Source organism: Chryseobacterium sp. 2987 (assembly GCF_031456375.1).
Classification (GTDB): domain Bacteria; phylum Bacteroidota; class Bacteroidia; order Flavobacteriales; family Weeksellaceae; genus Chryseobacterium; species Chryseobacterium vaccae.
Genome location: NZ_JAVDUN010000011.1, coordinates 57,672 through 112,778 on the forward strand (window position 1 = coordinate 57,672; position 55,107 = coordinate 112,778).

Sequence of the window (55,107 nt, forward strand, 5' to 3'; positions counted from 1 at the left end):
AAGCTGAATCTTCAACAGAATCAGTTTACCGAACTTCCAAAAGCAATCTCCGGACTGGAAAATCTTGAGGATCTTAATCTTAATTTTTGTCTGATTAAAAAAATTCCTTTTGCAACAGGAAATCTAAAGTCTCTGAAGGCATTAGGTCTGGCGGGAAATAAGATATCCTCCGACTTTAAAAAACTGTATTTAATTCCCAATCTCGAAGAACTGAATGTATACGAATGTGGAGTCAGTAAAATTCCTTCCGGAGCAGTAAATATGAAGCAGTTGAAGTCTCTGAATATTGGAGCCAACCCGCTTTCTTCCGAATCCGTTAAAGAATTGTACGCCCTCTCTGGTCTGGAAATATTGGAAATGGGTGGCATTCAGCTTGAAGGTCTTCCTTCTGGGATTCAGCAGCTTAAAAACCTGAAAAAATTAGGTCTGGATAAAAATAAAATATCTCAGGATAATCTGAAAGAGATCTATGAATTGGAGAATCTTGAATCACTGAACCTTTCGGAATGTCAGATTGATAGAATTCCAAAAGGCATTGAAAAACTCAGAAATCTGAAGAGTCTTTATCTGTGGGGAAATAAAATTCCCAAAACAGATATTGAAGCATTGAGAAAAGCGTTACCAGATACCGATATCCGCATTTAGATAAAATTGTTGATTGGTGTAAAATTTAGAATATCAGAACCAATATATCAACCCGGAATTATTATCCCGGGCAGAATAGGAAATTGATGAGCTTCCTGATCTTCTGATGGAAGATGAAGAGATCGGTCATATTGTTGACGGACTACGAAGGAACAGCCGTTCATCTGTTTTTGAACTTCTGGAAAAACTTGGAAAATTAAGAGAGAATGGAATTCTTACTGAAGAAGATTTCCATCTCAAAAGAAAAAGCTTCTTGAAAAATTGCAAACATTCAAAAGTTTATTTCTTAATGCCTTAAAAGAGGCTGCGTACTGCATCGGAAGGATCCTCCAAAACTTCTGCTGATTGAGAAATCAATATATTCTACCCTGATATTTTCCTGCTCAATCTGATTCCCAATATGTTTGAAGGAAGGGTCTGTAATATAAACTTTCGGAGATACAGAAAGTCCGTTGGTGGCCAGATTCATGGCTTCATCTAAAGTTACATGTATTTTTTTCCACTCTTTCAGAGCAGCTGGAATTCCATCTAAAAATGCATCTTCACATATAATCATCAATTCTTCTCTTACAAGGCCAAGGGCACAATCTAGATGCAGAATATCAGGATGAAGTTTTACCTGTTCAACAGTATATCCCTGTGGTTTTAAAAGTTTTCTTAACCATTGAACTCCAAGCTCATTTGAAGCAAGCCCTGAATTTCCTACAAAGACCTGTTTGCCTAAGACAAGAACATCTCCTCCTTCCAGAAACGGACCTTTCCCCAATGTAGAATCTTCCGCATCAGCAATTTCAGGCTGAGGTACTGCCACATAAATGCATTCCTCAGGGTATATTTCCTGAAGAAAAAGATCCCGTACCGGAAAAATTTCACTTCTTCGATGTAAAAAGCGAAGCGATGATTCAATGATAAAATTCCCCACTGTAAAAAAGGGATCTCTCACAAAAAAGTTAGAATATCCGGCAGTTCCCACAGCTTCTTTTTCTACAGAAGACAATTTACGGGGACGGAGAACTTCGACACCATACTCTTCCAGTGTTTTTTTCAGATTTTCCCTTTCGCCTTCCCATTGTTTCTGAAGTTCAGGAAAAACCTCAGAATAATCCTTTCCTTTATTTTCAAAGTTTTCTTTTACCGCTTCTTTACTCAGAAAACGCAGGTCTTCTGGTCTGGGCTCTTTTGGGAAACCAAATTCAGATTGGGCAAGAACTACTTTCTTTAAAGGCGAAAATTCATTTTCAACAAAGATCATAACAGGAAGTTTTGGGGGAGTATGATAACAAAAGTATTTAAAATTTAATGAATGTCAATGTCTGAAGTAATAACGGTCTGGAAAATTATAAAAATTACTTATTTTTAGACGAAATTTGATGATCTATCTGATTGGAAAATGGTAATTTATTTTAAAACTCAATTGAAGAATGTAAAATAAATATTCTATTTTTTACAGATGATACTATAAATATAAAAAAACAAAATGAATACTGAATGCGCTTTATGTGGAACTCTTCTTACCTCTATGGATACGCTTTTAGGTGAAAATAAACTTTCAGACGGAGGTATTCTCTGCAATAAATGCCTGAATAAAGTGACCAATATCAATAAAGATCTGGTATATGACCTCATCAATTATAATGTAATACAAATAAAAGAGATATTTCAGAATAGCAATATTGAAGAGGAAAAATATAATGAACTGAAAACGACTGAATTGAAAAAGGAAATTCCCCTTGTAGCACCCATATCACAGTCTGTGCAGTTTGATTTTAGCCCGGAAGAGCCTACAAGGCTTGATGATATCAAAGACGAGATTGCTGCATTGAACCCAGTGCTCACAGCCCTTACTGATAGTGAAGTGAATGAACTAGCTAATATTCTTGATGAAGATGAAAAAGTGGTTGCTATTGTTGAAGGTACTTATGAATATAATAACCTTAAAGGAATTTTGCTGGCAACCCAGAAAAAAATTATGTTTATAGATAAGAGTATTTTTGGAGAGATATTTAAAAATAAATTTCCGTTTACAAAAATTACCTTCATGCAGCATGATACCAATCTGATGTCTTCCGGTTTAAAAGTTTTTACTTCTGGATTTATCGCGGAATTCACACTATACAGTAGAAGTGCTGCAAAGAAATTTTATGAAAGTGTAGAACCTTATCTTATACGTCCCGGAAGTCATTCTGAAAAAATTGTGGAAAAACCACAGCCTCAACAGGAACCTGTTAAAAAAGAGGCTCCTGAAATTATCTTTGACCAGCTGGAAAAACTGGGAAAGCTCAGAGAAACTGGGATATTAACTGAACAAGAATTTGCAGAGCAGAAGAAAAAGCTGCTTGCCAAACTGTAAAAACAAGAAAAAATGAGTAGTAACTGTGCACTATGCAACGTTGAACTGACTTCTATGGACACTCTTCTGGGAGAAAATAAACTCTCGGACGGGAGCGTTCTCTGCAACGCATGCTTAGAAAAAGTAAGCAGTATTAACCAGGAACTGTTGGACGATCTTAAAAAATTCAGCATTGAAGATGTAAAAGGTCTTGCTGAAAATAGAAAAGAAGAATCAGACCAAGCCATTGAAGAAAATACAGACTTTCCTGTATCTGCGGTACGGGATCCACAGAGTTTTATTTCCAATGATGTTTATAAAAGAAGGCTTAAAGAGATTAAATACCAGCTCGATAAAGTAGGAGCCAATCTTTCGATGTTTACCAGGGGGGAAATTAAAGCTCTACCCCGGATTCTTGCTGAAGACGAATTGATCCTTGCGGCCACGGATGCCCAGTTCATCAATACGGTAGATGCCGGAATTCTGCTCGTGACCCCAACAAGGATGCTGTCTGTATCAAAATCAATGTTTGATGCTGTAAAAGTAGCTGGATATCCTAATGAAACCATCAGAGAAATAAGCTTTGTGCCGAATCGTGTTACTCCGTTTATAACCCTGCACACAGAAGACGGGGAAATCCGGTTTGAATGTTTCCTCGACAGGGAAGATGCCGAACGGTTTTATAATTTCGTTAAAAAGATCTATAACCAACCGAAGCAGCTGGAACAACCGGAGCAGCCAAAGATAGAAGAAAAAGTGACTCCTTCTGAAACCCTGTATGACCAGCTTGAAAAACTAGGGAAATTGAGGGAAAGCGGCATTCTAACCGAAGAAGAATTTGCAGAGCAGAAGAAAAAGCTTCTTGGCTAAACAGCAACAATAAAACAATGGACGGAACAGTATCCCGGGGGATCATAGAAAAATGGCTGAAAGCATGGTCGCTATCCAGAAAATTACCGCTTCCGGAAAAATATAAATCCGGTTTTAAAATAGAAGTGGGTGAGGAAAAGCAGAAAGCAAGATATGTTTTTCCGGAAATTACAGAAGACTTTATTCAGCTTTCAAAAGAAATAAATGACTCTTGGGTGTATCTTAAAGTAGCAGCTTCTGCCGATGAGGTGAAAGAAAGTATATCTCGAAAATGGCAAATACAGCCACCCGGTTATATGATGTACTGCACAGGAGAAATGATATCCAACGAAAAAAAAATACCTGAAGAATACAACATGACGCTGGAGAAGTATAATGCCAGCAGTACACTGAAGATTTTCGCTGAAAACGGAACCCTGGCCTGCTCCGGCCATCTTGTACTGGTGGATGATCTGGCAATTTATGACAGAATTGCAACAGAAGAAGAACATCGCAGAAAAGGGCTTGCCTCCTTCCTGATGCATGAGCTTGAGAAAATAGTTTTGTTGAATGGGATTTCAAACAGCTTTTTAGTTGCAACAGCTCAGGGAAAAACTTTGTATGAATCATTAGGATGGAAACTATACAGTCCGTATACGTCTGTTGTTATTCCCGGAACCTGATGATTCTTGAATAATTTTATAGATTTAAAACAATGAACAGAAAAATAATATCCACAATTTTTATCTGTGCTGGTTTAATGTGCAGGGCTCAATATTCAGAAACTTACAGCTTTAAGCCGCAGGATCTCACAAAAGAAAGTGAAGTGGTATCGTTAGATGAGTTAAAAGAGTTTCCCAAACATATTCTTGACTGGAAGAAGATGAGGGTTCTGAGTATTATCAGCGAAAGAGAATTTACGGAAATTCCAAAAGACATAGACCGTCTGGAAAACCTTGAGGTATTCAGTATGAGCGGAAGCACAGGAGTTACCAGGTTTCCGAATTCCTTTTCCAGGCTGAATAAGCTGCGTGAAATTACCATTCATTCCATATTTATCAAAGAATTTCCACAGCAGATCATCAAGGTTAAGAATCTGGAAAGCCTTGGCTTTTTCTGTCCTTTTCTGGAAGAATATCCTTCTAATCTGGGAGATATGAAGAATCTGAAAACGCTAAACCTGGCCTGCAGAACAAAAGATAAAGTGATTGTAGATGGGAAAAATTTTATTTTCAAGCCTTTGGTGATTCCCAAAAGCATCAGGAATTTAAAAAAGCTGGAAACCCTTTCAGTAAGCCAGAGCCTTCTTCAGATTCTGCCGGATGAAATAGGAGATTTACAGAGTCTGAAAAGACTGGATGTATCCAAAAATCAGCTGAAAACCCTTCCTGAGAGCCTGTCTAAACTTAAAAATCTTGTAGAAATAACCTTAGATCACAACAGCTTTAAGGAATTTCCTTCTGCATTGTATGGTATTGAGAGTCTGGTGAAAATAAACTACAATAATAATACGATTCAGAATATTCCTGGCGGTATGGAAAAGATGAAAAATCTGAAATATTTCTTTGCTTCAAAATCTAAGATTGCGCCATCAGCACTTGTAGGCCTCTATAATGCTTCAAACCTTGAAGTGATAGACCTTTCGGACTGCCAGATCGAAAGTCTTCCACCGGGAATTGAGAAACTTTCTCATCTGAAAGCATTGTTTTTTTGGGGAAACAAAATTTCTTCTACGGAAGCTGAAAATTTAAGAAAAAAGCTGCCCAACACTAAAATACATCTGAATAGTCCCGCTAAAAGAGGATTCTAAATAAGTATGTAAAAGAAAGATAGCTTTCGTTGCAATTTTTTATAACAACAAATCATTTCTTGCAGAGAAATAGTATTTTAGCTGTAAAATAAAACCATGGATAACAAATCAAGATTAGACGAAATAAAAGACGAGCTGGAAAAGCTGGATATCAATCCTACCTTTTTTGCCAGAAAAGAGATCCGTGCGCTTCCAAGCATTCTTTCAGCAGATGAAAAAATTGTTTACCTTGTTGAAGGACGGAATAAAATAACAAACCATCATATCATCTTAACGGCAACGGACCGGAGGCTGATTTTCGTAGATAAAGAATTTATGTACGGGTTAAAAGTGCAGGATTTTTCCTACGATAAAATAAGTTCCATACAATATGAAACCTCATTGATGCTAGCTTCAATAGATATTCATGTTGCTGATGACATCGTTGAAATTGATGGCGTAGGAAAATACGAAGCAGAATTATTCTGTGAAAAAGTAAGAGACTTCATGGCCAGACCGAAGGTTCCTGCATATGAACCTATGCTTCTTGAATTGCTGGAACAACTGGAAAGATTAAAGGAAAGCGGTATGATAACTGAGGAAGGGTTTATGGAACAGAAGAAAATGCTTCTTAACCAGATATGAAGCCATTGCATTTACTTTTAATGCTATGCTTTATTGTTTCCTGTACAAGTCAGAAGAATAGGGAAGCTTATATAAAAGAAATCGATTATCAATCCCAGCTACTTGATACCGGTGCCGGATTAAAAAAAGATACTATTGTTTCCGGAATCAGCAGCGGGGGAGTTGATAGAATAATTTCAACTGTAAGTGTGGCCTTTGATCCTGAACATCCGGAATATATAAAGATAGTGAAGAAAACAGGAATTGATTATACGTATAATAATCAGTTCTATTATAAAAACCAAAAGCTTATTAAAGCGAAAATAAATATTAAAAATAATACAGATTCCGGGAGTCCGAATGCAGACTATAGTGCTGTTTACTATTTACATCGTAACAGGTGTATTAAAAAAGTGAATGAAGATCCTGAAAAATCAGACTGCCATAAAGTAAAATACGATTCGGATATGGCTCTTTTAGATGGACTTCCGTTAATTCCAAGGAGTCTGTAATGAACAACAAACTATCATGGAAAATTATTTAGAAATTAACAAAGAATCATGGAATGCCAAAGTAGAACCGCATCTGAAATCGGATTTTTACTTTGTAGATGAGTTCTTAGAAGGAAGAACTTCATTAAACTCCATAGAACTGGATCTTCTTGGAGATGTGGAAGGCAAAACAATCCTGCATTTGCAGTGCCATTTTGGACAGGATTCCATTTCGCTTTCCAGAATGGGAGCAAAAGTTACGGGAATTGACCTTTCGGATAAAGCCATTGAAACAGCAAAAGATCTGGCGCAGAAATGCAATACTGATACAGCATTTATCTGCTCCGATGTTTATGACCTTCCCAATGTCCTTGATCAGGAATTTGATATTGTTTATACCAGCTACGGAACAATAGGCTGGCTTCCGGACCTGGATAAATGGGCAGGAGTAATCAATCATTTCCTGAAGCCGGGCGGCAAATTCATCATGGCAGAATTTCATCCGGTAGTGTGGATGTTTGATGATGATTTTACCAAAGTAACTTATAACTATTTTAATGAAAAGCCTATCGTAGAAACCTATGAAGGAACTTATGCAGACCAGTCTGCGGATATTGTGCAGGAATATGTGATGTGGAATCATTCACTGGCAGAAGTTCTGCAGAGTTTACTTCAAAGCGGTATTGAACTGAAAACCTTCCGGGAATTCGATTGGTCTCCGTATCCAAGCTTCAGACACGTAGATGAGTTTGAAAAAGGAAAGTGGAGAATTCCCCAGTTCGGAAACAAAATCCCGATCGTGTATGCATTAGCAGCCGAGAAAAAATAATAGCTGTTGAAATATTAATTTCCGGAGCAATACCTTTCTTAAATACCACTCAAACCTTATAGGTTTTTAAAGCATACGTATTATTAAACCTATAAGGTTTCTCCAAATAGTTCGAAAATGTCACGAGCAAAAAAAGTCACCGTAAAATATTACAGTGACTTTTTCTATATATGAATGTTAAAAAAACTAATTTGCTTTTAGCTTAAAGAATCTTCGGCCTTTGTTTTAGCTTCATCTACTTTGCTCTGAACTTGTGAGGCTACATCATTTGCTTTATTCTTAAGATCATTTCCCCATTTGTTAAGATTGTCTTTAGCATTATTAATTTTGTCCTTTACAGCCTGTTGTTCTTCAGGAGTAGAGTTCTTGTATTTCCAATATGCTAAAGCACCAATTCCTAGTAAAGCCAATAAGCCTTTTGTTTTATTTCCCATGATTTCTATTTTTTTAAGGTTGTTAAACTATTAAAATTTGTTATTAGTAATCATGTAAAATACGTGCCAAAAAATTAAATGAAATTATAAAATAATGTTAAAATTATTGAAAGACTTCAAATTTTTCTCCATCAAAACTGGCGAAAACCATGGTAGGGTAAGAATCCTGATGATATAAATTTCCATCCTTGTCAATGCCGATAGCGCCTGCAAATCCGTCAATAGTTTTCAGCTCTTCAAAAGTCTTGTGAAAGGCATTTTCAAGGCTCATCCCGTCAGTAACTCTTGTGACGATTTTAGCAGCAGTGGCATTACTGACAATATCTTCTCCAACCCCTGTGCAGCTTACGGCACAGAAGGTGTTGGCATAATTTCCTGCCACAGTGGCAGAATCAGAAATTCTTCCCGGAATTTCAAAACCTTTTCCTCCTGTGGAAGTCGCTACTGCAAGTTTTCCCTCTTTATCAAGCACAACGCAGCCAACAGTTCCTTTTCCTGCTGATCCTAACTTTGCTTCATATTCTTTTCTGCGCTGAGGGATTTCCGTTGAAAAATTCTCAAAACCATGTTCTGAAGCATAAATTTTAGCTCCGTTTCCACCTAAAACCCTGTCGTCTTCTCTTATCAGTTCCTTTGCAACAAATATAGGATTCTTTACATCCTGAATATTGATGACGCCGCTTAATTTCTGGGTTTCACCATTCATGATAGCCGCACTCATACGGATGACGCCATCACTCTGGATTTGGGAACCAATACCTGCGTTATATAACGGATCATCTTCCAGTAGAGAAACCGCGTAGGCCGCTGTGTCAAAAGCAGAATGATCCTGAAGATATTCAAAAGCTTTTTGAGCAATAGATTGTAAAGAATTCTGCTTTGCTGTTTTTACTTCGTGGCTCTGATCGCTTTCAGAGAAAAAACCGCCGTGAATAATAAGCTTCATACTAAAGTTTAGTTTTATTTTTTTTTAATTCTGACATTGTCTGGGATAAGTAATGCTATACAGTTCTTTTAAAATGAACCATTAATTCCTGGCAAAGCCTTGATATGTTTTCTACATTATGCTTTTCGACAATTATGAGCTGTAATTCATCAGAATAGCTGTCTCCAAGCTCAATAATTTCCAACGGAGGATCTTCCTGGGAAAGTTGGGGACCCAGCCATTTAAAATAATCATCAGCATACTTTATTTCTGACGGAAAATCTCCTATTATATTATTGAGGCTTTCATCAATCAGTTCGTGTACCTCATCTATTTTATCCCCGCGAAGCAGAAAACTAAAAAGCTCATTGGTAACCGAAAATTCAAACGCATGGCCCTCATTGCTTTCAATTACCCATTCAGCCTCATTATCTTTTATATATTGAGCCGGATTTATATAACAAGAAGAACAATTTGAAATAATTTCTTCTTTATTCTCCACGTTATAGCCTTCCAGAAGAAGGTTTATAAGCTGTTCAATTTTTTCTTCTTTCATTTAGCCTTATTTTTAGCTAAAATAAGAATTAGTTTAATTAAGTTTTATAATTATTTGTCCTGCGGAATCGGGTTGAATTGTGAATTCTCGATTGTAAGTGTTTTGGTTGTCAGATCATAATGGTCATTCATAGACATCACGTGAACAGTCAGATTATCGATGGAAATAGGTTCTCCAAGATTGATATTGGTAAGATTGGTATCTTTAATAAATCTTCCGTCCACTAAGATTACAAGACCGGAACCAACGGCAGTCATCACATCATTATGGATGAAAAGCCCGGTATCTTCTCCCAGTCCGATTCCCAATGTTCTCGGATTGTTGACTACAGCCTGGAATAGACGTCCGATTCTGCCCCGCTGTACAAAGTGGGTATCAATGATTACATTATCAATCAGACCTAATCCTTGTGTCGTTTTAATTTCACCTTTCAGAAGGGCTTCAGAACTGCTTCCCTGATAAATCATATTTTCAGAAGCAGCTGCGGCTCCGGCAGAAGTTCCGGAATAGATAAAGTCCTGTTCCTGATATTTCAGCAGAATAGTATCATGAAATCTTGTTCCTCCAAGAATAGAGGTCAGTCTCAGCTGATCCCCGCCTGTAAACATCATTACATCGGCTGCATTAGCTCTTGCCACCATCGCATCAGAGTTGGCTTCTTCACGGTTGTGAATATCAAGAACGTTCACATTTTTGGCACCGAGAAATTCAAATGCCTTTTTATACTCTACTCCTACAATTTGCGGGATTTGAGAGGCTGTTGTAACAATCTCAATGACAGAATCTTCCTTGTGTTTTGATTCGTTTATAATTTTTCTTAAAATTCCTCTTTCAAAGAAATTAAGATTTTTTTCGATATTTTGATCGTAATCAGTTTCTGAAAAACTTCCTTTGTTTACAGCACCTCCGATCACTATTAATTTTCCAACGGGTTTCATCATAGAGTACAAATTTAAAAAATAATTCACATTTGGCGAAATTCATACCATATTTAAATTGATTTTTAAGGTTTTAGGATTGTTAATAATTTTTAAATATTTTTTGAGAAATCTTTAAATGGGCTATAGTTTCATTTAGGGTTTTACATTATCTTTGATTTTTGAAGGAGTTATTGTTAACGTTAAAAAATACAAATAGACTATGAAAATTGAGAAGATACAGGCACTGCGGGGCCCGAATATCTGGAGTATCAGAAGAAAGAAGCTGATACAGATGAGATTGGATCTGGAAGAAATGGAAAATTATCCTACCAACAAGATCGATGGATTTAGGGAAAGAATTGAAAAACTCATTCCATCACTGATTACCCACAGGTGTTCAGAAGGAGTGGAAGGAGGCTTTTTCCACAGGGTAGAAACAGGAACCTGGATGGGACATGTTATCGAACATATCGCTTTAGAGATTCAGACTCTGGCAGGGATGGATGTAGGTTTCGGAAGAACCAGAGAAACCAAAACTCCGGGGGTATACAATGTCGTTTTTAATTATATAGAAGAAAATGCAGGAATCTATGCGGCTGAAGAAGCAGTAAAGATAGCACAGATCCTGATTGATGGCGGTGAATATGACATGAATGCCTGTATTCATAGGCTTAAAGAGATCAGGGAACGTGTACGTTTAGGCCCTTCAACGGGAAGTATTGTGGAGGAAGCCGTGTCCAGAAGGATTCCATGGATCAGGTTAGGAACCAATTCTTTAGTACAGCTGGGGTATGGAGTCAACCAACAACGTTTTCAGGCCACTATTACCGGAAAAACCAGTTCTATTGCAGTAGATATTGCCTGTAATAAAGAATTGACGAAAAAAATGCTTCATGATGCTGCCATTCCTGTACCTATAGGAGATCTGATAGTGGATGAAGACGGACTGAATACTGTTATTAGGAAAATAGGATATCCGATTGTTTTAAAACCATTAGACGGAAACCATGGAAAAGGATCTTCTATCAATGTTAATGATTGGGAAGCTGCAAAAACAGGATTGGAACACGCTCAGAAATATTCCAGAAAAGTAATTGTAGAAAAGTATATTACAGGATATGATTTCAGAGTTCTGGTGATTAATAATAAAATGGTGGCTGCAGCGAGGAGGGTTCCTGCTCATGTAGTAGGAGACGGAGAACTTAATCTTCAGCACCTGATCGATAAAGAAAATAAAGATCCGAGAAGAGGGTACGGACATGAAAATGTTCTGACCGAAATAGAAGTAGATAAGGATACACTTGAACTTCTTGAAAAACTTCAGTATACCCTTGAAACAGTCCCTCAGAAAGGAGAGGTGGTGTATCTGAAATCTACTGCCAATCTTTCTACAGGAGGAACTTCTATTGATGTTACCGATATGGTACATCCGGAAAATATTACCATGGCAGAAAGGATCTCAAAAATCATAGGTCTGGATGTCTGCGGAATTGATATTATGGCAGAAAACTTAACTCAGCCGTTAAAAGAAAGTGGTGGGGCAATTATAGAAGTGAATGCCGCTCCGGGATTCAGAATGCACTTGGCACCAAGTGAAGGACTGCCAAGAAACGTTGCTGCTCCGGTGGTGGATATGCTTTATCCTCCGGGAAAACCGTTTACCATTCCGATCATCGCAGTAACCGGTACCAACGGAAAGACCACAACAACAAGATTGATCTCCCATATTGTAAAAAGCAACGGATACAGAGTAGGATTTACTACTTCAGATGGTATTTATATCCAGAATACGATGCTTTCAAAAGGGGATACTACAGGACCTCTTTCCGCTGAATTCGTACTTAAAGATCCAACCGTAGAGTTTGCCGTGCTGGAAACAGCAAGAGGTGGAATTTTACGTTCAGGTTTAGGATATTCCCAGTGTGATATCGGAGTTTTGACCAATATTGAGGAAGACCATCTGGGAATGAATGATATTCACAACCTAAAGGATCTTACCAAAGTAAAAAGGGTTGTTCTGGACAGTGTAAAGAAAACCGGATGGAGTGTATTGAATGCAGATAATGCCTATTCCATGAAGATTGTGAATGATCTGGACAGCAATGTCGCTATTTTCAGTATGGATGAAAACAATCCTCATATTGTAAAGTTTGCGAAAGAAGGAAAGATCACCTGTATTTATGAAGAAGGTTTTGTAACGATCAAAAAAGGAGACTGGAAGATCAGAATAGGAAAAGCCAAAGATTTCCCGATTACAATGGAAGGGAAGGCCAGATTCATGATTGAAAATGTTCTGGCAGCCAGTCTGGCGAGTTATCTGTACGGTTTCGGAATTGAAGATATTTCCAACTCTTTAAGAACTTTTATTCCAAGTGCACAGCTTACACCGGGAAGACTGAATATCTTTAAGTTCAAAAGCTTTAAAGTGCTGATTGACTTTGCTCATAATCCATCAGGTTACGAAGCTATTGAAGATTATCTTAAAAATGTGGAAGCTACGAAGAAAATAGGTATCATTTCCGGAGTAGGAGACCGAAGAGATAGTGATATTAAAGAATGTGGAAAGATTGCCGGAAGAATGTTTGACTACATTATTATCCGAAATGAAAAGCATTTGAGAGGAAGAACCGAAGATGAAATCAACGGTCTGATCATAGACGGAATCAACGAAGCCGGAAGAAATGTAAGCTATGAGATCATTCCTAAAGAAATTGAAGCTTTAAAACATGCAATGGGAATGGCTGAAGAAGGAACCTTCATCACAGCCCTGAGTGATGTAATCTCCAATGCCATTGATCTTGTTCAGGAATATCAGGCAAGGGAATTGCTGGAAGACGATAAAAATATGTAAAACAAAAAATCGCCCGAAATTTCTCGGGCGATTTTTATTTGTTGGAAGCTGGAAGAGGGAAGTTGGACGTTCATTTTAGACTATGATTTTGAAGCAGCCAGCATGAGTATAATTGTATTTATAAAAAGATCTGCTCTATCTGCGAGCTAAAAAACCTCTCACAGCTCTTCAGAAACAGTATCTATATAATTTAAATTTCCCGTAGATTTCTCAGACTACACAAATATTTAGGTATATTTTTCTAAGGCTCGCTGATCTAGCTGATTTTTTGTTGGCTTAACGCGATGGCGAAAGGGTTTTAAATATGCTGTTGTTTTTAAGACGCAAGAAAATCTAGGATTTTCAGCTATTTTTTCAATGGTTATCAATTACTTTATGATTTAAAAACAGCCGAAGGCTAATCCATCGCTTCATCGAATCAACGGAGTTGATTATATTCTTTGCTCCCTTGAAATATCATGCAAAATTCAATTTTGCGTTTAAAAAAAATAAGAAAAACAAATACTGGAAACATCATTTCAAACCAAACAGCAATTTTGCTTTCTGAAGCCAGGATTCTTCGTTTTCAGAAAGCTCAAGAAAATATTCTGTCTGCCACTTTTGAGTAGCTGAGGCCTGCTTGTTCTCTGTTTTATCCCAAGCCGGATATACTCTGAAGCCTCTCTTACCTTCCTTTTCCTCGTGAGTTAATATTCCTTTTTTCGCAAGAATTTCCTTTGAAAAAATGAAAATTCCAGCATGGCTTTCCTTAGAAGTGGAAATCAGATAGAAATCAAAACTGTCACAGGATTCAAATGGAATGGTTTCTCTCTTTTGGTTTCTTTTCCATAGCGTTACAAATTGTCCGGTTTTAGTTGGTGTAATTTTAGCAGTCCGGAATTTTATCTTCAGCTGAGCTAAAGTAAAATTCATTCCGGAATATTCTTTACATTCAGCATCTTCTTCAGCATTTGAAATTTTCAGTCCGAGCGGATGAAAAATCATTTCATCAACATTTTTAAGCTTCATTTATCTTTTGTTAAAGTTTTATAGTTGTTTTTTTAGTTATTCTTCTCCAAAAAAAGCATTGGAACTTCCAATCCAGATTGCATCTTTTTTATTAAAATCTACATTAACCATAGCGGCTTTGGTCATTCTTCCCAGATTTTCCAGCAGAACAGGACGTTCATCATTTTCGTGCCATACGTAAAGAAGTCTGATTTCTGCTTTTGAAAAATCTCCGTTAATATCTTCAAATACAGGTTCATAACTTACTTTTCTCTGAAGAATATAGTTTTCTTTGTCCTCAATAGCATCGGTGATTTCTTTGGTCGGGTTTAAATTGACACCGCTTCCGGCAAAAGAAAATAGTGGCTTCAATACAAAATGTTCAAGATTTTCATGCGCCGGGAATTCGTGCAGGAAGTAGCTTTTCGGAACAAACTGATGATTAAGCAGGGGAAGAAGGAACTTAGAGATCTTAAAGAACCAGTTAGGATGAGTAATCCATTTTACATCAACCTCTTCACGGAAATCAAATTCAGTCACCAGATCCGGAATCCTGTCCAGTTCATCAAAAATAACACGGTTATAAATCCTTTTAATTTCTATTTTTTGGCCGTCTTTCTCATAAAACAGTTTTTTGTCTTCCTTTTTAACTTTAGTCAGGCAGACTGTTTTTATACCTAATAACTTTTCTGTGAGAGCAAAATCAATGGCTGTTTTCTGTTTTTCAGGAAATATTTCCAAAAGAATAACATTTTCCGGATTTTCATCGCCCACAATAATTTCTTTCAGATGATTTCTGAATTCATGATCGGGCATTTTGTTTTTAATTTCGTTAAGAAAAGGATAGACCTCACAGAAAGTCTCTTCAAAAACTTTCTGAAAAGCATATAATGACGGGAAGGCCTGTAGTTCGATCAGCTGGGGTTCTATTTCTCCGTTCTCATTTCTGCATATTCCAAAATCAATCGTAAAAAAATGAGGTTTATCCGTGTCATTCGGAACATAACAGTTTTCAGGGACAGCTTTTTGAAGCAGGTCAGAAGGAAGTGCTTTAATCTGATCAATGATACTTTCTGTGGCATCTATAAGCTTGTTCTCAAATTCCTTAGTAAGGAAGATCGGACTTTCTGAAACTCTGAATGTTGGTGTTATTCCGCCTTTTTGTGCCAGAGATTCTTTAAGCTGACTATATTTTTCCTGCGAAAATTCCTGATTGAACTGTTTTCTGTATTTTGGGATCATATTTTTTCTTTGTGATTTTGATTTAAAAAATCGAGCAGTTTTTGCCCGATTTGGTTATTTGATTAACTATTTAATATAATTTTAAAATTCAAGGCCATTGAATAAATTTTAACCACAAATCGAAGATTCGGCGAAGTCAAAAGGCACAAAAGTTTTTTACACTTAAGTTATTTTGAAGATTAAATATTTTGAGTATAGAAATTCACTTAAGTTTTTGAAAATCTATGATTTTGATTATTCATCCAATAAAAAAATCTGCGAGAGAAATATATCTGCATGCATTTATCATCTTATATATGAACGATCATTCTCAACTAACTTAAGTGTTCTAAAGTGTTTTAAAAAAACTTTTGTGGTTTATCTTTTAAGCCAAAACTTCACAGCCTGTCAGAATGTTTTTTTTTGCAAACTGCAGGAATCTCGGAAGAATCTGGCTTCTGGTCATAACAATTTTATCTTCATCATCTATTCTGTCCATGGTTTCAAGATATTTTTCCATTCCGAAGTTTTCAATCATGGCTGTTTTGTTCTTTTCATCTTTCAGATTTTCTACCATTCCCTGAGGATCAGCTTCGGGATGAAACTGTGTTCCGAATATTTCATCAGAAAAACGAACAGCCATTACGGCTCTTTCCAGATTAATATGAGGTCTGAATTTTTCAATCGCTGTAATCTTCATTCCAAGCTCTTCAAAACGATCCAGATCAGGTTCAATAAACTGATATGCTCTTGAATCCACAGCATAGAACGGATCCTGAAGATTTTTAAATAAAAATTCCTCTTTTCCTTCTTCTGTTTTATGAACCGGCATTACTCCGAAAGAATAGGATTTTCTTTTACAGATGTTCCCTAATTTCCAATGAATACTTGCCAATTGGAATGAATGGCAGATCAGGAAAACGTATTTTTTATCTTCGTTATATTGGTTGTGCTCAAAAACGGAATCCAGAAAGCCGGCAAATTTATCTTCCCACTCTAATCCTTCACGGTGTGGGTTTCCGGGTCCTCCTGATGAAATATAGATGTCAAAATCATTAATATCAGGCATTTCATTTTTAAACCTTACATCAAAGGTTTGAATCACTACATTTTCATCAGAATTCTGCTGAAAAGCTTCAGAAATCTCTTTAATATTCCTGAACCCCTGATTCGCATGATTGTTGTTCATGTCCAGCAGAGCAATTCGAATATCTTTCATACTACTTCATATTTTTTGCAAAGTTACCAAAAATATTATGAAGCTGTTTCACCATGTGTTATGCCATACTCAGTTTCAGAGATCATGTAATCAACTACTTTGGTAAGATCTCCGGTCTCTTTATAGATCTGAAGCTGGCGGTCTGCACCGGTACCGTTTTCAATAATCTTCCAGGCATATTGTACTTCTTCTCTGCATCCAAGATCATCCACTACATCATCAATGAATTCAAGAAGTTCTTTCAACAGGTGAGGATATGGAACAGATTCTTCTTTTCCGAAATCAATAAGGTGTGCTTCTATACCACTTTTGGAGGCCCGCCACTTATTTTCATTTAATAATAACCTGCGGTAACTTCTGAAGCTTAAATTCTGTTGGTGAAGTTTATAGATCTTAGCTACCAGGCACTGCATAATGGCAGCCAGGCACACCGTCTCATCAATTCTTAAAGGCATATCGCAGATCCTGAACTCAATGGTAGGGTAGAACGGATGTACCCTAAGGTCCCACCATATCTTTTTAGCATTATCAATAGTTCCGGTTTTTACAAGCAAATCAACATAACTGTCAAATTCAGCCAGAGAATTGAAATAACTTGGAATACCGGTCCTCGGGAATTTAACGAAAATTTCCTGTCTGTAAGATTTGAATCCTGTATATCTACCGATCCAGAACGGTGAATTGGTAGAAAGTGCATAGACATGGGGCAAAAAGTAGCGCATGACATTCTGGATTCTTACTCCTTCTTCACGGTTCGGAATTCCAATGTGCACGTGAAGCCCGAAAATAAGATTCTCACGGGCAACGTCTCCCATGTCGTCTACAATTTTTATATACCTTTCACCTTGCGTGATATTATTGGCAGACCAGTGAGAGAAAGGATGGGTTCCTCCACCTGAAACTCTAAGTCCCTGTTCATGGGCTGTATTGATGAGATGTCTTCTTAAGTTGGTGAGCTCTGCTCTGGCCTCCTGAATATTCTGGCAGATGCCGGTTTCCATTTCAATCATGGACTCGTGCATTTCATGCTTTAAATTCTCGCTTAAAACGGCCTTTCCGCCTTCAATGATTTTGGAAACATGAGATATTAAGTCTCTGCTTTCAACATCAATGATCTGATATTCTTCTTCGATTCCTATGGTAAATTGATGCATTTTTTTCCGTGTTTTTTTTGTTCTTTCAGTTTTTTATTGTACAGAGTCTTTTACAAAAGTTCCCCAGGAAATATTAGGTTTTCCGGGAACATACTCTTTCGCTTTTTCTATAGCCAGTTTGGCGGCATGTTCTACGATCCATGCAAAATTGTCTTCACCTACTGAATTCCTGTCGGCATCCGGAGCAGGATTGCAGAAGTCAATAGCATAAGGAATTCCGTCTCTCACGGCAAACTCTACAGTATTGAAATCATAGCCAAGGGCTTCATTCATTGTAATGGTGTAATCATGGATTGTTTTTAATAGCTTTTCAAGTTCTTCACCCTGTGTCTGATGAGTGGTTGCATACCTTAAATGATGTGGATTACGAGGTTCGTAAGGCATGATATGAACATATTTTTTGCCAAGGCAGTAGACTCTGTAATAGTCATCAAATATAATCTCCTCCTGTACCATCATCACCAGCTGTTCTGTTTCGCTTAGCTTGTTCCAAAGGTCATCAGGGTTTTCCACTCGGTAAACATTTTTCCATCCGCCGCCATCGTGAGGTTTCATATAAGCCGGAAATCCTACATAATTGAAAATATATTCCCAGTCGTGAGGAAATTTCAGATTTCTGAATGAGGTTTCAGAAGTGTCTGTAGGTCTTTCATGCGAAGGAAGGAGTACCGTCTTAGGAAGCGGAATGCCTAATTTGGACATCAGCGCATTATTGAAAAACTTTTCATCAGCGCTCCACCAAAATGGATTATTGATGACGTAAGTTCCGTTAAGGGCCGCATTTTTCAGATAAGCTCTGTAAAAGGGAACATTTTGCGAAATTCTGTCGATGATTACTGCATATCCATAATCAGCACCCTGTTCCAGCTTGTCGATATTTACAGGCTCGGCAATGATTTCTCCGCCTCCCAATTCATTTACCTTGTCGATGAACGCCCAAGGAAATGTATCTTCCATACCGAATAGAATTCCCACTTTTTTTGCCATAATTTTTGTTTTTAATTGATGTGTATTGAATAAATTATCTTTCTCACTAATGTACGTTTTTTTAAGAAAAATAGGCTCCTATAAATGTTGGAAAAACCATTCTCCATAACGGCCAGTCATGATTGATCCATTTTCTCTCGTCATACCAGAAATCAATTCCTTTTGCGCGTAAGATTTCAGCCATTTCTATATTCTTATCTCTGCATATATCCTGATCGGAAGTACTGAGTACAATGTGCATATGTTTGTATTTCCAAGCTTCATCATTTCGTACAAATTCTCTCGGACAGTTAAAATAAACAAGATCGTCCGAATATCCATCCATGAAATTTCTTATGCTGAACGCTCCTGAAAGACAGAACAGATGAGACACCACATCAGGAAATCTGAAGGCAAAATTAGCAGCATGATAGCCTCCGAAACTAGCTCCGGCAATAGCTACACGATGTACTTTGTGGAGTTTCTGGATGTACGGAATAAACTCTTTAATCAAAAATTGCACATATAATTCATAATTTTTGATCCTTTTCTGTGGCGAAATCTTTTCGTCATAAAAACTCCAGCTGTCTATCGTCTGGATGTTATAAAGCTTTACTTTTCCCTGTTCTATAAACCAGTTGATGCTGCTATTAAGGTGAAAATCATGGTTTTGGGTATACAATCCTTGAGAAGTCGGGAACATAATGATGGGATATCCGTGATGTCCGGTGACTTCTACTTTAAGGCTTGTTCCTAATATGTTTGAATAGTAGTCTGTATGTTCTATATGAGGCATTTTTTATTTGATTTTTAGTATTTCAGTCCTATGAATTTGATCTGTTCAGCTTTTCTCAGTAGTATTGAGTGAATTTTTTCAATATTATGAGGTCAGTTTGCTTTTGGGAGGAAGGATATTCAGCATTTCTGCCTGTATTTTTTCCGCAGCATCATCCAGTCTTTCCTGTATAATGTCCGGATCGGTAGACTTGTAAACAATTCCTGCGTGATAGTCTATCGGAAGGAATTTTACCGCTTCTTCACATTCAAAAGCTTGATAATCCGGATGTTTGTCTTTGATTAATGCAACGATCAGTCCTGAATAATATCCCGTGGGTTTAGGAGCTTCATATTTTTTTCCGCGCAGTAAGACGTCTTCAATTTTAGCCCATTCGCGCCAGATATTAATGTTGCTTGAAGCTTCCACGAGATCGGGAATGTGTGCTCCGCCAACTCTGGATGATGTTTCCAGAAAATACCATTTACCATCTTCTTTTCCCCGTATAAATTCCGTGTGGGTGGCCCCGTTAAGCAGTCCAAAACTCGAGAGTACTCTAGCATTAACTTCTTCAAGGGCTTTAAATTCTTCAGAATATCTTCCTAAGGTCTTCGATCTGAATACCCCTCCTTCATGAGATACCTGCATAGGTGGAGCGAGATATTTGGATGCTGATGTAAACATAATCTCTTTGTTGAAAGTAAGGCTGTCAACATGATAAACATCTCCCGGTTTAAAGCTTTCCAGTAAGAACATGTGTCGCTCTTCTCCAAGAGTTTCCAGGGCATCCCAAAGCTGGTCTTTAGACGTAATTTTTTTTATCCCTGAAGCCGAAGCCTCTGACCTAGGTTTTAATACCCAGGGAGCAGGAACTCTTTCTATAAAGTTGCGAACCTCATCATTATTAAAAATCGCTGTAAATTCCGGAACATTGATCCCTGAATCTTTGGCTTTCTGGCGCATGGCCAGTTTATCTCTGAAATAACGGTGCGTGGTCTGTCCCATTCCGGGAATGCGAAATGTTTCCCTGATGAGAGCTGCTTTCTCTACATCGTAATCATCCAATGCAACAACGGCATCAATTTTTCTGGTTTTCATCAGATGAGAAAATCCCTGAACAAGATGTTCCATATTCCAGACAGAAGGCCTTTCTTCAGACATATAAAATACCTCATCAATGGCATGCCATGGCCAGTTTTTTTCTTTGAGATTCTCCGATGTTACCAGGATGATTTTATTACCGAGCTTCTTCATTTCGTCCATGAAATCATAGCCCTTGTAATAGCACGAAATACATACTATAAATTTCTCCTCCATACAATATTTTTTAATATTTAGTGAATATTCAAAAATAAAAGCAATTTTTTATTGATTAATTAATGTTAAAAATCAAAATAAACTGCGGTTTTGAGAATCACTAATCAATTATACAGAGAAATTTTGTAATAAACTAATTTTTAGTGATAATTTTCAATTAAATCAGCTAATAATTGCACTCCAAACCCGGTTGCTGCCTTTTCCTTTGCATATCCTGTACTTCCGAAAGCTACGCCTGCAATATCAAGATGGGCCCATTTAGGGTGGTTTTCAATAAACTGTTCCAGAAATTTAGCTGCTACGATACAGTCTCCAATCGGCTTCATTGAAATGTTTTTCAGGTCGGCAACATCAGACTGAATATCATCTTTCCAGATATCCCATAACGGAAGATTCCACAGTCTTTGGTTGGTTTTGTCTCCGGTTCTGATCAATAGATTTTTAAGCTCTTCATTATTAGAGAACAGGGCACCGCAGGTATCTCCGAACATTCTTACGGAGCTTCCGGTTAGGGTAGCAAGGTCAATCAGGAGTTCTGTCTTATAATTTTTGGCGAGGTAAGAAAGGGAGTCTGCCAGAATCATTCTGCCTTCTGCATCTGTATTTAGGACCTCAATGGTTTTCCCGTTGTAGGCCGTAATAACATCGCTGGGAAGAAATGCCTTCTCAGAAATAGCATTATCTGTGATCGGAAGAATGGCAACGATGTTGAGAGGAAGCTTCATTTCTGCTGCATAAATCAAGGCTCCGATCACAGCTGTTGCTCCGCCCATATCAGACTTCATATAATGCATATTGTCAGGATTCTTTAAAGAAACTCCACCCGTATCAAATACAACACATTTTCCAACCAGGCCGATTGTTTTAGCGTTTTTTACAGTGGTTTTGTATTCCAGAATAGTGAAGGCTGCATCGTAAGCACTTCCCTGGTTTACTGAAAGGTAAGCGTTTAATCCTAATTCCTCACATTTTTTCCTGTTGAACGCCGTATATTTTAATTCATATTTTTTTGCCAGATTTTTAAGATATGTGCTTAAAATAACCGGGGTTTTAAGATTGGCTGGCTTGTTAAGCCATTCCTGACAGGCCGTCTGTCCTGCAGTTAAAGCTTCTGCTCTTGTGCTTATGGTATCCAGTTTTTTCTGGCTCAGGTTTTCAAAATGAATTTCGAATTTTGTATTCCAGAAAGGATGGTTTTTGTCAAAAGGATAGCTGTATGTTCCGATAAGAAATCCTGTAATGAATTCTTCAAACTGTTTTTCATTCAGAAAGTCAGCAAGAATCAGAGTGGGTACAGCCTGGAGCTTTTCTTTCTGGGTTTGGGAAAACTTAACGGCAGTTTGCTGGATCTCAAAATCATGTATACCGGATTTGCCTAATCCGATGAAATAGATGATACTTTCTTCGTTAGCATGAACGAAAAATTCATTTTTTTTTCCGGAAAAAAGGGAAGCAATGTTTTTATTGTAATTTTTATTTGATTTTGTCCATTCTTCTTCGGTAAATAATTGGAAGATCTGGGAATAGCTTTTATTTTTTTTATTAATCAGTTTCATAAGTTTAATTTTTAATGCTTTGCTGTTGTGGTTTTACCTCAGCAGGATTTTCTTTGTTATCGTAAAACAGCCATTCAATGGCTCTTGGGAATTCCTGGGACCAGTAAAATTCACTGTGGGTGCCTTCCGGATTCACACTGGTTCTGAATTCAAAATCGAACAGATTATTCTTTACCCATTTTTTCAGGGATTCTTCAAAAATATGGATTCTCTTGACCATTTTTGAGCCTTCCTGTCCACCTCCATACAGGTAAATCTTTGTTCTGAAAGGAACCCTGAAGTGCATCATCGGAAAATTATTGTTGGGCTCAACCCACAGAGAAGGAGAGAAGATCAGCAGCTTAGAATAGACTTCAGGATACAGGAATCCGCTGTAGATACTAATCAGGGCACCCAGAGAGCTGCCGCCTATTCCGGTATTCTCACGGTCTTTCTTCGTTCGATAGTTTTCGTCTATAAAAGGCTTTAAGGTATCAGTAATAAAACGGATGTATTTTTTACCTTCCGATCCGTTGGCTATATTGTCGTTATCAAAAATGTATTCTTTAATGCGGTCTTCACTTCCGTGTTCAATAGCAATAATGATGACATCGCCCCGGCCGTATTCTGCAAGGATAGATAGCTTTTTGTCAATTTCCCAGTTTCCGTACCCGCTTCCTTCATTAAATAGGTTTTGGGCGTCCTGGAGATAAAGAACAGGATAACTTTTGCCGGAAACGTAGTAATCATAGGGCAGAAGAGCCCATACTTTACGGTATCGGTCAAGCTGCGGAATATAAAACTCTTCGGAGATCACTTCAGCAATCGGAAAAAATTCTTTTTTGAAAGGGCCCCAGTTGAGTCTCCATTTTTCAATAGTATCGGAAACTTCTCCCACCGATTTTTCAATTTTCCGGTTGGGGGTAATATTTCCGTATTGATCAAGCTCTACATTTTCCCAGCCTCCTTTCGTGAATTTATATTCTATAGTATCCGGGAGAACCTGGCTGTCGATCTCTATGCTGTACGTATTCGGATCAAGCTGTTTGAGTTGATAGTTTGGGTCTCTGGGGTTCCAGTTGTTGAAATTTCCTGTAATGTATACCGTTCTGTCGTCGGTCTCGTCAGTATAAAGTTCAAACTTCATCATGCGTGTTTAATAAAATTGGCAGCTAAATTTATAAAAAAGATTGTTTTAAAACCTTAAAAAAAATAATAGAAAATTTGATATATTTGATAGAAGTGCTGAAGAAGGGAATTAACATAATAATTATTTGATTAATAATTAACGGTTGTTGATAGGAATTTTTGTAGTTTCAAAGAAAAATTAAATACAGTCCGGTCTTGATGAACTCTGTTAAAACATATACGCTTTTTACCGATCATGATGTCTATCTTTTCAAAGAAGGAAGACATTATAAGCTGTATGATAAATTCGGGGCGCATTCGGTGGAAAAAGACGGAATAAAAGGAGTTTATTTTTCAGTCTGGGCTCCCAATGCCAAAAAAGTTTCCGTGATCGGGAATTTCAACAACTGGAATCATAAAGATCATATTTTATTCCCGCGCTGGGATGGTTCAGGGATCTGGGAAGGATTTATTACCGGACTTAGCTGGGGGACGTTATATAAATATGCTGTTGAAACGGCAAGAGGTGAAATCCTGGAAAAAAGTGATCCTTATGCATTAAGCTGGGAGCAGAATATTCAGGCAGCATCATTGGTTTCAACGACCTGGTATGAGTGGGATGATGAACAGTGGATGGAAAACCGCCAGAAAAAAAATAATTTAGAGGCTCCATTATCGGTTTATGAAATTCATCTCGGCTCATGGGTCAGAGAAGGGAATGATCCTAAACGGTTTTTAAATTACCGCGATATTGCTAAAAAACTGGTTCCGTATGTAAAGGAAATGGGCTTTACCCATGTAGAATTCATGCCTGTTATGGAATACCCGTATGATCCAAGCTGGGGATATCAGATTACAGGATTTTATGCGGCTACATCACGTTTCGGCTCTCCACAGGATCTGATGTTTCTGATTGATGAGCTTCACAAGAATGATATCGGGGTTATCCTGGATTGGGTTCCTTCTCATTTTCCCGGAGATGCCAATGGTCTTTACCGCTTTGACGGTTCCTGTCTCTATGAGCATGAAGATCCCCGAAAAGGCTTTCATCCCGACTGGAAATCTTATATCTTTAATTACGGCAGAAATGAAGTGAAATCTTTTCTGATTTCCAATGCGATGTTCTGGCTGGACCGCTATCATGCTGACGGGCTCAGGGTAGATGCCGTAACCTCTATGCTTCATCTGGATTATTCAAGAAATGAAGGGGAGTGGGAACCTAATATATACGGCGGAAATGTAAACCTTGAAGCCAAAGCTTTCTTACAGGAATTTAATATCGCAGTTTATAAAGAATTCGGAGATGATATTATCACGATTGCTGAAGAAAGCTCAGATTTCCCTATGTTGACAAAACCCGTTCATGAAGGAGGTGTAGGATTCGGAATGAAATGGATGATGGGCTGGATGCATGATACTCTGGATTATTTCAAAGAAGATCCGGCCAACCGGAAATACCACCACCATAAGCTGACATTTGCCTCCATGTATATGTATAATGAAAATTATATGATGCCTTTGTCCCATGATGAAGTGGTACATGGAAAAGCAAGCCTGATCTATAAAATGCCGGGCGATGAATGGCAGAAATTTGCCAACCTTCGTGCCCTTTATGTATATATGTACACCCATCCGGGGGCCAAACTGCTCTTTATGGGAGATGAATTCGGACAAACGGGGGAATGGAACTTCACACGGAGCCTGGATTGGCATCTGTTGGAATATCCCGTTCATAAGGGACTTCAGGCGCTGGTAAAAGATCTCAATCATTTATATCAAAAGGAGTCATCATTGTACGAAAACCAGTTTAATAAGAACGGTTTTGAATGGGTAGAAGCAGATGACCTCGAAAATTCGGTGTACGTTTATCTCAGAAAAGGAAAAAAGAGAGATGATATTCTGATGATTATCCTCAATCTTACCCCACATAGTATAGAATACAGGATTGGTGTGAATGCAGGGACCCATTGGGAAGCTGTTCTTAATTCGGATGATGAAAAGTATGGCGGAAGCGGTACAGAAGCAGAAATTCTAAGTGAGAAATATGAAGAATGGATGAGATTCCCGAAATCAATAACAGTGAAGCTGCCTCCTTTAGCAGGAATTGTTTTAAGGCAGCATAAAGATAAAAAATACAAGCTGCACAGAATTAAGTATAAAAAAGATTAATCTTATCCTGAGTATAAAGAAAGGAATACAATGACATTAAAACTATGGTAATATATCATTTAAGTACAGAATGCTATCCGGTAGCCAAAGTTGGTGGTCTGGCTGATGTTGTGGGAGCACTGCCCAAATATCAGAATAAAATAAAAGGAATCTATGCCAAGGTTGTAATGCCCTGGTATAATAAACCCTTTGTTTATGATCATGAATTTGAGATCGTTTTTGACGGATTTATTCATCAGGGAGCCAATATGCTACAGGTGCAGGTCATAAGAGAAAAAACAGATGTGCTGGGATTTGAGCTGTATATGGTGAAAATTCCAGGATTGCTGGACAGGGAAAATCCTTATGGTTATCAGGATGAAAGTTTCCAGTTTCTGGCTTTTCAGCATGGAGTTCTGCACTGGCTGACTGCGATGGAGATCCGTCCGGATGTTCTGCACTGTCACGACTATCATACAGGGCTGGTTCCATTTATGATCGAGCATTGTCCTGAATTTGAATTCTTAAAAGGTGTGAAAACTGTAGGGACCATACATAATGGCGAATATCAGGGGATGATGAGCTGGAATATGGCGAATTATATGCCGGCTTTTGATGCCTATAAATGGGGACTGATGGACTGGAATGGCTTCATGAATCCTTTAGCAAGCATGATTAAATGTTCCAGTGCTTTTACAACAGTTTCTGAGGGGTATCTTGAAGAGCTTTTTGTCAGTTTCAGAGGCTTGGAAAGTCTGGTGCGTGAAGAATTCGGAAAAGCATATGGAATCATCAACGGAATTGATACGGAAGTATGGAACCCGGAGACAGATCCGATGCTGGATTTTAATTTCAATCTCAAAAATGCAGTCGCCCAAAAGAAAAAGAATAAAGAAAAGCTTTGTAAAGAATATGGGCTGAAACCTGAACTGCCACTGTTTGCCTTTATCGGAAGATTTGCCACAGAAAAAGGAGCAGATCTTTTACCGGATGTGGTCTGGAAAAGCATTAAGCAGAGTTATGGTGCTTTAAATATCATGATCCTGGGTTCAGGAAATACCTATATTGAAAACAAACTTAAAGAATACGACTATACCTATACCAATTTTGCTTTGGATTTGGGATACAAAGAACACCTTTCACACAAGATCTATGCTTCTGCGGACTTTTTATTAATGCCGTCAAGAGTAGAGCCGTGTGGATTAAACCAAATGTATTCCATGAGATATGGAACAGTTCCGGTGGTACGATATACCGGAGGATTGAAAGATACGGTGGAAGATATTTCTACCGGAGGAGCAGGGCTGAATTTCACCTATTCCGGGGTAGATGATGTTGTTCATGCGATGAACAGAGCGCTGGCGGTGTATAACCAGAAAGGGGCAATGCGAAATCTTATTCATGCCAATATGAGTTTTGATTTTGCATGGGAGAAGTCTGCGGAAAAATATATAGCTTTATATAATAACTAAAAATAACAGAGGGTATTCCGCAATATGCCGTGCGTAAACACCAAAAAAACTGTAGAACTAATACAATAAAAAACGCAATATAATTTTATGAAACGAAACGTAATCTCCATAGTTTTAGGAGGAGGCAGAGGAACAAGGCTATTTCCATTAACCTATTCCAGATCAAAACCAGCAGTTCCTATTGCGGGGAAATACAGGCTGGTGGATATTCCTATTTCAAATTGCCTGAACTCCGGATTGAATAAGATCCTGGTATTAACGCAGTTTAATTCAGCATCTTTAAATTCCCATATCAAAAATTCATATCATTTTGACATTTTCAGCAAAGGTTTTGTTGATATTCTGGCTGCGGAACAGAACGTTGAAAATGAAAGCTGGTATCAAGGCACAGCAGATGCCGTACGCCAGTCGATGAAGCATCTTGAAAAGTATGATTATGATTATATTCTGATCCTTTCCGGAGACCAGCTTTACCAGATGGATTTCCGTGAAATGCTGGACTTTCATATCGATAACGGAGGTGATCTGACGATTGCAACTATTCCTGTAATTGCCAAAGACGCCACAGGTTTCGGAATCCTGAAATCAGACGATGACGGCAATATCACTTCCTTCTATGAAAAACCAGATTATGATATGCTGGATGGTCTAAAATCTGAGGTTTCAGAAGAAAATAAACATAGAGGAAAAGAATATCTGGCTTCAATGGGTATTTATATTTTCACCAAGAATATTCTGAAAAAAATGTTTGAAGAGGGAGCAGGTGATGATTTCGGAAAAGATATTATTCCAAGCTCTATCGGAAAATATAAAACTTTGAGTTATCAGTATGAAGGCTACTGGACGGATATAGGAACAATTGAGTCTTTCTATGAAGCCAATCTGGACCTGTGTCAGGATCTTCCGCAGTTCAATCTTTTCGGTTCATCGCCTATTTATACCAGAGCGAGAATGCTTCCGCCGTCCAAAATCAACGGTTCTTATGTAAGCAAGGCTGTTTTTGGAGACGGATGCATTATTATGGCAGATAAAATCGAAAATTCCGTGATCGGAAACAGAACAAGAATAGATAAAGGAAGTACTATCGTAAATTCTTACGTGATGGGAGCGGATTTCTATCAGAATACCACAGAAATTGTATTGAATGACAGAAGCGGCCGTCCAAATATGGGAATCGGAAAATACTGCTATATTGAAAAAGCTATTCTGGATAAAAACTGTTACATTGGAGACAATGTAAAAATTACTGGTGGAAAACATATCCCGGACGGAGACTACGGAACTCATTCCGTTCAGGATGGTATCGTAGTTGTGAAGAAAGGAGCGGTACTTCCGCCGGGAACTCACATTGGATAGAAGATTTATTTCTGATGCAGTTTAAAAAAGATGTATGATTTCTCTATTAACGGAAAAGTAATATAAATTAACTAAAGTATACTCTTAAAGTGATCAATATATTGGTCACTTTTTTTATTTGTATTACTTTTGTATGATGCGTTTTTTTAAAATAACAGCCGTAATTCTTGTTCTTCTGGTAGGAGCTTATGCTGCTTCCATGTATTATTTTGTGGATGAAAACAAGGACTTTAAAATTGAAAAAGAGATTGATTATCCCATTGATAAAGTCTTTTCCCAGTTTAATAATCTGCAGCATTTTACCCGATGGAACAACTTTTTTACAAGTTCGCCGTCTATTGATATTGATTATTATACTCCTTATGAAGGACAGGGAAGTGCAATCAGTTATGTAGACCCTAAAAACGATACAGACGGAGAAATGTTCATCCGTTATGAAAATCCGAACAGATCGTTAAGATATCAGCTTTTTGAGGACCGTAATGAAAATCCTACAGTGGTAGACGTTAAATTTAAAGCTGTCTCTGCTGAAAAAACCAGGATTATCTGGAATGTACATACTCCAAAACTTTCTGTTCTGAGAAGGGTTGAGAATTTCTGGACCGAAGACCGTTTTGCCGAAAATATCGATAAAAGCATGGTCAACCTGAAAAATGTTCTGGGTAATAAGGTAGAAAAAGACAATCAGATGGCTGCCATTAAATATGACAGTCTTATGGTTGAAAATGAAGAAGATAAAGTGCTTTTGGGAACCAATGTAAGTGCATCCAACAAGAAAGATGCGCTTTACAAAAATATTGTGATGAACTACAGCAAAGTTTACAATTATGTGACAATGGACCTTGGTAAAAAAGAGGATGAATTCGGGTATCCTGTGCTGGTTACAGATGCAGACAATTACAAAGACAAAGAAATATCTTACTTCCTGGGAATCCCGCTTTCCAAGAAGATTGGTGTGACGGATAATAACTTCAATTTCAGAACCGTAAATCCGTCCCAAAATTACGTCATGTACTACAAAGGAAGCTACGAAGGCAGAATAAGGGCAATTCAGCAGCTAATTCAGAAAGCCAAAAAAGACGAGATGCGCTTCGGAGATATCCGTATGACTTTCATTGAGCGTCCGGTAGAAGGGCAGGAAGTGAATGTTAAGCTCTCATTATCAGTGTTTAAGTGATTTTAAAAAAATAATTTTTTCGATAATTTTTTTTAATGCCTTCAGGCTGTTCCAAATCGGTTTTTTTTATTAAATTTGAAGATTAATTCTACAAATAAATTTTAATAATAGATAAACTGTAATAATGGACAGATTTTCATTCCTAAACGCAGCTCATTCTCAGTTAATTGAGGATTTATACCAACAGTACTTAAAATTCCCGGATTCTTTAGAGCCATCATGGAAAGCCTTTTTTCAAGGTTTCGATTTTGCTTTGGAGAACTATGGAGATGACGATAACATCCAATACATCCAGGCTCCGGCCAGCACTGTACCGGCAGTACAGCAGATCTCTCAGGCTGTAGCAGGCGGAGAGGTTCCTGAGCACATCAAAAAAGAATTCAAAGTAGTAAACCTTATCGAGGCTTACAGAACAAGAGGGCACCTGTTTACCAAAACAAACCCGGTTAGAGAAAGAAGACATTATACTCCTACTTTAGACATTGAGAACTTCGGTCTTTCTAAAGAGGATTTAAATACGAAATTTAACTGTGCTGTTGAAACAGGAATGAAAGAACCTGCAACATTAGCAGACCTTATCAAGCACCTGGAAAATATTTACTGCGATTCTATCGGAGTGGAATATATGCACATCAACAATGTTGAGGAAAAAGATTTCATCAAAAGATGGCTTCAGGTTAACGAAAACCATCCAAGTCTTTCTGCCAATGAAAAAACAGAAATCTTATTAAAATTAAATCAGGCGGTAGCCTTTGAAAGTTACCTTCACACTAAATTTGTAGGACAGAAAAGATTTTCACTGGAAGGAGGGGAGACTTTAATCCCTGCTTTGGATCAGCTGATCTCAAGATCTTCTCAACTGGGAGTAGATGAAGTAGTATTAGGAATGGCTCACAGAGGAAGATTGAATGTATTATCCAATATCTTCGGAAAATCATACAAACAGATCTTCTCAGAATTTGAAGGAAAAGAATTTGAAGAAGACGTATTCTCTGGTGATGTTAAATATCACTTAGGATCATCTAAAAAAGTAAAAACAGCTTCAGGAGAAGAAGTTTGCATCAACCTTACTCCGAACCCTTCTCACCTTGAAACAGTAGCAGCTCTTGTAGAAGGGATCTGCCGTGCAAAGGTTGATGATAAATATAAAGAATATTCTAAGGTTTTACCAATCATCATCCACGGTGACGGTGCTATCGCAGGTCAGGGAATTGCTTATGAAGTAGCTCAGATGATGACTTTGGAAGGATACAGAACGGGAGGAACGGTGCACATTGTAGTAAACAACCAGGTGTCTTTCACCACTAACTTCCATGATGCAAGATCTTCAACTTACTGTACAGACATTGCAAAAGTTACAGAATCTCCTGTAATGCACGTAAATGCTGACGATGCGGAAGCAGTTGTTCATGCAATGCACTTTGCTGCTGATTTCAGAGCAAAATTCGGGAAAGATGTTTATATCGATCTTTTAGGATACAGAAAATACGGTCACAACGAAGGAGATGAGCCAAGATTTACTCAGCCTAATCTATACAAGGCGATTTCTAAACACCCGAATCCAAGAGAAATTTATAAAGAGAAATTAATCAACGACAGCGTTATTTCCAACGATATCATCAAGAAGATGGAAGTAGATTTCAAAGCACTTTTAGATAAAGACTTTGATGCTTCCAAAGAGATCGAGAAAAACGTAATGGATGTATTCATGGCTGAAGACTGGATAAAATATCCAATCGGAAAGAGAGGAGCGGTTCAGTTACCGGTTGATACAAAATATGACTTAGCAAAGCTGAAGGAACTGGCTCTTAAAATGTCAACTCTTCCTGAAGATAAAAAGTTTATCAATAAAATTACAAGACTTTTCGAAAACCGTATCAAGGCTATTGAAGGAAATTCATTAGACTGGGCACTAGGAGAGTGGTTGGCTTATGCTACACTTCTCGTGGAAGGTCACAACGTAAGAATCTCCGGAGAAGATGTGGAAAGAGGTACTTTCTCTCACAGACATGCCGTAGTTAAAACAGAAGATACAGAAGAAGAGTATATCCCTCTAAGACATGTTTCAGAAAGCAGATTTGATGTATACAACTCTCATCTTTCAGAATACGGAGTTTTAGGATTTGATTATGGATATGCAATGGCTTCTCCTAATACATTAACAATCTGGGAAGCTCAGTTCGGAGACTTCGTGAACGGTGCTCAGATCATTGTAGATCAATATCTGGCAGCAGCAGAAGAAAAATGGAAGATTCAGGATGGATTGGTAATGCTTTTACCTCATGGTTCAGAAGGACAGGGAGCAGAACACTCTTCAGCAAGACTGGAAAGATTCCTGACTCTTTGTGCCAACGAAAATATGGTTGTAGCGAATATTACTTCACCAGCCAACTACTTCCACCTATTAAGAAGACAGCTGAAATGGGCATTCAGAAAGCCATTGGTAGTAATGAGCCCTAAATCTTTATTAAGACATCCGAAAGTGGTTTCTCCACTTGAAGATTTTGCAACAGGTTCATTCCAGCCAATCTTAGATGATCCTACAGCAGATCCTAAAAAAGTAGAGAAATTGGTTCTTTGTTCAGGTAAACTGTATTTCGAACTATTAGCGAAGAAAGAAGAACTGAACTGTGAAAATATTGCATTAGTGAGATTCGAACAGTTATATCCGCTTCAGACGGATGCTATCGAAGCAATCTTCAGCAAATATGAAAACAGAAAACAATTGGTATGGGCACAGGAAGAGCCAGAAAATATGGGTGCCTGGTCTTATATCCTGAGAAACTTCAGAAATACAGGAATTGAGGTTATTGCTCCGGTACCAAGTGGTACTCCTGCTCCGGGAAGCCATAAAATGTTCGAAAAGAACCAGAATGCTGTAATCAACAGAGTTTTCGACAGAGATGATGCTCCTGCAAAAAGACCTGTAACAGCTTAATTTAAATAATAATCAATTAAAAAATAAAAAATACTCAATATGTCAGTTTTAGAAATGAAAGTTCCTTCACCGGGCGAATCCATTACAGAAGTTGAAATTGCAACTTGGCTTGTAAAAGATGGTGATTATGTAGAAAAAGATCAACCTATCGCTGAAGTAGACTCAGATAAAGCAACCCTGGAATTACCTGCAGAACAAAGTGGTATTATCACTTTAAAAGCAGAAGAAGGTGATGTAGTACAAGTAGGTCAGGTAGTTTGTTTAATTGATATGGATGCTGCAAGACCAGAAGGTGCTGCACCTGCTGCTGAAGCTCCAAAACAGGAAGAAGCTCCGAAAGCTGCTGAACCTGCTAAACAAGAGGCTCCGAAGCCAGCAGCTCCGGTTGCTGCTCCACAAACTTATGCTACAGGAGCTCCATCTCCGGCTGCTAAGAAAATCCTTGATGAAAAAGGAATGGATGCAGGACAGGTTTCAGGTACAGGAAGAGACGGAAGAATCACTAAAACTGATGCTGAATTAGCGGCTGTTCCTGCATTAGGTGGAAACCCTCTTACAGCAACAGGATCAAGATCTACAACAACAACAAAACTTTCTGTTCTTAGAAGAAAAATCGCTCAGAGATTAGTTTCTGTAAAGAATGAAACAGCGATGTTAACAACTTTCAACGAAGTTGACATGTCTGAAATCTTCAGATTAAGAAAACTATATAAAGAAGAATTTGCTCAGAAGCATGGAGTAGGACTTGGTTTCATGTCTTTCTTCACTAAAGCAGTTACAAGAGCTCTTCAGATGTACCCGGATGTAAATGCATCTATTGACGGAGATTTCAAAGTAAACTATGATTTCTGTGATATTTCAATTGCAGTTTCAGGTCCTAAAGGATTGATGGTTCCTGTATTGAGAAATGCAGAAAACATGTCTTTCAGTGCGGTTGAAGCCAACATTAAAGATCTTGCTACAAAAGTAAGAGACGGTAAAATTACAGTTGACGAAATGACTGGTGGTACTTTCACCATTACAAACGGTGGTACTTTCGGATCTATGATGTCTACCCCAATCATCAACCCTCCTCAATCTGCAATCCTTGGTATGCACAACATTATCCAGAGACCGGTTGCTGTTGACGGACAAGTAGTGATCAGACCAATGATGTACGTTGCGATGTCTTATGACCACAGAATTATCGACGGAAAAGAATCTGTAGGATTCCTTGTAGCGGTAAAAGAAGGTATCGACAATCCTGTTGGAGTATTAATGGGAGGTGACGAAAGAAAAGGCCTTGGATTATAATTTTATTAAAAATATAATATAAGTTTACAATCTCGCCTAAAAAGGCGAGATTTTTGTATTTATTAAGAAAATACTCAAAATGATGTTTTCAAAAGTGACCTCTAATATCAAAGTTTCAGTAATTCCTGAATATGATAGTAAAAACAGTTATCCATCTGAAAACCGCTATGTCTTTAAATATACGATCACCATTGAAAATGACGGATTGTTCCCGATTAAGGTGCTTAAAAGAAAATGGCTGATCTTTGACGTAGGTTTTGGATATACCGAGATTATAGGTGACGGAGTAATCGGGCTAACCCCTGAGATCTCCGCAGGCGAAAATTTCGCTTATTTCTCCAATGTAATGCTCCGTTCCGGAGTAGGAAGTATGAGCGGAAAATACCAGGTTAAAAATATGGAAACGCAGGAAATATTCGATATTGATATTCCTAAGTTTAACCTGTTGTCGGAAGTTTTAAGCAATTAATTTTTGTACAGAATAAGTACAATATATAAATAGATATGCAGGCTGGGATTAAAGAAGATTTAAAGCTTTTTAATCTTGGCCTTCATTACATCATTCACTTCCTCATTAGTGGTCAGAAACAGCTTTTCAAAGGCCAGTAATGAGATTTTGGCGCATACCTCGGCGTCAGCACCCGCCCGGTGATGATTAAATTGAATATTATGGTATTCTGCAAGAGGCTTTAGTCCGTATTTCGGAAGATAATTCCATGATTTTTTAGCCAGCTGTATGCTGCACAGATAATTCAGCTTGGGAGTAAACATTCCGTAATGCTCAAGGCATCCCCTTAATACATTGGCATCAAAACCGGCATTGTGGGCAATCATCAGGCTTCCGTACATCATCTCTTCCGCTTCATACCAGATTTCATCAAAAGTAGGAGCATCCTTTACATCCTCGGGGTTTATCCCGTGTACATCAATGTTGAATCGGCTGAAATAAGGAAAACTTGGAGGTTTAATCAGCCACGTTTTGGTTTCCACAATTTTAGAATCCTGAACCACACAGATTCCCATCTCACAGGCTGAGCTTTTTTCATGGGTAGCTGTTTCAAAATCTATTGCGCAGAAATCCATTATGTTGATTTAGAGTTTAATGTTTTGAGTTTAAAGTGATCTGAAAATTTTTCCTCTATTTTTTTCCACCTAAAAAATGGGTGAAAATCAACCATTTCGTCTGGTAAAATTCATCTTTCTGGTTTTTCTGACGGAGCTTCCATGTTCCGGCTGCATGCCCGTAAAACCCGAAGTGTGCCCTTACAACAGCCCAAAGATGCGGAAAGCCTTGTTTTAAGCCAAAATAGATCCCGGCGACACCGTCTAGGCAAAGCCTGAAAAAGATCAGCCAGATCAGCCTTGGAAAAGGTAAGTTTTTCAGCATCATGGAAAGATTGTTCCTGATATTGAGATACGTTTTCTGAGCACTTTGTTTATTCAGTGTTCCTCCGCCTACATGATATACTTTGGATTGTCCCGTATAAAAAATTTTTTTACCTGAGTTGATCAATCTCCAGCAGAGATCAATTTCTTCCTGATGGGCGAAAAATCGTGCATCAAAACCTTCCTGCTCCCAAAAATCTTTGGAACGTATGAAAAGACAGCAGCCGGATGCCCAGAAGATCTCCGTCTCATCATCATATTGGCCCTTATCTTCTTCCAGATCATCAAAAACGCGCCCGCGGCAGTAAGGATATCCTAAATTATCGATAAGACCACCACCAGCTCCGGCAAATTCAAAATATTTCTTATTGTTAAAAGAAAGAATTTTAGGTTGTACTGCAGCAATGGAAGCATCTTTCTCAAATACTTTCATCACCGGATCTATCCAGTTTTCAGTAACTTCTACATCGGAATTAAGGAGACAGTAGTATTCGTTCTGAACTTCTTTCAAACCTGCATTATATCCGCCTGCAAACCCATAATTCTTATCGTTCTTAATGATCTTCACCTCAGGGTAGTGAGCCTTCAGAAATGGGATAGAATCATCAGTAGAAAGATTATCGATCACATAAATGTCAGCTTCCTGAGAAAATCGGACGACATTGGGAAGAAACTGTTCAAGCCATTTTCTGCCGTTCCAGTTCAGGATGGCAACTGCTAATTTTTTGGACATCTGCAACTATATTTTTTCAGAATCAAATGTTTTGATAGAATCCTTGTATTTCCACTTTCTGTGTGACCATAGATAATTATCCGGTCTCTTATGAAGTGTATTTTCTAAAAGCTTATGGAACTTTTTTACCACCTCATGTTCAACAAATTTTTCTCCATCCGGATAAATTCTGTGATAATTGACCTGATAATACCCTCGTTTTACCTTTTTCATTTCACAGTAGATAAAAACAAGATCCATTCTGGTCGCCAGTTTATCGTAGCCGATAAAAGCAGGTGTTCTCTGGTTTAAGAAATCCAACCCGTAATTAACATGAGCAACATGAGGGGTTTGGTCTGCCACAAACATATACGCTGAACTACCGTCATTTTTAGATCTGAAGATATTCATGATCACCTCATTGGCTTCCAGCGCCTCATTCCCGAATTTATTACGGACCTTCTTCATCTGATTTTCCCAGAAATCGCTGTTTACCTTTCTATATACAGGATGAGAGTGTTTCTGGGGAATAACTTTGGCCAGCGCATTAATCCATTCCCAGTTAAAAACATGTCCTGCAAGAAGAATGATATTTTTACCTTCTGCTTTAGCTTCATGAAACAATTCCTGGTTGATATGCTGCATTCTGACTCTTGATTCCGTCTCAGAAATACTGAATGATTTAATGGTCTCAACAAGATAGTCTGAGAAATTACGATAGAATTTTTTTCTTATTTTTCTGATCTCCTCTTCAGATTTATCAGGAAAAGAATTGCGTAGATTCTGTGTAATGACCTTCTTCCTGTATCCTACAAAATAATAATTTAGGAAAAACATAACGTCCGAAAAAATATACAATACCTTAAGCGGAAGTCGGGAAATGAGGAATAATATTTTGATTAAGAAATTCATAAAACACGCAAATTTAGTGATAATAAAATTATGGTTCTATTTTTGCTTGCAATAAGTATTATTTTTTTTATTTTTATGTTATGAAAAATTTAGTAATTATTGCTTTTTTGGGATTGAGTACACTGGCTTTTTCTCAAGATGCCCAAAAGATGAAGGAAGACAGAATGCATGACAACGCTCTTCTGGTAAAGCCTGACCATGCTGAACTGGATGCGAAGAAGAAAGCAGGCGAGGAGAAAGCAAAACTTCCTAAACCCTACGATCCGAAAGCTGATGCCCAGGCTGATCTTAATAAATTAATAGCCCAGGCTAAGAAAGAAGGGAAAAATATTATCATCCAGGCGGGAGGAAACTGGTGTATCTGGTGCCTGCGCTTTAATAATTTTGTACAGACCACTCCTGAACTGAAGGAAATAGTAGATAAAAAGTATCTGTATTATCACCTGAATTACTCTCCGGATAATGAGAACCCGAAGGTTTTCGCAAAATATATCAATATCAAAGAAAAGCAGGCCTATCCTTTTTTCATTGTTCTGGATAAGAATGGGAAAAAAATTCATGTACTGAAGGACAGTTCAGTTCTTGAAGAAGGAAAGGGGTACAGCCTGGAGAAAACAAAAGAGTTTTTTTATCAATGGGCTCCCAAGTCTTAAAAATATAAACCGGAATTTTTTCCGGTTTTTTTATTTACAGCAATTTCCTGATCCAACTCAATTTTTTATCAGAATACGGCGGATATTTAATATCCGGTTCGCCCCAGGTTGCTTTTTCCAGAACGGATTTTTGGTGTGAAAATGCTTCAAAACCATATTTCCCGTGATAATTTCCGATGCCGGATGCTCCGGTTCCCCCAAATGGAAGATGATCATTACTTAAATGCATCACTACATCATTGATGCAGCCACCTCCAAAAGAGAGTTTTCGTGTGAACAGTCCTTTTTCTTCTGCGTTACTGGTAAAAAGATAGGCCGCAAGCGGTTTTTCCATTTCTACAATAGTATTGAGGACTGTATTGAAATTTTTAAAGCTGATTACAGGAAGAATCGGACCAAAAATCTCTTCCTCCATGATAGAGTCTTCCCAGGTAACAGGATGCAGAATAGTAGGTTCTATATACAGTTTTTCTTCATTGAAATTTCCTCCGAAATAGACCTTCTCTGAATCAATAAGACGGATCAGTCTCTGAAAATTTCTGCTATTAATAATCCGGGTATATTGTGGTGAATCAGGTTCATATTGAAACTCCCGGATAAATTTCCTGAGCATTTCTATGAATTGCTCTTCTACAGATTCTTCTACAAGTAAATAATCCGGGGCTACACAGGTTTGTCCGGCATTCAGAAATTTCCCCCACACAATTCTTTTGGCTGCTATTTCCAGATTGGCATGTTTCGTTATGATAACAGGTGATTTTCCGCCTAATTCAAGAACAACCGGTGTCAGATGTTCAGCTGCTGCTTTGTAGATGATTTTGCCTACTTTAGTGCTTCCGGTGAAGAATATTTTGTCAAATCTGTATTTCAGTAATTCTGTAGTTTCCTCTATACCACCTTCGTACACATACAGATACTCTGAAGGAAAGCTTTCATTAATAACCTTTGCCATTGCTTTCATAGTATGGAACGCAATTTCACTGGGTTTCAGAATGCAGCAGTTTCCTGCGGCTATGGCAGCAATCATAGGAGAAAGTGAAAGCTGATAAGGATAATTCCAGGCCCCAATCACCAGAACACATCCCAAAGGATCCTGATAAATCCTGCTTTTCCCGATCTGATTGACTAGATTGGTCCTGACTTTTTTCGGTTTTGAAAGCGAGTTGAGATTTTTGAGATAATAATCAATATCATTCAGTACAAAAGAAATCTCAGTTGTTAAGGTATCAAACTTCGATTTACCAAAGTCCCTATCAATTGCTTCGTACAAAAGCCCATCATTTTTTATGATAACATCCCGCAGTTTTTCAAGATACATTTTCCTGAACGGAATGCTTTTAGTCTGCTGGGTTTTAAAAAACTCTCTTTGGCTGGATATAACGTCCTGAATCTCCATAAATCATATTTCCGGAAATACAGCAAATTTTTTGCCTAAAATATCATGTCGTATTTTTACAGGAAGGAAGAATGATGGGAGGGGAGATATAAACAACAAAAAACCACTCCAAAAATTGAAGTGGTTTTGTATGGTGAGAAAATTCTCGTCTGATTAAGCTTCTTCAGATTTAACTTCTTCCTTCTTAGGAGCAGGAGCTTCAACCGGAGCATCAGATACGATATCAAACTCATAGTTGTACTCAACATTTCTGTGAAGTCTGATAAGAGCTGAGAATTTACCAGTTCTTTTGATCGTGTTACCAGGAATCTTGATGTATTTCTTATCTACAGAAACACCAGCTTTTCCTAAAACTTCAGCTAGATCAGCATTGTTGATAGAACCGAATAGTTTATCACCAGCACCTACTTTTGCAGGAATAGTAATAGAAGTTTTCTTTAATTGCTCAACTACACCGTTTGCAGCAGCGATTAATTTAGCTTCTTCTTCTTTTCTAGCTTCAAGAGTAGCTTCTAAAGCAGCCTTGTTTTTTGGAGTAGCTAAAAGAGCAAATCCTTGAGGGATTAGGAAGTTTCTAGCATAACCTGGCTTTACGTTTACTGTATCAAACTCAAGTCCTAAGTTTTCTACGTCTTTTTTTAGGATAATTTCCATTGTTGTTGTCCTTTTTTAGATTTTAGAATGGTATCTAAAATCAAGTTAGAATTAAATTAGTATTATTCAGCAACAAAAGAAGAGGTTGCCCTCTTCCTTTATTATTTTTTGTCTTATTTTAATAAGTCAGCTACGTACGGCATTAAAGCAAGGTGTCTTGCTCTTTTGATAGCAGCAGAAACTTTTCTTTGATATTTTAGAGAAGTTCCAGTATATCTTCTTGGTAAAATTTTACCCTGCTCGTTTACAAACTGTAGTAAGAAGTCAGCATCTTTGTAATCTACGTGCTTAATTCCGAATTTTTTGAATCTACAATATTTCTTTTCAGATTTAGTGTTGATATCAAGCGGAGTTAAGAATTTTACTTCTGATTCTCCTCCAGCTGAGGCTTGTTTAGCCATTTCATCTATTGCCATGTCTTGTCTTTTTAAAAAATTGGGTTAATAATTAAGCTTTAGCTGCTTTTACTTTAGTTCTTCTAGTTACAGCGTACTCAACAGCGTGTTTGTCAAGTTTTGTAGTTAAGTAACGAATTACTCTTTCGTCACGTTTGAAAGCTAATTCTAGATCAGCAACTACAGTACCTTCACCTTTAAACTCGATTAAAGTGTAGAATCCGTTCTTTTTTAATTGAATTGGATAAGCTAATTTTTTTAATCCCCAGTTTTCTTTAGCAACGATTTCGCAGTTCTTTTCTTTTAAAAGATCTTCAAATTTTTTCACTGCTTCCTCCACCTGTGCGTCAGATAGAACGGGAGTTAAAATGAAAACAGTTTCGTAATTGTTCATAATGTTAAATGAATTTGTTAATTATTTCGAGGTGCAAAAGTAAAAAATATATTTGTAATATGCAATACTAACCTTAAAATTTGTTGAGGATTTATGATTGCTGTTTTGTATATTAGCCGGCCAAGAAATTAATGACACTATGAAAACTGAAGTTTATATTTTACCATTATTATTGATGAGTACCGTATGTTATTCTCAGGATAAGATTTTCAAAAAGAATGGAGATCAATTCGAAGCAAAAATTACAGAAGTGGGGACTGTGAATATTGCTTATAAAGAGTTGGATAATTTAACAGGTCCTGTTCGTTCTCTTGAAAAGCTGGAGATTTATAAAATAATATATAAGAACGGTAAATCTGAGATTCTTGGGAAATATGAAACAGCTGAGGAAGCTAAGGCCTTAATCATCAATAAAATTAATGAATTCGGTATTGATCGTGACGATGAAGATTTTAAAATAAATGCAGAATTTGAAGGAGATCAGATAAGAATAAATTCAGTCAATAAAAAGGGTAAAGTTCTTAATGAAGGAGAGGTATGGGATTTAGGGCGAGTGGTTGATTTTCATCATATTTCAAAAAGGAAGAACAATATTTTTTTTCTGAATATTGTAACCTACAAGACTAAGAATTCTAAAACAGAGCTGGATAAGTTAGTTATTAAAATGACTGATTATGAAGCCGCTGAAGCAGTACTTGAAGCCATGAAAGATTTAAAGATAATGCTTAAGAAAAATCAGGGTTGATCCTTCTGGCTTCTGATTTCCGTTAAAAAGTTCATCTTGATCACATCATACAGTGAATGTCTGCTCACCAGAATTGAAGCAATGGAAGAAACCATTCCTGCGAGCATCAGGTGAAAAATAAGCGAATGTCTGTCTGTCATTTCCAGCACAATGATGGCAGAAGTAAAGGGAGCACGGGTAATTCCGGTAAGAAAAGCAACCATTCCGGCAAGAATAACCACATTGGTTTCATTGGGGGTTAAATGAATAGCCCCTGAAATAACAGATCCTATACTGGCTCCTGCTGTAAGGGCCGGTGCAAAAATTCCGCCTGCTCCGCCGGATGTAAAGGAAAGGGCAGGCCCCAGCATCCTCAGGATGGGAACATACCAATCTTCATGCTTATCTTTCGTGAAAAGTACCCGTTCCATGATTTCTTTTCCGGAACCCAGGATTTCCCTGTTGATAAAATAGGCGATAGAAGCGATAAACAGGGCACAGATCACTAAAAAGATCACATTGGATTTATCTGTAGTAAGTTTTCTTTTTTTCCAGTCATTCATTTTCAGCATACTCACAGAGAGTTGGCTGGCCAGGATTCCGGCTGTTCCCGCCACAAGAATGATCGGAAACATTACCATAAGAGAAACATCATTGGTCTTCGGATAGCCGAGGTATAAATAAGACCCAGCTAAAGTCTGAGCAGTTAATCCAGCTATGATGACCGCAGTAAACAAGGCGGTTTTAAAGTAGTTGATATGTGTTTTTGAGAGTTCTTCCACAGCAAACACAATTCCTCCAAGAGGCGTATTGAAGGCAGCCGCAAGACCCGCAGCAGCACCGGTCATAATCATATTTTTCTTGGAAATTTTTGGCCACCATTCCGGAAGATATTCATTGACTTTCCTGAATACCGAGCCTGCAATCTGAATAGTGGGACCTTCACGTCCTACAGCTCCGCCTCCGATAACCAGGATCACCGATGAAAGGATCTTGAAAACAATGATTTTAATGCTTAAAAGACTTCTGATCTTTTTATGTTCTTTAGGATTGGCCAGTTCCACAGCAGCCATTACCTGTGGAATACCGCTTCCTTTGGCATTGGGAGCAAACTCTTTCACCAGCCACCATGAAAGAACAAAACCAATGGGAGCAATAATGAAAATCATCCACGCGTGCCAGTCGAGAATGAAGTTTAAAAGATGTTCTCCCCACGCAAATATCTGGGCATACATCACTGCAAAAAAACCTGTAATTACCGACCCTATCCAAAAGGGAATGGCTTGAAGCAGGTTGTACTTAAGCTGTTCATTCCGGATATTGTCAAAGGATTTTTTAAGGCTCCTGCGAAGCAGAACAAAAATTTTCAGCATGTGTGCAGTTTAGAAATGACATGTGAAAAATTATGAAAAATATCCGGGATTTAAAAATGTCAGGATTAAATAATCGGCAAAAACTAAGAAACAGATGAAAAATAGGAGGGAATAAATTACATGTTCAATTTTCACTTTATCTGGGTGTGAGGGTTGAAATAAGTACAATAAAAAAGCTTCCCTGGGAAGAGAAGCTTCTAATTTATCATTTAAACCAGCCTAAGAACAAGCCGTAAATAAATAAGAGGCCTGCAATTAAAGCAAAATTTGTATTTCTGAGGATCAGTTTTTTATTGCTCTGCAATACCAGAGCTTCAATAATCATAAAAATAGCCCAGATTGCGTGGAAAGCCATCATAAACAGCAGATATCCCATTACGCCCCAACCTTGTTCTTGGCTCATGGCAATTCCAAAACCAATAGTTCCGACAATAAGAACGGCAAGACGGATTAAAACATGTTTAATGACGTTTTGTTCTGGAATTTTAGGTGTGCCTGTTTCCTCCTTTTCGTCTTTAAGTTCAAAAAGTTCTTTAAGTTCGGGATCCATTATTTCTGCTTTTTATAAAGGGCAATAAAAAACGGAAGCAGACCTGCGAAGGCAATAAGGTTTAAAACACCAAACAGCCTGAACACCGGCAATGAATAGACCTCGAAAAAGCTTAGGACAATCTGAACAAAATCAATAAGAACGATCACAATCAGTGAGATAATAGCAATTAAAGTTGTATTTTTCATGTTCTTATTGATTTTGTATTGTTATTTAAATTCTATTGAATTGTAAATCTTAGATTTCAGTATTAAGATCCCAGTTTTCAAGATAATCGTGAACGTGCTTCAGCATCATTCCTCCAAGAGAGCCGTCTACTACTCTGTGATCATAAGAATGAGACATGAACATTAAGTTTCTGATTGCAATTACATCCCCGTCTGCGGTTTCAAGAACTGCAGGCTTCTTAACGATCGCACCAATGGCTAAAATAGCAACCTGAGGCTGAGGAATAATTGGAGTTCCCATTAGGTTTCCGAAGCTTCCTACGTTGGATATGGTATAAGTTGCTCCCTGCGTATCTTCTGGTCTTAATTTCTTGTTTCTAGCTCTGTAAGCTAAATCGTTAATTGCTTTTGCAAGACCTGAAAGAGAAAGCTGATCAGCATTCTTGATCACAGGAACGATAAGGTTTCCATCCGGAAGGGCAGTAGCCATACCGATATTGATGTTTTTCTTTTTGATGATATTTTCACCGCTTATGGAAACATTGATCATTGGGAAATCCTGAATAGCTTTCACTACAGCTTTCACGAAAATCGGCATGAAAGTCAGTTTTTCACCTTCACGTTTTTCGAAAAGAGATTTGTTTTTATTTCTCCATTTCACCACGTTGGTTACATCTGTTTCAATGAAAGAAGTAACGTGCGGAGCAATTTGTTTTGCTTTTACCATGTTTTCAGCGATGATCTTTCTCATTCTGTCCATTGGAATGATCTCATCACCCGCAGCCGCAGTAATCGTTGCAGCTGGTGCTGAAACAGGAGCCGGAGCAGAAACCGTCTGCTGAACCGGTGCAGCCTGTTGTGGCTGGCTTCCTCTATTGGCTACATAAGCCAGTATATCTTCTTTGGTAATTCTTCCTTCTAAACCACTTCCTTTGATGGTTTTCAGTTCTGCTTCAGAAATGTTTTCCTGCTGTGCGATAGACTTTACCAGTGGAGAAAGATAAAGGTCTCCAGAAAATTCTACGTTTGAAGCAGCTGCTTTTAATGGTTCTTCAATGGTTTTTAAAGTATTGGCATCAGGAGCTGCTGCAGGAGTTTCAGTTTTTACTTCTTCTGAAGCTGTATTTCCGCCTTCACCTTCAATTTCTAAAATAGCAATGGCTTCACCAACTTTTGCAACTTCGTCTTTTTGCTTTAAGATTTTTACAATTTTCCCCGAAACTGGTGTCGGAACGTCTGAATCTACCTTATCTGTTGCAATTTCTACTACGGAGTCATCCTCTTTTACATTATCACCTTCATTGAATAACCAAGTGATAATCGTCGCTTCCATAACCCCTTCTCCCATTGACGGAAGCAATAATTTGTATTCTGCCATTTTTAATTTTTAGATTTTGACAAATATATAAAAAAAATCGGTTTTTTTATGAAATATATAATTTTAGAAAAATTCAATGTAGATATTCTCTCCTACATTCAGTCCAAATAGGCTTTTCGCGCCGTTTTTCTTGCTTCCTTTATAGATCGTAAGTTCCAACAGCTGGCTGTCATTGAAGATCGCTGCCGACTGGCCGTGAAATTCCGTTTCCCTGTCCCAGTCTGAGACCACTTCTGTGTGGCTGGAAAAGACTCTTGAAAGCGTTAAATTCCTGAATTTGATCATAAAACTTTCATGTCCTTTGCTTATGGTTTCAAAAAGATCTTTGCTGATATTCGAGATTATATTTCCGAAATTATCAATATAGGTTACCTCACCAATAATCATCTTTTCCGACTCGTTATAAACCGGTTTAGGGAAAAGAAGCTGTTTGGCAGTGTCTATTTTTCTTCCAATAACCTCTGGAAGTCCGCCGCCGGCTAAATGCACTGCTGCAGGAACGAAAACATCGGTAGAGGTGAAGTCTACTATGTCATCAAAACGGCTGTTCAGTGTAATCTCATAGATGGCTTCCGGTTTTATATCAAAAAAAATAAGACTTAAAAGCCCATTGTCTGCGGCCAGAAAATAAGAGCCGTCCGCTTTATAGAGAATGTTTTTCCTTGATCTGTTATAAAAACTGTCTACAGAAAGGATATGAATGGTTCCTTTAGGGAAATATTTATAAGCATTCCGAACAATATAAGAGGTTTGTATAAGGTTGAATGCCTGGATATCGTGGGTTATATCAATAATATTAACCTCAGGGTTTAGAGACAGAATTTTGCCTTTCACAGCAGCAACTCTGTAATCTAAGTTTCCGAAATCCGAAGTAAGGGTAATAATTGACATGGATTGTGAAGTAGAATAAATAGTGTTTCCTGCAAAGTTATTTAAAATAAAAGGAAAGCCCGAAAGATTATCGAAAAGAATTTCATATAAATTTGAAAAAAAACGTTAAATTTAAAATCTAAAAATAAAAATACTGCATGTTTGAATTAACCTATGATCTGGAAGATGTTGATGTAAAGATCTTCTATGGTGTTAATAACCAATATTTCAATTTAATAAAATCAAGCTTTCCGACCCTTAAAATTACAGGAAGAGACCATTTTATCTTTGCGATGGGGAATCAGGAAGCTTTAGACATACTTAAACAGAAGCTGAATGATATTGTTAAATTTATTTCCAAACATAATTCCATCGAACTAAAGGATGTTGAAAATATTCTGAATATCAAAGACGAAAATGAAAAACAGCTGATTTTTGACCAGGATATCATTGTAAAGGGGGTAAATGGTAAGATTATTAAGGCGAAAACAACCAATCTTAAGAAACTCGTTAAAGAAACAGAGAAGAAGGATATGGTTTTTGCCATTGGACCCGCCGGAACCGGAAAAACATACACCAGTGTAGCATTGGCTGCAAGGGCTTTGAGAGATAAAGAGGTGAAAAGAATCATCCTGACCAGACCCGCGGTAGAAGCAGGGGAGAGCCTTGGATTTTTACCGGGAGACCTTAAAGAAAAGCTGGATCCGTATTTACAGCCATTATACGATGCACTTCGGGATATGATTCCGCATGAGAAACTGGAAGGGTTTATGGAGAAAAAAGTAATTGAAGTGGCACCGCTTGCTTTCATGAGAGGAAGGACACTGGATGATGCATTTGTAATCCTTGACGAAGCCCAGAATACCACCCATGCCCAGATGAAAATGTTTCTTACGAGAATGGGGATGAATGCTAAGTTTATCATTACTGGAGATCCCAGCCAGATTGACCTTCCGAAAAACCAGCAGTCTGGATTGAAAGAGGCGATGAGAATCTTGAAAGATGTTAAGGAAATAGGCTTTGTACACCTTACCGAAGAGGACGTAGTAAGACATCCTGTGGTGAGAAAGATTATCCTGGCCTATAATGATGAAGAAAAAAGACTGAGAGATTAAATTTCCGTGATCTGAAAATTATTTTAAGAAAATAAGATAGTGCCGTGGAGTATAAACTTCCCGGCACTCTTTATATTGAAGGTCTGAAATCTTAAGCCATGAAAAGAAGAGCATATAAAATTAATATATACTGGAATTATTCTAAATATTTTAATTTGTTTCATGAATACTTGCGGATTTGGAAAAAATATCTAGTTTTGTGTCGAACTAAAAAATAATCATGAAAAAACTATTACTGATTGCAGCCATTGCAATGATAGGCGCTAAAATGAGTGCTCAGGAAACAAGATTCGGGGTAAAAGCAGGATATTCTCTTTCAACTTTAAAATTCAAAGACAACAACAAATCTGAAAGTACAGACCCTTCCCATACGTTCTATGTAGGAGGAGTGGTTGAACATAAACTGAGTGACAAGTTTGCGCTTCAGGGAGAAGTTCTCTATTCAAAACTTGGGGGTAAAATCAACAGACACGTAGAAGATCAGGACGATCCGGGAACATTTTTCGGCGTAAAATCAAAAAGAATGCTAGGAACTTTATTGGTTCCGGTTTCTGCAAAATATTTTATTACAGAGAATTTTTCAGTATCTGCAGGAGCCAGTTTCGGATTGATTCTTACAGCAGAAGAGAAAACCGTAACCGATTTTGGATTAGGAATGATTCCTGGCTTTGAAATATCAGGAAATGATAAAGTAGATGTTAAGGATCAGATGAACACATTGAATATTGCTCCTTTCCTGGGTGCAGAATATGCACTTGAAAATGGATTGTTCTTTGATGCAAGATATAATATGGGTGTTTCTAATTTAGCAAAAAACTCAGGAGATGCGAAATTAACGAACAGTTTTCTTCAGGTGGGGATGGGATTCAAATTCGGGGGAAATTAATCGCTGAAATCATATAACTATTTAACGAAAAGCAGGATAATTTTCCTGCTTTTCTTATTGTTATGGTATTCAATACATGAATTTTGCCTGAGTGATGGAAATATTTAGTAATTTTGCGACATCAATCGAAAACTATTTTAAAAATGAAAAAACTATTGTTACTAGGTGCTTTTGCGTTTTTAGGAGGCGCTGCACACGCACAGGAAGGTTTTAAACTAGGTGGTCATATCGGAGTTCCGGTAGGGGATGCCGGCGATGCTTCTTCATTTACACTAGGAGTAGATGCTGCTTATATGTGGAATATTACAAAAGGTCTTGACCTTGGAGTTACAACAGGGTATTCTCATTTCTTCGGAAAAGATCATTTTGATGATTTCGGATTTATCCCTGTAGCAGTTTCCGGAAAATATAAGTTTTCAGGAGCTCCTATCTTTGTTGGACTAGATTTAGGATACGGAATTTCTACCAAAGATGGAGTAGACGGAGGGTTCTATGCACAGCCGAAATTCGGATATCAGATGTCTAAAGGTGAACTTTATATAGGATATCAGTCTGTAAGCAGTAGACGTGATTACGGATGGTATACTGCCAGTAGAAATATTGGTGCTGTAAATATTGGATATAACTTCTTCCTTAAATAAGAAAACTTAAAAACCAAATAAGAAAGACTTCGGCTCTAAAAGCCGGAGTTTTTTTATGATATTGGCTAGAAATATTAACAAAAAAGAACTTTTTAAAGAGTTGGACTGTAAATTTATGACTTCAAATCTAAACGTTTGTTTAATTTTTGGCGTATAATATCTTAAAAATTAACGTTTTAAAGCTGTAATAAGTGTTAAAAATTTAAATTTTGAATGAATTTTCATGAATTGATGAATTAAAGAAAATAATTGATATTCCAGTACCATTGAAAAATTTCAGTTTTTTTATTCATAATATTGTGAAAACCTCAATGCTGCATTATTGTTATGTTTTAATTTCGGAAAATGATTAATTTTAACAATGATATTAATCAGGTTAACAAATTTTAATATTAGAGGGGCTCACTGTAAATTTGCCCTCAGAAAGTATTAAAATTTTTTAAAATGAAAAAAATATTATTAGCGGGTGCTATTGCACTTTTCGGTTTATCCAACGCTCAGATTGCTAAAGGTACTGCATATCTTTCAGGACAGGTAACTTATGCTCAGGAAGAAGATAACAACTTCGATACAAAAGTAGAAAACTTCAGAATTGTTCCTACTGCAGGATATTTCGTAGGTACAAACCTAGCTGTAGGTTTAGGAGTTGGATACAAAAGCGATAAAGGTACAAAAACTAACACTCAGACTTTTGGAAACACAACTGTAGTTACTGAAATTACTGAAACTAAGCCTGCATTCGTTGTTGCTCCATTCGTAAGAAAATACTGGACTTTAGCTGACAAACTTTACATCTTCGGTCAATTAGAAGTGCCAATGGAATTCGGTAACGTTAAGAACGAAAATTCATCTGTTGCTACTACTACAACCGGAACTGGAACAACTACTGCTACTCAGTCTTCATCTAACAAAGCTAACTACACTACAATCGGTGTTAACGTTAAGCCAGGTTTAGATTATTTCTTAAACAAAAACTGGACTATCGAAGCTACTATCGGTGAATTCGGATACAGAACTTCTAAGTTCGATGTAGATGGTGCGAAAAGTGTAAACAACTACAACTTCGGATTAAACTTATCTTCTGTAACTATCGGAGTTAAATATGTTTTTGCTAAGTAATTAACAAAACATTTATAAAATAGAAGCCCTAAAGAGTAATTTTTAGGGCTTTTTTTTATCTTTATAAATCAAATTTAAACTAATAATCATGAAAAAAATCTTATTAATCGGAGCTCTTGCTCTGTTTACGGGAATGAATGCCCAAACCAGATTTGGGGTAAAAGGCGGCTATGCACTATCCAAATTAACCGGGAATGAAAACGATATTGAACTGGATGGGATTAAAGGCAGTTTGAAATCTAAATCGGGATTTTATATCGGGGCTTTGGTTGAGCACAAGTTCAATAATGAATTTGCAATCCAGGGAGAGTTGGAATATGCCGGTTTAGGCGGCAAAGCTGAAGTGGGTATCGGAAGTATTACCGTAACAGAAAAATTCAAAATGAACAGAATTGTGATTCCTGTATCTGCCAGATATTATGCTACACCGGAGTTGGGAATTTATGCAGGACCTTATATAAGCATTAAAACAAGTACTAAAGTAAAAGTTGAGCTGGAAGGCGCTGTAGGAAATCCTGCATCAATCAATGCTGCTGAGCAGTTTCTTGAAAAACAATTTAATGACGGGCTGAAGTCTGCGGATTTCGGACTTTTCTTTGGAGCAGATTATAACATTTATAAAGGTTTATTCGTTGATGCAAGATACAGTTTTGGTCTGTCTAATATGATCAAAGATCCGGTGAACGATGAAAAAATGAAAATGAACTTCCTTCAGATCGGAGTAGGGTACAAGTTTAAATAGAGATCTTTTTTGATAAATTAAAGTCCTGAAATTTATTTCTCAGGACTTTTTTTATATTTGTATAAAACTAATATTTAAACAATAATCATGAAAAAACTACTATTAATAGATGTTATAGAGCTTTTTTGATGGTTTGACATCAAAATAACTAAAGACAGCCAGATGATCCGAATGGGTTTCAATAATATACTACAGCCCTAAAGGCGGCTATCCAGAAGGTAATTCTAAAGTAAATTAACTTACCACCAATATCAAAAATTTTAAAGTGAATGTGAATTTTTCTTCTTTTATCAAAAGCAGGGTTAAGAAATCCTGTCAATAATCAATTGTATAGAGACTTTTTACAATCGAAAGTTTGAAGGTCTTGATAAGGAAATCAGAATATATTTTTAAACAATAACTATAATAACCATGAAAAACATACAATTAGTACAGCTTGATAAATACAAAGAAAACCCGAATTACGAGCTGACTGAAGGAAACATCTACAGAGATATTGAAGAGAGTCATTATGTCTTTGCCCTGAGTTATGAACTTGAAGGAGAGGAAGATTCACAATACCCGCTGGAAGATATACTTAATCAGTTTTACCTGCATGTATCCGATTTTATTGATGAGGAGAGCTATTATGCTTCAAGAAATGTTACTCTGGAACTTGGAGGAGAATTGGAAGATGTACAAGCAGCAATAAATGGAATCATTGGTAAACGTGTGTACAATGAAGAATATGATGATGAAGAAGGTATAACAAGAGTAAAGCTGGTGATAGAGTAAAGACAATAATACTTATAAAAAATAAACGAATCCCATGAATGACAGCAACGAAAAATATATTGAACATTACAATCTGAAACAACAGGCCATTGAAAACACATTGGGCCCTTCGGCAGAAGTGATTGGCCACGCAGTAATCCCATTCAGGGTAATTGCAGGCATGACATTAGGAGCCGTGGATATGCATTATTTTCCAAATCACATAGAAGGAACCGGGTTTACCACAATGGAACTCATCACTACGGATGGAAAAGGTACAAAACCCAACCAAAAAGGAACGTATGAGCTGATCGCATTTACAAAACAGCCTTTCAACGATATCAATCAGGACCCTCCCACCGCATTCAATACCATGGAAAGACGTATGTGCGAAAACTTTACGCAGATAGCAGGTGCAGCATACGGGAGAGTATTCAATCCGTATGAGATCTGCCAGATATCCGGAAGCGATGGCCAGCCAAGATATATCATTTTTGATGTGTATGAAGAATTTGATATTGAAGGTCGCAAACACCATCTGCTGCTATGCATGGAGATATTTGAAGAAGAGCTGGCTACCGTAGAAATGTTTGGACATGAGGGGTTCGTCAATATGCTGAAGATGATAAAAATTTATCCATACAGCGACCTTGACAGGAATTGGGTAGGTGTTAAAAAGTAATCTGTACGGAACAAAAATAATTTGAAATGGAAAAAGAATTTATATTGTCACCTTCAAAAAAGAAATCTAAAATTGAAGGGTTTCCCAGCCTGAAAAGCTGCCTGAACGATACAAAAGGGTTCAAAAAGAAGCTGCTGCCTATTGTAAAGCTGGACGGTGGCGTAGTCAATGAAAAATGGGAAGGAATTCCATTTACTTTCATCATCCAGAATGTGGATGTAAGCCGCATGGACTTCCGTCTGGAAGATCAAAAATACCGACTGCTTGCCCCGCTTAAACTGGAAAAAATTGATGAATTTGAAGAATATGAGGATATGGGTGTGAAGCGTAAGCACCTTCAAACCTCGGTAGACAAGATAGAAGAACTTAATTATAAACAGGTAGATCATTACAGCAATGACGGACTTCTGATGCAGTCGGGCTCGTATTCGTACAGTCCACAGAAGCGTCTGGTATACAGTTATAATAAAGTTGGCGGAGCACTCATGCCGGTTACAAAAATAGTACAGTATTATAAAGGCAACGGGGAATGGCTGGATTCGGAATTGCATACCTATCATTATGATGCAGATGGATTCATTGAAGGAATTACCATACATCAGCCGGGAGGCGATATAAAGATCACTGAAAAGATCCTTTACAAAAAGACCCGCAAGGGCTTCACTGCATCAAAGGAACTGGCCTCCCACATTCTTCCTGCAATAGATAAAAACCTTGGGGTTACATACACGCGGATACCTTTTTCAGCTAAATTTGAAGAAGAAGAGGATGCATGGTACCTGGAAATTGAGGGACGTTCCATTACTTTAAAAAAGCCGGTAACCAATGCTGATTATGGCGACATGATATATCGGCATGCATTTAATCATTTCTATGATTCGTATTCCGGATTTCTCAAATATACCTGTAAAATTGAAAGACAAGATGAGATACAGGCCAAAGTCAATGAAAATGATAGTCTGCCCGACACTATTGAATATACTTTCAGCTTTCCTGAAGAAACCAGTGATGCACCTCTGGAATACACCGTGAAAAGTAATAAGAAAGTGGTAATGCAATGGAAATGGGGCGGTAAATATACCTTTGAACATTTGGGTAATGAAATACAGGTAACTTCGGAAAATAGATATGGTACCGGGCAGTTTGTTCTTTCCGGACAATATACCCTGCAGCAGGCCATAATGATCGTACATACCGAAAGCTATCTTTGGTGTAGCAATTTTGAACAGGAAAGAGTTTTTGACTGGCCTAGAGAGCTGAAGTTTATCTATAACAAAACTGAAAATGGTATTGAGCGCATTATGCAGGAAGTAGAAATAAAAGATAACCCAACCGAAGGCACATTGCGTACAGGTGAACCGGACTGGCTGCAAAGTGACGAAACCCCACATGACCCAGACGGGCAGGAGATGGAATTTGTAGCCCAACTGGACCACGACCATATGTTCGGATCGCTGTTTTTGTTTTATTCGGAGAAGCACCAGATAGTATCTCAGGTGTTTCAGTGTACATAATGCTATATCATAAACGACCTTGAACAATATTAACCGAAATAATTTAAAATGGGAAAAGATTTCATACTGTCCACATCAGAAAAGAAGACTAAAATAGAGAGTAATCCCAGTTTGGGAAGCTGTCTGACTAGCATTAAAGGTTTCAAAAATGTATTGAAGCCTATTTTAAAGCTGGACGGCAGTATTGTTGATGAGAAGTGGGAAGGTATTCCTTTTATTTTTTTTATCCAGAATGAAGAGATGGGCCGTATGGATTTCCGGCTGGCAGGCGGTAAATATCAGCTGCTTGCTCCGCTTAACCTTAGGAAGCTTGATTGGTATTACCTTAATAAAGAGCGCGAATATCTTCAGACCTCAATAGATTATATTGAAAGCCTGAGTTACGAAAGGGTGGATAAATATAGTAATGACGGCCAGCTGACGCAGTCAGGTTCGTATTTATACAGACCCAATGAGCGTGACATCTACGGCTATGAAATTATCAACGGAATATCCATGCCTGTTACGGAGACTGTGCAATATTACCTTGGTAATAGAAGATGGATGAATCTGAAATTTTTCAGATACCATTATGATGCCGATGGCTTTTTGAAAGAAATTACCATGCACATTCCGGAATGTGATGTAAAGATCACCGAAAAGATGCTATACAAAAAGACCAGGAAAGGCTTCACGGCCTCTAAGAAAATGGCAAAGCATCTCATTCCATTAAAGAAACTAAGCTCTTACAGCAGATATGATATGTTTTCAGCAGTTTTTAAAGAAGATAAGACTGATTGGAATATCAAAGTAAATTATTGGAACATTCACGGTATACAAGATAAAAATGTAATGGCTGATGCAGGAGAAGTAATCAAAAAATTTGCGGTTGATCATTTTCGCAGTTCATACAGCGGAATCAATTACCATAAACGGGATGGAATACATGTTGAAGTCAGTGAAAAAGAAGGTCTGCCTGATACATTTGAGTTTACCCTTAAATGTCTTGAAAAAAATGAGGTATGGAAAAGAAATTACATTGAAAAGAGTGAAAATAAAGTCATTCTGGATAGGGGCAACGGGAAATATACCTTTGAACATATTGGCGAGAAGATAAAAGTAACAAAAGAAGAATATTCTAAGACTAAACGCTTTAGTCTTTCAGGGAAGTATACTCTGCAGCAGGCTGTAATGATGCTGGAGACCCAAAGTTATTTGTGGTGGCATGACTTTGAACAGGAAAGAGCGCTTGATGGGATAATGCATCCGTACGGTAGTGAACCTGCCCTGTTGAATTTCACCAACAATAAAACTAAAAATGGTATTGAGCGCATTGTACAGGCGGTAGGGCATCATTATGAAGATGATGAAGAAGACGGTGTGCCTTTCGACAAATTGTGGATAGGCGAAGCAGCTGCCTGGGAACAGAAAGATGAGATACCGCTTGATCCCGACGGGGAGAAAATGAAATTTGTAGCCCAGTTTTACCGTTATGGATTGTGGGGAACACTCTACCTGTTTTATTCGGAAAAACACCAGATGATATCCCAGATATTTCAACCCTCACCATATTAATATTAAAATTTCGGAAAGATGGAACTTAATGAATTGTACAATCAATTGATAGCAGAAGGCTGCGTCCGTTTTTGTATTGAAGGGGTTGGTGGACAGCGTTATGATGATATGGAACGGCTGGAAATGAAGGCTGGGCAATGGCAGATCAATTATTATGAACGGGGACAGGTAGTGGAAACCCTTTTTTCAAGCCCGGATAAACAGGAGGCAATCCGTTTTTATCATGACTATGTGATGAAAATACATCATTGTCATCTGGTAGTCTTTACACGCTCATTGTCTGTATTTAATTGGTATAAAGACATATTGGAAAGTCTCGACATCAAGACAATGCAGAACGATATAAAGGAAGATCATGATTATAAATACAGGTTATTTGTAACCAACAAAGATATTTTTAAGGTAAAAGAATCATTTGATGAAATTCCTTATTTTGACGAGGACTTAAAAAAATCATAAAAAAATCCGGTTCACATCTGGACTGCCCCCAAAAAGTTAGACACTTTTTAGGGGTATTTTTTTATGTATAGAAAAGAAAAATTTAGCGTTGCTTTCAAATTAGAATGTATTAATCTTCACAAAAACTCTTATCGTTCGATTGAATCTATA

The 55,107-nt window shown here is 37.6% G+C and carries 54 protein-coding genes (1 of these 54 cut by a window edge); 28 read left to right on the top strand and 26 right to left on the bottom strand.

All coding sequences use genetic code 11. From position 1 onward, the window contains the following. Positions 1–645, top strand: the end of a protein-coding gene (locus tag J2Y40_RS21970; RefSeq protein WP_310001366.1) for a leucine-rich repeat domain-containing protein. 690 nt of this gene lie to the left of the window's left edge; the window shows 645 of its 1,335 coding nt (coding positions 691–1,335); its start codon lies beyond the left edge, outside the window; it ends in the stop codon at positions 643–645. A gap of 286 nt (positions 646–931) precedes the next feature. On the opposite strand, the gene J2Y40_RS21975 is transcribed toward J2Y40_RS21970, so the two are convergent. Beyond that, positions 932–1,897, bottom strand: a complete 966-nt coding sequence (locus tag J2Y40_RS21975; RefSeq protein WP_310001368.1) for an arginine deiminase family protein — start codon at positions 1,895–1,897, stop codon at positions 932–934. 225 nt (positions 1,898–2,122) lie between these two features. Between J2Y40_RS21975 and J2Y40_RS21980 the strand changes: the two genes are divergently transcribed. The 7 genes from J2Y40_RS21980 to J2Y40_RS22010 all read left to right on the top strand — a co-directional run bounded on the left by J2Y40_RS21980 (position 2,123) and on the right by J2Y40_RS22010 (position 7,556). Then, entirely contained in the window at positions 2,123–2,995 is an 873-nt protein-coding gene (locus J2Y40_RS21980) for a PH domain-containing protein (protein WP_310001371.1), read from the top strand. 12 nt (positions 2,996–3,007) lie between these two features. Beyond that, positions 3,008–3,844 carry an SHOCT domain-containing protein gene (locus J2Y40_RS21985; RefSeq protein WP_310001373.1) on the top strand — a complete coding sequence of 279 codons (837 nt, stop codon included), beginning with the start codon at positions 3,008–3,010 and terminating at the stop codon, positions 3,842–3,844. Positions 3,845–3,861: 17 nt separating this feature from the next. Then, a complete protein-coding gene (locus J2Y40_RS21990; RefSeq protein ID WP_153392841.1) occupies positions 3,862–4,506 on the top strand; it encodes a GNAT family N-acetyltransferase in 645 nt (214 codons plus the stop codon). Positions 4,507–4,538: 32 nt separating this feature from the next. Continuing rightward, the gene (locus tag J2Y40_RS21995) at positions 4,539–5,633 is read left to right on the top strand and encodes a leucine-rich repeat domain-containing protein (RefSeq protein ID WP_153392838.1); all 1,095 of its coding nucleotides are present in this window, start codon (positions 4,539–4,541) and stop codon (positions 5,631–5,633) included. 96 nt (positions 5,634–5,729) lie between these two features. Then, positions 5,730–6,257 carry a PH domain-containing protein gene (locus J2Y40_RS22000; RefSeq protein ID WP_310001378.1) on the top strand — a complete coding sequence of 176 codons (528 nt, stop codon included), beginning with the start codon at positions 5,730–5,732 and terminating at the stop codon, positions 6,255–6,257. After that, the gene (locus tag J2Y40_RS22005) at positions 6,254–6,748 is read left to right on the top strand and encodes a hypothetical protein (RefSeq protein WP_310001380.1); all 495 of its coding nucleotides are present in this window, start codon (positions 6,254–6,256) and stop codon (positions 6,746–6,748) included. The genes J2Y40_RS22000 and J2Y40_RS22005 overlap by 4 nt, the downstream gene beginning before the upstream one ends. Before the next feature lie 16 nt (positions 6,749–6,764). Next, a complete protein-coding gene (locus J2Y40_RS22010) occupies positions 6,765–7,556 on the top strand; it encodes a class I SAM-dependent methyltransferase (protein WP_310001382.1) in 792 nt (263 codons plus the stop codon). Positions 7,557–7,753: 197 nt separating this feature from the next. Here the strand turns inward: J2Y40_RS22010 and J2Y40_RS22015 are convergent, their stop codons facing one another. The 4 genes from J2Y40_RS22015 to J2Y40_RS22030 all read right to left on the bottom strand — a co-directional run bounded on the left by J2Y40_RS22015 (position 7,754) and on the right by J2Y40_RS22030 (position 10,409). Then, a complete protein-coding gene (locus tag J2Y40_RS22015) occupies positions 7,754–7,990 on the bottom strand; it encodes a YtxH domain-containing protein (RefSeq protein ID WP_153392827.1) in 237 nt (78 codons plus the stop codon). Between the two features lie 103 nt (positions 7,991–8,093). Then, on the bottom strand, positions 8,094–8,936 hold the full coding sequence (locus tag J2Y40_RS22020; protein WP_153392824.1) for an isoaspartyl peptidase/L-asparaginase: 843 nt from the start codon (positions 8,934–8,936) through the stop codon (positions 8,094–8,096). Between the two features lie 55 nt (positions 8,937–8,991). Continuing rightward, positions 8,992–9,471: a hypothetical protein gene (locus tag J2Y40_RS22025; protein ID WP_310001386.1), complete on the bottom strand. Its 480-nt coding sequence runs from the start codon at positions 9,469–9,471 to the stop codon at positions 8,992–8,994. Between the two features lie 50 nt (positions 9,472–9,521). Next, positions 9,522–10,409 (bottom strand): cyanophycinase, encoded by an 888-nt coding sequence (locus J2Y40_RS22030; protein ID WP_153399782.1) that lies wholly within the window; start codon positions 10,407–10,409, stop codon positions 9,522–9,524. Between the two features lie 202 nt (positions 10,410–10,611). Here J2Y40_RS22030 and cphA point away from each other — a divergent pair, with 202 nt between their 5' ends. Continuing rightward, a complete protein-coding gene (gene cphA / locus J2Y40_RS22035) occupies positions 10,612–13,242 on the top strand; it encodes a cyanophycin synthetase (RefSeq protein ID WP_310001388.1) in 2,631 nt (876 codons plus the stop codon). Positions 13,243–13,755: 513 nt separating this feature from the next. On the opposite strand, the gene J2Y40_RS22040 is transcribed toward cphA, so the two are convergent. The 9 genes from J2Y40_RS22040 to J2Y40_RS22080 form a co-directional block, all read right to left on the bottom strand. Then, positions 13,756–14,250, bottom strand: coding sequence for a MepB family protein (locus J2Y40_RS22040; RefSeq protein ID WP_153392815.1), 495 nt, complete (start codon positions 14,248–14,250; stop codon positions 13,756–13,758). A 36-nt stretch (positions 14,251–14,286) separates the two neighbouring features. Then, complete coding sequence (locus tag J2Y40_RS22045) at positions 14,287–15,471, bottom strand: hypothetical protein (protein WP_310001392.1); 1,185 nt, start codon at positions 15,469–15,471, stop codon at positions 14,287–14,289. A 364-nt stretch (positions 15,472–15,835) separates the two neighbouring features. Continuing rightward, on the bottom strand, positions 15,836–16,669 hold the full coding sequence (locus tag J2Y40_RS22050) for a type 1 glutamine amidotransferase (protein ID WP_153392810.1): 834 nt from the start codon (positions 16,667–16,669) through the stop codon (positions 15,836–15,838). A gap of 35 nt (positions 16,670–16,704) precedes the next feature. Further along, positions 16,705–17,823, bottom strand: coding sequence for a carboxylate-amine ligase (locus J2Y40_RS22055; RefSeq protein WP_153392807.1), 1,119 nt, complete (start codon positions 17,821–17,823; stop codon positions 16,705–16,707). A gap of 33 nt (positions 17,824–17,856) precedes the next feature. Next, complete coding sequence (locus J2Y40_RS22060) at positions 17,857–18,810, bottom strand: hypothetical protein (RefSeq protein WP_310001396.1); 954 nt, start codon at positions 18,808–18,810, stop codon at positions 17,857–17,859. Between the two features lie 61 nt (positions 18,811–18,871). Then, positions 18,872–19,585 carry an alpha/beta hydrolase-fold protein gene (locus tag J2Y40_RS22065; RefSeq protein ID WP_153392802.1) on the bottom strand — a complete coding sequence of 238 codons (714 nt, stop codon included), beginning with the start codon at positions 19,583–19,585 and terminating at the stop codon, positions 18,872–18,874. A gap of 84 nt (positions 19,586–19,669) precedes the next feature. Then, positions 19,670–20,881: an acetyl-CoA carboxylase biotin carboxylase subunit family protein gene (locus tag J2Y40_RS22070; RefSeq protein ID WP_153392799.1), complete on the bottom strand. Its 1,212-nt coding sequence runs from the start codon at positions 20,879–20,881 to the stop codon at positions 19,670–19,672. Between the two features lie 140 nt (positions 20,882–21,021). Beyond that, positions 21,022–22,437 (bottom strand): leucyl aminopeptidase family protein, encoded by a 1,416-nt coding sequence (locus tag J2Y40_RS22075; protein ID WP_310001400.1) that lies wholly within the window; start codon positions 22,435–22,437, stop codon positions 21,022–21,024. 4 nt (positions 22,438–22,441) lie between these two features. After that, entirely contained in the window at positions 22,442–23,563 is a 1,122-nt protein-coding gene (locus tag J2Y40_RS22080) for an alpha/beta hydrolase-fold protein (protein ID WP_310001446.1), read from the bottom strand. Positions 23,564–23,763: 200 nt separating this feature from the next. Here J2Y40_RS22080 and glgB point away from each other — a divergent pair, with 200 nt between their 5' ends. From glgB to apaG, 7 genes are all read left to right on the top strand, one after another. Further along, the gene (glgB, locus tag J2Y40_RS22085; protein WP_185151933.1) at positions 23,764–25,713 is read left to right on the top strand and encodes a 1,4-alpha-glucan branching protein GlgB; all 1,950 of its coding nucleotides are present in this window, start codon (positions 23,764–23,766) and stop codon (positions 25,711–25,713) included. Between the two features lie 44 nt (positions 25,714–25,757). After that, positions 25,758–27,164 (top strand): glycogen synthase, encoded by a 1,407-nt coding sequence (locus J2Y40_RS22090; RefSeq protein WP_153392790.1) that lies wholly within the window; start codon positions 25,758–25,760, stop codon positions 27,162–27,164. An 87-nt stretch (positions 27,165–27,251) separates the two neighbouring features. Continuing rightward, positions 27,252–28,520 carry a glucose-1-phosphate adenylyltransferase gene (locus tag J2Y40_RS22095; protein ID WP_153392787.1) on the top strand — a complete coding sequence of 423 codons (1,269 nt, stop codon included), beginning with the start codon at positions 27,252–27,254 and terminating at the stop codon, positions 28,518–28,520. A gap of 133 nt (positions 28,521–28,653) precedes the next feature. Continuing rightward, positions 28,654–29,697 carry an SRPBCC domain-containing protein gene (locus tag J2Y40_RS22100; RefSeq protein WP_310001403.1) on the top strand — a complete coding sequence of 348 codons (1,044 nt, stop codon included), beginning with the start codon at positions 28,654–28,656 and terminating at the stop codon, positions 29,695–29,697. A 124-nt stretch (positions 29,698–29,821) separates the two neighbouring features. Then, entirely contained in the window at positions 29,822–32,635 is a 2,814-nt protein-coding gene (locus tag J2Y40_RS22105; protein WP_153392784.1) for a 2-oxoglutarate dehydrogenase E1 component, read from the top strand. Positions 32,636–32,674: 39 nt separating this feature from the next. Continuing rightward, the gene (odhB, locus tag J2Y40_RS22110) at positions 32,675–33,928 is read left to right on the top strand and encodes a 2-oxoglutarate dehydrogenase complex dihydrolipoyllysine-residue succinyltransferase (protein ID WP_153392781.1); all 1,254 of its coding nucleotides are present in this window, start codon (positions 32,675–32,677) and stop codon (positions 33,926–33,928) included. Positions 33,929–34,007: 79 nt separating this feature from the next. After that, complete coding sequence (gene apaG, locus J2Y40_RS22115; protein WP_153392778.1) at positions 34,008–34,397, top strand: Co2+/Mg2+ efflux protein ApaG; 390 nt, start codon at positions 34,008–34,010, stop codon at positions 34,395–34,397. Positions 34,398–34,456: 59 nt separating this feature from the next. Here apaG and J2Y40_RS22120 read toward each other — a convergent pair whose 3' ends face one another. Genes J2Y40_RS22120 through J2Y40_RS22130 form a run of 3 tightly spaced genes read right to left on the bottom strand, consistent with a single transcriptional unit; the run spans position 34,457 to position 36,938 of the window. Next, positions 34,457–35,011: a 3'-5' exonuclease gene (locus J2Y40_RS22120; protein WP_153392775.1), complete on the bottom strand. Its 555-nt coding sequence runs from the start codon at positions 35,009–35,011 to the stop codon at positions 34,457–34,459. A gap of 55 nt (positions 35,012–35,066) precedes the next feature. Continuing rightward, complete coding sequence (locus tag J2Y40_RS22125; RefSeq protein ID WP_310001408.1) at positions 35,067–36,047, bottom strand: glycosyltransferase family 2 protein; 981 nt, start codon at positions 36,045–36,047, stop codon at positions 35,067–35,069. Between the two features lie 6 nt (positions 36,048–36,053). Continuing rightward, positions 36,054–36,938: a lysophospholipid acyltransferase family protein gene (locus J2Y40_RS22130; protein WP_310001410.1), complete on the bottom strand. Its 885-nt coding sequence runs from the start codon at positions 36,936–36,938 to the stop codon at positions 36,054–36,056. An 80-nt stretch (positions 36,939–37,018) separates the two neighbouring features. On the opposite strand from J2Y40_RS22130, the gene J2Y40_RS22135 reads away from it, so the two are divergent. Beyond that, a complete protein-coding gene (locus J2Y40_RS22135; protein ID WP_310001412.1) occupies positions 37,019–37,591 on the top strand; it encodes a thioredoxin family protein in 573 nt (190 codons plus the stop codon). Positions 37,592–37,625: 34 nt separating this feature from the next. Here J2Y40_RS22135 and J2Y40_RS22140 read toward each other — a convergent pair whose 3' ends face one another. From J2Y40_RS22140 to rpsF, 4 genes are all read right to left on the bottom strand, one after another. After that, positions 37,626–38,987, bottom strand: a complete 1,362-nt coding sequence (locus tag J2Y40_RS22140; protein WP_310001414.1) for an aldehyde dehydrogenase — start codon at positions 38,985–38,987, stop codon at positions 37,626–37,628. A 153-nt stretch (positions 38,988–39,140) separates the two neighbouring features. After that, positions 39,141–39,641 (bottom strand): 50S ribosomal protein L9, encoded by a 501-nt coding sequence (rplI, locus tag J2Y40_RS22145; RefSeq protein WP_310001416.1) that lies wholly within the window; start codon positions 39,639–39,641, stop codon positions 39,141–39,143. Positions 39,642–39,754: 113 nt separating this feature from the next. Continuing rightward, complete coding sequence (gene rpsR, locus J2Y40_RS22150) at positions 39,755–40,057, bottom strand: 30S ribosomal protein S18 (RefSeq protein ID WP_007844708.1); 303 nt, start codon at positions 40,055–40,057, stop codon at positions 39,755–39,757. A gap of 31 nt (positions 40,058–40,088) precedes the next feature. After that, entirely contained in the window at positions 40,089–40,430 is a 342-nt protein-coding gene (gene rpsF / locus J2Y40_RS22155; RefSeq protein ID WP_153392759.1) for a 30S ribosomal protein S6, read from the bottom strand. 139 nt (positions 40,431–40,569) lie between these two features. Here rpsF and J2Y40_RS22160 point away from each other — a divergent pair, with 139 nt between their 5' ends. Then, positions 40,570–41,175 carry a hypothetical protein gene (locus J2Y40_RS22160; RefSeq protein ID WP_310001422.1) on the top strand — a complete coding sequence of 202 codons (606 nt, stop codon included), beginning with the start codon at positions 40,570–40,572 and terminating at the stop codon, positions 41,173–41,175. On the opposite strand, the gene J2Y40_RS22165 is transcribed toward J2Y40_RS22160, so the two are convergent. From J2Y40_RS22165 to J2Y40_RS22185, 5 genes are all read right to left on the bottom strand, one after another. Further along, the gene (locus J2Y40_RS22165; RefSeq protein WP_310001424.1) at positions 41,166–42,527 is read right to left on the bottom strand and encodes a chloride channel protein; all 1,362 of its coding nucleotides are present in this window, start codon (positions 42,525–42,527) and stop codon (positions 41,166–41,168) included. The two genes, J2Y40_RS22160 and J2Y40_RS22165, sit on opposite strands and share 10 nt — an antisense overlap. Before the next feature lie 205 nt (positions 42,528–42,732). Further along, on the bottom strand, positions 42,733–43,077 hold the full coding sequence (locus tag J2Y40_RS22170) for a hypothetical protein (protein ID WP_153392750.1): 345 nt from the start codon (positions 43,075–43,077) through the stop codon (positions 42,733–42,735). Next, complete coding sequence (locus J2Y40_RS22175) at positions 43,077–43,265, bottom strand: hypothetical protein (protein ID WP_153392747.1); 189 nt, start codon at positions 43,263–43,265, stop codon at positions 43,077–43,079. The genes J2Y40_RS22170 and J2Y40_RS22175 overlap by 1 nt, the downstream gene beginning before the upstream one ends. A 49-nt stretch (positions 43,266–43,314) precedes the next feature. Continuing rightward, entirely contained in the window at positions 43,315–44,622 is a 1,308-nt protein-coding gene (locus J2Y40_RS22180; RefSeq protein ID WP_153392744.1) for a dihydrolipoamide acetyltransferase family protein, read from the bottom strand. A 63-nt stretch (positions 44,623–44,685) separates the two neighbouring features. After that, complete coding sequence (locus J2Y40_RS22185) at positions 44,686–45,513, bottom strand: S-adenosyl-l-methionine hydroxide adenosyltransferase family protein (protein ID WP_153392741.1); 828 nt, start codon at positions 45,511–45,513, stop codon at positions 44,686–44,688. A gap of 137 nt (positions 45,514–45,650) precedes the next feature. Between J2Y40_RS22185 and J2Y40_RS22190 the strand changes: the two genes are divergently transcribed. From J2Y40_RS22190 to J2Y40_RS22235, 10 genes are all read left to right on the top strand, one after another. Continuing rightward, positions 45,651–46,607 (top strand): PhoH family protein, encoded by a 957-nt coding sequence (locus J2Y40_RS22190; protein WP_153392738.1) that lies wholly within the window; start codon positions 45,651–45,653, stop codon positions 46,605–46,607. 220 nt (positions 46,608–46,827) lie between these two features. After that, positions 46,828–47,493: a porin family protein gene (locus J2Y40_RS22195; RefSeq protein ID WP_153392735.1), complete on the top strand. Its 666-nt coding sequence runs from the start codon at positions 46,828–46,830 to the stop codon at positions 47,491–47,493. Positions 47,494–47,636: 143 nt separating this feature from the next. Further along, positions 47,637–48,134, top strand: coding sequence for a hypothetical protein (locus J2Y40_RS22200; RefSeq protein WP_310001431.1), 498 nt, complete (start codon positions 47,637–47,639; stop codon positions 48,132–48,134). A 444-nt stretch (positions 48,135–48,578) separates the two neighbouring features. Then, positions 48,579–49,253 carry an outer membrane beta-barrel protein gene (locus J2Y40_RS22205; RefSeq protein WP_153392729.1) on the top strand — a complete coding sequence of 225 codons (675 nt, stop codon included), beginning with the start codon at positions 48,579–48,581 and terminating at the stop codon, positions 49,251–49,253. A gap of 88 nt (positions 49,254–49,341) precedes the next feature. After that, positions 49,342–49,995, top strand: a complete 654-nt coding sequence (locus tag J2Y40_RS22210; RefSeq protein WP_310001433.1) for a porin family protein — start codon at positions 49,342–49,344, stop codon at positions 49,993–49,995. Positions 49,996–50,406: 411 nt separating this feature from the next. Next, the gene (locus tag J2Y40_RS22215; protein ID WP_153392724.1) at positions 50,407–50,769 is read left to right on the top strand and encodes a hypothetical protein; all 363 of its coding nucleotides are present in this window, start codon (positions 50,407–50,409) and stop codon (positions 50,767–50,769) included. A gap of 34 nt (positions 50,770–50,803) precedes the next feature. Beyond that, positions 50,804–51,430, top strand: coding sequence for a hypothetical protein (locus J2Y40_RS22220; protein ID WP_310001437.1), 627 nt, complete (start codon positions 50,804–50,806; stop codon positions 51,428–51,430). Between the two features lie 26 nt (positions 51,431–51,456). Continuing rightward, positions 51,457–52,944 carry a hypothetical protein gene (locus J2Y40_RS22225; protein ID WP_310001439.1) on the top strand — a complete coding sequence of 496 codons (1,488 nt, stop codon included), beginning with the start codon at positions 51,457–51,459 and terminating at the stop codon, positions 52,942–52,944. A 48-nt stretch (positions 52,945–52,992) separates the two neighbouring features. Further along, positions 52,993–54,498 (top strand): hypothetical protein, encoded by a 1,506-nt coding sequence (locus tag J2Y40_RS22230; protein ID WP_310001441.1) that lies wholly within the window; start codon positions 52,993–52,995, stop codon positions 54,496–54,498. Between the two features lie 18 nt (positions 54,499–54,516). Beyond that, entirely contained in the window at positions 54,517–54,957 is a 441-nt protein-coding gene (locus J2Y40_RS22235; RefSeq protein WP_153392712.1) for a hypothetical protein, read from the top strand. Positions 54,958–55,107: the final 150 nt, after the last annotated feature.

Coding starts and splice junctions, on each gene's coding strand:
- J2Y40_RS21975 (WP_310001368.1), bottom strand. CDS start 1,897: ATGATCTTTGTTGAAAATGAATTTTCGCCTTTAAAGAAAGTAGTTCTT.
- J2Y40_RS21980 (WP_310001371.1), top strand. CDS start 2,123: ATGAATACTGAATGCGCTTTATGTGGAACTCTTCTTACCTCTATGGAT.
- J2Y40_RS21985 (WP_310001373.1), top strand. CDS start 3,008: ATGAGTAGTAACTGTGCACTATGCAACGTTGAACTGACTTCTATGGAC.
- J2Y40_RS21990 (WP_153392841.1), top strand. CDS start 3,862: ATGGACGGAACAGTATCCCGGGGGATCATAGAAAAATGGCTGAAAGCA.
- J2Y40_RS21995 (WP_153392838.1), top strand. CDS start 4,539: ATGAACAGAAAAATAATATCCACAATTTTTATCTGTGCTGGTTTAATG.
- J2Y40_RS22000 (WP_310001378.1), top strand. CDS start 5,730: ATGGATAACAAATCAAGATTAGACGAAATAAAAGACGAGCTGGAAAAG.
- J2Y40_RS22005 (WP_310001380.1), top strand. CDS start 6,254: ATGAAGCCATTGCATTTACTTTTAATGCTATGCTTTATTGTTTCCTGT.
- J2Y40_RS22010 (WP_310001382.1), top strand. CDS start 6,765: ATGGAAAATTATTTAGAAATTAACAAAGAATCATGGAATGCCAAAGTA.
- J2Y40_RS22015 (WP_153392827.1), bottom strand. CDS start 7,990: ATGGGAAATAAAACAAAAGGCTTATTGGCTTTACTAGGAATTGGTGCT.
- J2Y40_RS22020 (WP_153392824.1), bottom strand. CDS start 8,936: ATGAAGCTTATTATTCACGGCGGTTTTTTCTCTGAAAGCGATCAGAGC.
- J2Y40_RS22025 (WP_310001386.1), bottom strand. CDS start 9,471: ATGAAAGAAGAAAAAATTGAACAGCTTATAAACCTTCTTCTGGAAGGC.
- J2Y40_RS22030 (WP_153399782.1), bottom strand. CDS start 10,409: ATGAAACCCGTTGGAAAATTAATAGTGATCGGAGGTGCTGTAAACAAA.
- cphA (WP_310001388.1), top strand. CDS start 10,612: ATGAAAATTGAGAAGATACAGGCACTGCGGGGCCCGAATATCTGGAGT.
- J2Y40_RS22040 (WP_153392815.1), bottom strand. CDS start 14,250: ATGAAGCTTAAAAATGTTGATGAAATGATTTTTCATCCGCTCGGACTG.
- J2Y40_RS22045 (WP_310001392.1), bottom strand. CDS start 15,471: ATGATCCCAAAATACAGAAAACAGTTCAATCAGGAATTTTCGCAGGAA.
- J2Y40_RS22050 (WP_153392810.1), bottom strand. CDS start 16,669: ATGAAAGATATTCGAATTGCTCTGCTGGACATGAACAACAATCATGCG.
- J2Y40_RS22055 (WP_153392807.1), bottom strand. CDS start 17,823: ATGCATCAATTTACCATAGGAATCGAAGAAGAATATCAGATCATTGAT.
- J2Y40_RS22060 (WP_310001396.1), bottom strand. CDS start 18,810: ATGGCAAAAAAAGTGGGAATTCTATTCGGTATGGAAGATACATTTCCT.
- J2Y40_RS22065 (WP_153392802.1), bottom strand. CDS start 19,585: ATGCCTCATATAGAACATACAGACTACTATTCAAACATATTAGGAACA.
- J2Y40_RS22070 (WP_153392799.1), bottom strand. CDS start 20,881: ATGGAGGAGAAATTTATAGTATGTATTTCGTGCTATTACAAGGGCTAT.
- J2Y40_RS22075 (WP_310001400.1), bottom strand. CDS start 22,437: ATGAAACTGATTAATAAAAAAAATAAAAGCTATTCCCAGATCTTCCAA.
- J2Y40_RS22080 (WP_310001446.1), bottom strand. CDS start 23,563: ATGAAGTTTGAACTTTATACTGACGAGACCGACGACAGAACGGTATAC.
- glgB (WP_185151933.1), top strand. CDS start 23,764: ATGAACTCTGTTAAAACATATACGCTTTTTACCGATCATGATGTCTAT.
- J2Y40_RS22090 (WP_153392790.1), top strand. CDS start 25,758: ATGGTAATATATCATTTAAGTACAGAATGCTATCCGGTAGCCAAAGTT.
- J2Y40_RS22095 (WP_153392787.1), top strand. CDS start 27,252: ATGAAACGAAACGTAATCTCCATAGTTTTAGGAGGAGGCAGAGGAACA.
- J2Y40_RS22100 (WP_310001403.1), top strand. CDS start 28,654: ATGATGCGTTTTTTTAAAATAACAGCCGTAATTCTTGTTCTTCTGGTA.
- J2Y40_RS22105 (WP_153392784.1), top strand. CDS start 29,822: ATGGACAGATTTTCATTCCTAAACGCAGCTCATTCTCAGTTAATTGAG.
- odhB (WP_153392781.1), top strand. CDS start 32,675: ATGTCAGTTTTAGAAATGAAAGTTCCTTCACCGGGCGAATCCATTACA.
- apaG (WP_153392778.1), top strand. CDS start 34,008: ATGATGTTTTCAAAAGTGACCTCTAATATCAAAGTTTCAGTAATTCCT.
- J2Y40_RS22120 (WP_153392775.1), bottom strand. CDS start 35,011: ATGGATTTCTGCGCAATAGATTTTGAAACAGCTACCCATGAAAAAAGC.
- J2Y40_RS22125 (WP_310001408.1), bottom strand. CDS start 36,047: ATGTCCAAAAAATTAGCAGTTGCCATCCTGAACTGGAACGGCAGAAAA.
- J2Y40_RS22130 (WP_310001410.1), bottom strand. CDS start 36,938: ATGAATTTCTTAATCAAAATATTATTCCTCATTTCCCGACTTCCGCTT.
- J2Y40_RS22135 (WP_310001412.1), top strand. CDS start 37,019: ATGAAAAATTTAGTAATTATTGCTTTTTTGGGATTGAGTACACTGGCT.
- J2Y40_RS22140 (WP_310001414.1), bottom strand. CDS start 38,987: ATGGAGATTCAGGACGTTATATCCAGCCAAAGAGAGTTTTTTAAAACC.
- rplI (WP_310001416.1), bottom strand. CDS start 39,641: ATGGAAATTATCCTAAAAAAAGACGTAGAAAACTTAGGACTTGAGTTT.
- rpsR (WP_007844708.1), bottom strand. CDS start 40,057: ATGGCAATAGATGAAATGGCTAAACAAGCCTCAGCTGGAGGAGAATCA.
- rpsF (WP_153392759.1), bottom strand. CDS start 40,430: ATGAACAATTACGAAACTGTTTTCATTTTAACTCCCGTTCTATCTGAC.
- J2Y40_RS22160 (WP_310001422.1), top strand. CDS start 40,570: ATGAAAACTGAAGTTTATATTTTACCATTATTATTGATGAGTACCGTA.
- J2Y40_RS22165 (WP_310001424.1), bottom strand. CDS start 42,527: ATGCTGAAAATTTTTGTTCTGCTTCGCAGGAGCCTTAAAAAATCCTTT.
- J2Y40_RS22170 (WP_153392750.1), bottom strand. CDS start 43,077: ATGGATCCCGAACTTAAAGAACTTTTTGAACTTAAAGACGAAAAGGAG.
- J2Y40_RS22175 (WP_153392747.1), bottom strand. CDS start 43,265: ATGAAAAATACAACTTTAATTGCTATTATCTCACTGATTGTGATCGTT.
- J2Y40_RS22180 (WP_153392744.1), bottom strand. CDS start 44,622: ATGGCAGAATACAAATTATTGCTTCCGTCAATGGGAGAAGGGGTTATG.
- J2Y40_RS22185 (WP_153392741.1), bottom strand. CDS start 45,513: ATGTCAATTATTACCCTTACTTCGGATTTCGGAAACTTAGATTACAGA.
- J2Y40_RS22190 (WP_153392738.1), top strand. CDS start 45,651: ATGTTTGAATTAACCTATGATCTGGAAGATGTTGATGTAAAGATCTTC.
- J2Y40_RS22195 (WP_153392735.1), top strand. CDS start 46,828: ATGAAAAAACTATTACTGATTGCAGCCATTGCAATGATAGGCGCTAAA.
- J2Y40_RS22200 (WP_310001431.1), top strand. CDS start 47,637: ATGAAAAAACTATTGTTACTAGGTGCTTTTGCGTTTTTAGGAGGCGCT.
- J2Y40_RS22205 (WP_153392729.1), top strand. CDS start 48,579: ATGAAAAAAATATTATTAGCGGGTGCTATTGCACTTTTCGGTTTATCC.
- J2Y40_RS22210 (WP_310001433.1), top strand. CDS start 49,342: ATGAAAAAAATCTTATTAATCGGAGCTCTTGCTCTGTTTACGGGAATG.
- J2Y40_RS22215 (WP_153392724.1), top strand. CDS start 50,407: ATGAAAAACATACAATTAGTACAGCTTGATAAATACAAAGAAAACCCG.
- J2Y40_RS22220 (WP_310001437.1), top strand. CDS start 50,804: ATGAATGACAGCAACGAAAAATATATTGAACATTACAATCTGAAACAA.
- J2Y40_RS22225 (WP_310001439.1), top strand. CDS start 51,457: ATGGAAAAAGAATTTATATTGTCACCTTCAAAAAAGAAATCTAAAATT.
- J2Y40_RS22230 (WP_310001441.1), top strand. CDS start 52,993: ATGGGAAAAGATTTCATACTGTCCACATCAGAAAAGAAGACTAAAATA.
- J2Y40_RS22235 (WP_153392712.1), top strand. CDS start 54,517: ATGGAACTTAATGAATTGTACAATCAATTGATAGCAGAAGGCTGCGTC.